The 53,236-nt window shown below is 71.5% G+C and carries 64 protein-coding genes and 3 pseudogenes (2 of these 67 running past the window's edge); 14 read left to right on the forward strand and 53 right to left on the reverse strand.

All coding sequences use genetic code 11. The annotated features are described in order from the left end of the window. Nucleotides 1-417: the 3' portion of a DUF1206 domain-containing protein gene (locus tag ITX44_RS09250; protein WP_205356582.1), read on the forward strand. It extends 471 nt beyond the left edge of the window; the window shows 417 of its 888 coding nt (coding positions 472-888); the start codon falls outside the window, past its left edge; its stop codon occupies nt 415-417. 103 nt (nt 418-520) lie between these two features. Here the strand turns inward: ITX44_RS09250 and ITX44_RS09255 are convergent, their stop codons facing one another. From ITX44_RS09255 to ITX44_RS09270, 4 genes are all read right to left on the reverse strand, one after another. Then, nucleotides 521-739, reverse strand: coding sequence for a DUF397 domain-containing protein (locus ITX44_RS09255; RefSeq protein WP_205356583.1), 219 nt, complete (start codon nt 737-739; stop codon nt 521-523). A 302-nt stretch (nt 740-1,041) separates the two neighbouring features. Further along, nucleotides 1,042-2,541 (reverse strand): IMP dehydrogenase, encoded by a 1,500-nt coding sequence (guaB, locus tag ITX44_RS09260; protein ID WP_205356584.1) that lies wholly within the window; start codon nt 2,539-2,541, stop codon nt 1,042-1,044. A gap of 116 nt (nt 2,542-2,657) precedes the next feature. After that, nucleotides 2,658-3,272 carry an RNA polymerase sigma factor ShbA gene (gene shbA / locus ITX44_RS09265; RefSeq protein WP_307795184.1) on the reverse strand — a complete coding sequence of 205 codons (615 nt, stop codon included), beginning with the start codon at nt 3,270-3,272 and terminating at the stop codon, nt 2,658-2,660. Between the two features lie 212 nt (nt 3,273-3,484). Continuing rightward, nucleotides 3,485-4,096: a response regulator transcription factor gene (locus tag ITX44_RS09270; RefSeq protein ID WP_003948568.1), complete on the reverse strand. Its 612-nt coding sequence runs from the start codon at nt 4,094-4,096 to the stop codon at nt 3,485-3,487. A 457-nt stretch (nt 4,097-4,553) separates the two neighbouring features. Here ITX44_RS09270 and ITX44_RS09275 point away from each other — a divergent pair. After that, nucleotides 4,554-4,850, forward strand: a pseudogene (locus ITX44_RS09275) (WhiB family transcriptional regulator); the annotation flags it as partial. A gap of 666 nt (nt 4,851-5,516) precedes the next feature. Here ITX44_RS09275 and ITX44_RS09280 read toward each other — a convergent pair. Next, nucleotides 5,517-6,494, reverse strand: coding sequence for a LysR family transcriptional regulator (locus tag ITX44_RS09280; RefSeq protein WP_205356586.1), 978 nt, complete (start codon nt 6,492-6,494; stop codon nt 5,517-5,519). 82 nt (nt 6,495-6,576) lie between these two features. Between ITX44_RS09280 and ITX44_RS09285 the strand changes: the two genes are divergently transcribed. The 4 genes from ITX44_RS09285 (at nt 6,577) to ITX44_RS09300 (ending at nt 10,114) form a co-directional block, all read left to right on the forward strand. Next, nucleotides 6,577-7,779 carry an aminotransferase class V-fold PLP-dependent enzyme gene (locus ITX44_RS09285; protein ID WP_205356587.1) on the forward strand — a complete coding sequence of 401 codons (1,203 nt, stop codon included), beginning with the start codon at nt 6,577-6,579 and terminating at the stop codon, nt 7,777-7,779. A 68-nt stretch (nt 7,780-7,847) separates the two neighbouring features. Then, the gene (locus tag ITX44_RS09290; protein WP_205356588.1) at nt 7,848-8,621 is read left to right on the forward strand and encodes a GNAT family N-acetyltransferase; all 774 of its coding nucleotides are present in this window, start codon (nt 7,848-7,850) and stop codon (nt 8,619-8,621) included. 1 nt (nt 8,622) lies between these two features. Further along, on the forward strand, nt 8,623-9,297 hold the full coding sequence (locus ITX44_RS09295; protein WP_205356589.1) for an MOSC domain-containing protein: 675 nt from the start codon (nt 8,623-8,625) through the stop codon (nt 9,295-9,297). Nucleotides 9,298-9,331: 34 nt separating this feature from the next. After that, nucleotides 9,332-10,114: an SDR family NAD(P)-dependent oxidoreductase gene (locus tag ITX44_RS09300; RefSeq protein ID WP_205356590.1), complete on the forward strand. Its 783-nt coding sequence runs from the start codon at nt 9,332-9,334 to the stop codon at nt 10,112-10,114. Nucleotides 10,115-10,264: 150 nt separating this feature from the next. On the opposite strand, the gene groL is transcribed toward ITX44_RS09300, so the two are convergent. Both groL and groES read right to left on the reverse strand, forming a co-directional pair. After that, nucleotides 10,265-11,887, reverse strand: coding sequence for a chaperonin GroEL (gene groL / locus ITX44_RS09305; RefSeq protein ID WP_205356591.1), 1,623 nt, complete (start codon nt 11,885-11,887; stop codon nt 10,265-10,267). A 171-nt stretch (nt 11,888-12,058) separates the two neighbouring features. Next, a complete protein-coding gene (gene groES, locus ITX44_RS09310; RefSeq protein WP_205356592.1) occupies nt 12,059-12,367 on the reverse strand; it encodes a co-chaperone GroES in 309 nt (102 codons plus the stop codon). 260 nt (nt 12,368-12,627) lie between these two features. Between groES and ITX44_RS09315 the strand changes: the two genes are divergently transcribed. Then, on the forward strand, nt 12,628-13,803 hold the full coding sequence (locus ITX44_RS09315; RefSeq protein WP_205356593.1) for a THUMP-like domain-containing protein: 1,176 nt from the start codon (nt 12,628-12,630) through the stop codon (nt 13,801-13,803). Nucleotides 13,804-13,847: 44 nt separating this feature from the next. Here ITX44_RS09315 and ITX44_RS09320 read toward each other — a convergent pair whose 3' ends face one another. The 5 genes and pseudogenes from ITX44_RS09320 to tsaB all read right to left on the reverse strand — a co-directional run bounded on the left by ITX44_RS09320 (nt 13,848) and on the right by tsaB (nt 17,698). Continuing rightward, nucleotides 13,848-14,726, reverse strand: a complete 879-nt coding sequence (locus ITX44_RS09320; RefSeq protein WP_205356594.1) for a polysaccharide deacetylase family protein — start codon at nt 14,724-14,726, stop codon at nt 13,848-13,850. A 234-nt stretch (nt 14,727-14,960) separates the two neighbouring features. Next, nucleotides 14,961-15,233, reverse strand: coding sequence for a hypothetical protein (locus ITX44_RS09325; protein ID WP_205356595.1), 273 nt, complete (start codon nt 15,231-15,233; stop codon nt 14,961-14,963). Further along, the gene (gene tsaD / locus ITX44_RS09330; protein WP_205356596.1) at nt 15,230-16,375 is read right to left on the reverse strand and encodes a tRNA (adenosine(37)-N6)-threonylcarbamoyltransferase complex transferase subunit TsaD; all 1,146 of its coding nucleotides are present in this window, start codon (nt 16,373-16,375) and stop codon (nt 15,230-15,232) included. The genes ITX44_RS09325 and tsaD overlap by 4 nt, the downstream gene beginning before the upstream one ends. A gap of 142 nt (nt 16,376-16,517) precedes the next feature. Beyond that, nucleotides 16,518-16,967: pseudogene (rimI, locus tag ITX44_RS09335) on the reverse strand (ribosomal protein S18-alanine N-acetyltransferase); the annotation flags it as partial. 65 nt (nt 16,968-17,032) lie between these two features. Beyond that, nucleotides 17,033-17,698 (reverse strand): tRNA (adenosine(37)-N6)-threonylcarbamoyltransferase complex dimerization subunit type 1 TsaB, encoded by a 666-nt coding sequence (tsaB, locus tag ITX44_RS09340; protein WP_205356597.1) that lies wholly within the window; start codon nt 17,696-17,698, stop codon nt 17,033-17,035. A 96-nt stretch (nt 17,699-17,794) separates the two neighbouring features. On the opposite strand from tsaB, the gene ITX44_RS09345 reads away from it, so the two are divergent. The 3 genes and pseudogenes from ITX44_RS09345 to ITX44_RS09355 all read left to right on the forward strand — a co-directional run bounded on the left by ITX44_RS09345 (nt 17,795) and on the right by ITX44_RS09355 (nt 19,673). Next, nucleotides 17,795-18,391 (forward strand): hypothetical protein, encoded by a 597-nt coding sequence (locus ITX44_RS09345; protein ID WP_205356598.1) that lies wholly within the window; start codon nt 17,795-17,797, stop codon nt 18,389-18,391. Between the two features lie 22 nt (nt 18,392-18,413). Next, nucleotides 18,414-19,273, forward strand: a pseudogene (locus ITX44_RS09350) (IS5 family transposase). 184 nt (nt 19,274-19,457) lie between these two features. Beyond that, nucleotides 19,458-19,673 (forward strand): hypothetical protein, encoded by a 216-nt coding sequence (locus tag ITX44_RS09355; protein WP_205356804.1) that lies wholly within the window; start codon nt 19,458-19,460, stop codon nt 19,671-19,673. Between the two features lie 21 nt (nt 19,674-19,694). Here ITX44_RS09355 and tsaE read toward each other — a convergent pair whose 3' ends face one another. The 5 genes from tsaE to ITX44_RS09380 form a co-directional block, all read right to left on the reverse strand. Continuing rightward, entirely contained in the window at nt 19,695-20,246 is a 552-nt protein-coding gene (tsaE, locus tag ITX44_RS09360) for a tRNA (adenosine(37)-N6)-threonylcarbamoyltransferase complex ATPase subunit type 1 TsaE (protein WP_205356599.1), read from the reverse strand. 11 nt (nt 20,247-20,257) lie between these two features. After that, nucleotides 20,258-21,463, reverse strand: a complete 1,206-nt coding sequence (locus ITX44_RS09365; protein WP_205356600.1) for an alpha/beta fold hydrolase — start codon at nt 21,461-21,463, stop codon at nt 20,258-20,260. A gap of 49 nt (nt 21,464-21,512) precedes the next feature. Next, entirely contained in the window at nt 21,513-22,673 is a 1,161-nt protein-coding gene (alr, locus tag ITX44_RS09370; protein ID WP_236060276.1) for an alanine racemase, read from the reverse strand. Between the two features lie 652 nt (nt 22,674-23,325). Continuing rightward, nucleotides 23,326-24,765: an NAD(P)H-hydrate dehydratase gene (locus ITX44_RS09375; RefSeq protein ID WP_205356601.1), complete on the reverse strand. Its 1,440-nt coding sequence runs from the start codon at nt 24,763-24,765 to the stop codon at nt 23,326-23,328. Between the two features lie 111 nt (nt 24,766-24,876). Next, nucleotides 24,877-25,245, reverse strand: coding sequence for a holo-ACP synthase (locus tag ITX44_RS09380; RefSeq protein ID WP_205356602.1), 369 nt, complete (start codon nt 25,243-25,245; stop codon nt 24,877-24,879). Nucleotides 25,246-25,405: 160 nt separating this feature from the next. Between ITX44_RS09380 and coaA the strand changes: the two genes are divergently transcribed. Continuing rightward, nucleotides 25,406-26,377 (forward strand): type I pantothenate kinase, encoded by a 972-nt coding sequence (coaA, locus tag ITX44_RS09385; RefSeq protein ID WP_205356603.1) that lies wholly within the window; start codon nt 25,406-25,408, stop codon nt 26,375-26,377. A gap of 57 nt (nt 26,378-26,434) precedes the next feature. On the opposite strand, the gene glmM is transcribed toward coaA, so the two are convergent. The 4 genes from glmM to ITX44_RS09405 form a co-directional block, all read right to left on the reverse strand. Next, on the reverse strand, nt 26,435-27,793 hold the full coding sequence (gene glmM / locus ITX44_RS09390; RefSeq protein WP_205356604.1) for a phosphoglucosamine mutase: 1,359 nt from the start codon (nt 27,791-27,793) through the stop codon (nt 26,435-26,437). Between the two features lie 296 nt (nt 27,794-28,089). Next, nucleotides 28,090-28,605, reverse strand: a complete 516-nt coding sequence (rpsI, locus tag ITX44_RS09395; protein WP_205356605.1) for a 30S ribosomal protein S9 — start codon at nt 28,603-28,605, stop codon at nt 28,090-28,092. A 39-nt stretch (nt 28,606-28,644) separates the two neighbouring features. Then, on the reverse strand, nt 28,645-29,088 hold the full coding sequence (gene rplM, locus ITX44_RS09400) for a 50S ribosomal protein L13 (protein ID WP_205356606.1): 444 nt from the start codon (nt 29,086-29,088) through the stop codon (nt 28,645-28,647). A gap of 283 nt (nt 29,089-29,371) precedes the next feature. Continuing rightward, entirely contained in the window at nt 29,372-30,994 is a 1,623-nt protein-coding gene (locus tag ITX44_RS09405) for an ABC-F family ATP-binding cassette domain-containing protein (protein WP_205356607.1), read from the reverse strand. A gap of 133 nt (nt 30,995-31,127) precedes the next feature. On the opposite strand from ITX44_RS09405, the gene ITX44_RS09410 reads away from it, so the two are divergent. Next, nucleotides 31,128-32,357, forward strand: coding sequence for a hypothetical protein (locus ITX44_RS09410; RefSeq protein WP_205356608.1), 1,230 nt, complete (start codon nt 31,128-31,130; stop codon nt 32,355-32,357). A 226-nt stretch (nt 32,358-32,583) separates the two neighbouring features. Here ITX44_RS09410 and truA read toward each other — a convergent pair whose 3' ends face one another. From truA to rpsJ, 32 genes are all read right to left on the reverse strand, one after another. Beyond that, on the reverse strand, nt 32,584-33,429 hold the full coding sequence (truA, locus tag ITX44_RS09415; protein WP_205356609.1) for a tRNA pseudouridine(38-40) synthase TruA: 846 nt from the start codon (nt 33,427-33,429) through the stop codon (nt 32,584-32,586). A gap of 94 nt (nt 33,430-33,523) precedes the next feature. Beyond that, entirely contained in the window at nt 33,524-34,066 is a 543-nt protein-coding gene (rplQ, locus tag ITX44_RS09420) for a 50S ribosomal protein L17 (protein WP_205356610.1), read from the reverse strand. Between the two features lie 287 nt (nt 34,067-34,353). After that, nucleotides 34,354-35,376 carry a DNA-directed RNA polymerase subunit alpha gene (locus ITX44_RS09425; protein ID WP_031524756.1) on the reverse strand — a complete coding sequence of 341 codons (1,023 nt, stop codon included), beginning with the start codon at nt 35,374-35,376 and terminating at the stop codon, nt 34,354-34,356. Between the two features lie 157 nt (nt 35,377-35,533). Continuing rightward, the gene (rpsD, locus tag ITX44_RS09430; RefSeq protein ID WP_205356611.1) at nt 35,534-36,160 is read right to left on the reverse strand and encodes a 30S ribosomal protein S4; all 627 of its coding nucleotides are present in this window, start codon (nt 36,158-36,160) and stop codon (nt 35,534-35,536) included. Nucleotides 36,161-36,188: 28 nt separating this feature from the next. Then, nucleotides 36,189-36,596 carry a 30S ribosomal protein S11 gene (gene rpsK, locus ITX44_RS09435; protein WP_205356612.1) on the reverse strand — a complete coding sequence of 136 codons (408 nt, stop codon included), beginning with the start codon at nt 36,594-36,596 and terminating at the stop codon, nt 36,189-36,191. Between the two features lie 70 nt (nt 36,597-36,666). Beyond that, entirely contained in the window at nt 36,667-37,047 is a 381-nt protein-coding gene (gene rpsM, locus ITX44_RS09440; protein ID WP_205356613.1) for a 30S ribosomal protein S13, read from the reverse strand. Nucleotides 37,048-37,257: 210 nt separating this feature from the next. After that, complete coding sequence (gene rpmJ / locus ITX44_RS09445; RefSeq protein ID WP_003956441.1) at nt 37,258-37,371, reverse strand: 50S ribosomal protein L36; 114 nt, start codon at nt 37,369-37,371, stop codon at nt 37,258-37,260. 38 nt (nt 37,372-37,409) lie between these two features. Beyond that, nucleotides 37,410-37,631 carry a translation initiation factor IF-1 gene (infA, locus tag ITX44_RS09450; protein WP_003956442.1) on the reverse strand — a complete coding sequence of 74 codons (222 nt, stop codon included), beginning with the start codon at nt 37,629-37,631 and terminating at the stop codon, nt 37,410-37,412. A 181-nt stretch (nt 37,632-37,812) separates the two neighbouring features. After that, nucleotides 37,813-38,664 (reverse strand): type I methionyl aminopeptidase, encoded by an 852-nt coding sequence (gene map / locus ITX44_RS09455; protein ID WP_205356614.1) that lies wholly within the window; start codon nt 38,662-38,664, stop codon nt 37,813-37,815. A gap of 107 nt (nt 38,665-38,771) precedes the next feature. Beyond that, nucleotides 38,772-39,434 (reverse strand): adenylate kinase, encoded by a 663-nt coding sequence (locus tag ITX44_RS09460; protein ID WP_205356615.1) that lies wholly within the window; start codon nt 39,432-39,434, stop codon nt 38,772-38,774. Further along, nucleotides 39,434-40,750: a preprotein translocase subunit SecY gene (gene secY, locus ITX44_RS09465; protein WP_205356616.1), complete on the reverse strand. Its 1,317-nt coding sequence runs from the start codon at nt 40,748-40,750 to the stop codon at nt 39,434-39,436. The genes ITX44_RS09460 and secY overlap by 1 nt, the downstream gene beginning before the upstream one ends. Before the next feature lie 304 nt (nt 40,751-41,054). Next, the gene (gene rplO / locus ITX44_RS09470; RefSeq protein ID WP_236060277.1) at nt 41,055-41,507 is read right to left on the reverse strand and encodes a 50S ribosomal protein L15; all 453 of its coding nucleotides are present in this window, start codon (nt 41,505-41,507) and stop codon (nt 41,055-41,057) included. 2 nt (nt 41,508-41,509) lie between these two features. Beyond that, nucleotides 41,510-41,692, reverse strand: a complete 183-nt coding sequence (gene rpmD, locus ITX44_RS09475; RefSeq protein ID WP_205356617.1) for a 50S ribosomal protein L30 — start codon at nt 41,690-41,692, stop codon at nt 41,510-41,512. Then, complete coding sequence (gene rpsE, locus ITX44_RS09480; RefSeq protein WP_205356618.1) at nt 41,692-42,297, reverse strand: 30S ribosomal protein S5; 606 nt, start codon at nt 42,295-42,297, stop codon at nt 41,692-41,694. Before rpsE ends, rpmD begins: the two co-directional genes overlap by 1 nt. Before the next feature lie 92 nt (nt 42,298-42,389). Next, nucleotides 42,390-42,773, reverse strand: a complete 384-nt coding sequence (gene rplR, locus ITX44_RS09485; RefSeq protein WP_205356619.1) for a 50S ribosomal protein L18 — start codon at nt 42,771-42,773, stop codon at nt 42,390-42,392. A gap of 2 nt (nt 42,774-42,775) precedes the next feature. Then, nucleotides 42,776-43,315 (reverse strand): 50S ribosomal protein L6, encoded by a 540-nt coding sequence (gene rplF / locus ITX44_RS09490; RefSeq protein ID WP_205356620.1) that lies wholly within the window; start codon nt 43,313-43,315, stop codon nt 42,776-42,778. A 19-nt stretch (nt 43,316-43,334) separates the two neighbouring features. Beyond that, nucleotides 43,335-43,733 carry a 30S ribosomal protein S8 gene (gene rpsH / locus ITX44_RS09495; RefSeq protein ID WP_205356621.1) on the reverse strand — a complete coding sequence of 133 codons (399 nt, stop codon included), beginning with the start codon at nt 43,731-43,733 and terminating at the stop codon, nt 43,335-43,337. Between the two features lie 132 nt (nt 43,734-43,865). Then, nucleotides 43,866-44,051, reverse strand: coding sequence for a type Z 30S ribosomal protein S14 (locus tag ITX44_RS09500; RefSeq protein WP_205356622.1), 186 nt, complete (start codon nt 44,049-44,051; stop codon nt 43,866-43,868). Nucleotides 44,052-44,054: 3 nt separating this feature from the next. Further along, on the reverse strand, nt 44,055-44,615 hold the full coding sequence (gene rplE / locus ITX44_RS09505; protein WP_205356623.1) for a 50S ribosomal protein L5: 561 nt from the start codon (nt 44,613-44,615) through the stop codon (nt 44,055-44,057). Further along, complete coding sequence (rplX, locus tag ITX44_RS09510; RefSeq protein WP_205356624.1) at nt 44,615-44,938, reverse strand: 50S ribosomal protein L24; 324 nt, start codon at nt 44,936-44,938, stop codon at nt 44,615-44,617. Before rplX ends, rplE begins: the two co-directional genes overlap by 1 nt. 3 nt (nt 44,939-44,941) lie before the next feature. Continuing rightward, nucleotides 44,942-45,310: a 50S ribosomal protein L14 gene (rplN, locus tag ITX44_RS09515; RefSeq protein WP_037912379.1), complete on the reverse strand. Its 369-nt coding sequence runs from the start codon at nt 45,308-45,310 to the stop codon at nt 44,942-44,944. Nucleotides 45,311-45,410: 100 nt separating this feature from the next. Further along, nucleotides 45,411-45,722: a 30S ribosomal protein S17 gene (gene rpsQ / locus ITX44_RS09520; protein ID WP_205356625.1), complete on the reverse strand. Its 312-nt coding sequence runs from the start codon at nt 45,720-45,722 to the stop codon at nt 45,411-45,413. Beyond that, nucleotides 45,722-45,955, reverse strand: a complete 234-nt coding sequence (rpmC, locus tag ITX44_RS09525; protein WP_205356626.1) for a 50S ribosomal protein L29 — start codon at nt 45,953-45,955, stop codon at nt 45,722-45,724. Before rpmC ends, rpsQ begins: the two co-directional genes overlap by 1 nt. Next, nucleotides 45,955-46,374 (reverse strand): 50S ribosomal protein L16, encoded by a 420-nt coding sequence (gene rplP, locus ITX44_RS09530; RefSeq protein ID WP_205356627.1) that lies wholly within the window; start codon nt 46,372-46,374, stop codon nt 45,955-45,957. Before rplP ends, rpmC begins: the two co-directional genes overlap by 1 nt. Nucleotides 46,375-46,380: 6 nt before the next feature. Further along, the gene (gene rpsC, locus ITX44_RS09535) at nt 46,381-47,217 is read right to left on the reverse strand and encodes a 30S ribosomal protein S3 (RefSeq protein ID WP_205356628.1); all 837 of its coding nucleotides are present in this window, start codon (nt 47,215-47,217) and stop codon (nt 46,381-46,383) included. Further along, a complete protein-coding gene (gene rplV / locus ITX44_RS09540) occupies nt 47,217-47,564 on the reverse strand; it encodes a 50S ribosomal protein L22 (protein ID WP_205356629.1) in 348 nt (115 codons plus the stop codon). Before rplV ends, rpsC begins: the two co-directional genes overlap by 1 nt. Before the next feature lie 38 nt (nt 47,565-47,602). Next, on the reverse strand, nt 47,603-47,884 hold the full coding sequence (rpsS, locus tag ITX44_RS09545) for a 30S ribosomal protein S19 (protein ID WP_205356630.1): 282 nt from the start codon (nt 47,882-47,884) through the stop codon (nt 47,603-47,605). A 12-nt stretch (nt 47,885-47,896) separates the two neighbouring features. Beyond that, nucleotides 47,897-48,733, reverse strand: a complete 837-nt coding sequence (gene rplB, locus ITX44_RS09550) for a 50S ribosomal protein L2 (RefSeq protein ID WP_205356631.1) — start codon at nt 48,731-48,733, stop codon at nt 47,897-47,899. A gap of 41 nt (nt 48,734-48,774) precedes the next feature. Next, entirely contained in the window at nt 48,775-49,107 is a 333-nt protein-coding gene (gene rplW, locus ITX44_RS09555; protein WP_205356632.1) for a 50S ribosomal protein L23, read from the reverse strand. Next, complete coding sequence (rplD, locus tag ITX44_RS09560; protein WP_205356633.1) at nt 49,107-49,757, reverse strand: 50S ribosomal protein L4; 651 nt, start codon at nt 49,755-49,757, stop codon at nt 49,107-49,109. The genes rplW and rplD overlap by 1 nt, the downstream gene beginning before the upstream one ends. 5 nt (nt 49,758-49,762) lie before the next feature. Next, nucleotides 49,763-50,407, reverse strand: a complete 645-nt coding sequence (gene rplC, locus ITX44_RS09565; protein WP_205356634.1) for a 50S ribosomal protein L3 — start codon at nt 50,405-50,407, stop codon at nt 49,763-49,765. A 14-nt stretch (nt 50,408-50,421) separates the two neighbouring features. Continuing rightward, on the reverse strand, nt 50,422-50,730 hold the full coding sequence (rpsJ, locus tag ITX44_RS09570) for a 30S ribosomal protein S10 (protein ID WP_014144312.1): 309 nt from the start codon (nt 50,728-50,730) through the stop codon (nt 50,422-50,424). Nucleotides 50,731-51,511: 781 nt separating this feature from the next. Here rpsJ and ITX44_RS09575 point away from each other — a divergent pair. Both ITX44_RS09575 and ITX44_RS09580 read left to right on the forward strand, forming a co-directional pair. Then, nucleotides 51,512-51,883 carry an ATP-binding protein gene (locus tag ITX44_RS09575; protein WP_205356791.1) on the forward strand — a complete coding sequence of 124 codons (372 nt, stop codon included), beginning with the start codon at nt 51,512-51,514 and terminating at the stop codon, nt 51,881-51,883. 298 nt (nt 51,884-52,181) lie between these two features. Next, nucleotides 52,182-53,236 carry the 5' portion of a PIG-L family deacetylase gene (locus ITX44_RS09580; protein WP_205356635.1) on the forward strand. 778 nt of this gene lie beyond the right edge of the window, so 1,055 of the gene's 1,833 nt are visible here — the first part of the coding sequence; the start codon lies at nt 52,182-52,184; its stop codon lies off the right edge, out of view.

The following is a 53,236-nucleotide window of genomic DNA, read 5'->3' on the forward strand; positions in this document are numbered from 1 at the left end:
AACACCCAGTCCCGGGACTGGACGGCCTCCGCGCTGAAACTGCCGGCCGGCCGCCTGCTGGTCGGCGCGGCGGGCTGCGCCCTGATCGCGGCCGGCGCGGCCGTGGCGGTACGCGCCTGGCAGCGGCGCTTCCTGCGCAAGCTGGACACCGGGCGGATGAGCCGCCGGGAGCGGCGCGTGGTCACTTTCTGCGGCACGGCGGGCGGGATCGCCCGGGGCGCGGTCTTCGCCGGCGCCGGGGTGTTCGTCCTGACCGCGGCGGTGCGCTACGACCCCGGCCGGGCCAAGGGCATGGACGCCACCCTGCGCAGCTTCGCCGGCACCTCGGCCGGGCCCTGGCTGCTCGTGGCGGTCGCCGCCGGGCTGGTGCTGTTCGGCCTGTTCTCCTTCGCCTCCGCCCGCTGGCGCCGGGTGTGACGGCTCGCCCGCCGGCGCCGGGTGCGCCGGCACCCCGCCCCGGCGGGCGCGGCCACCGCAAAGCGATGTGCGGCGCGCGCCCGCCGATGCGCGGGGCTACGGCTCAGCGCGAGCGGCCGGCCTGCGCGGGGATCTCGGGGACGGGGAACTCGCCCGCCTTCACACCCGCCAGGAAGGCGTCCCACACCTGGGCCGGGAAGACCAGTTCAGGGCCGTCCGGGTCGCGGGCGTCGCGCACCAGCCGCATCTTGAAGTCGGCGTCCCCGACCTCGATGGCGCCGCTGTCCTCACCACCGCCGTACGAAGACCTGTGCCACCGCATGGCTCCCCCCTCGCCTGCCTCTCCCGCTCCCCCGGCGCGGGCCCGCGCCCGCCCGGAACCGCCGCGCCCGGTCCGGCGCGGCCTCGTCGATGAGGGGACTACCCGTCCCGCGCCGGGCCAGTCCTGTCCGGCCGCCCGCAACGCCGGGAACGGCAACACGGAAGCAGCCGCGCCCGGACCCGGCGATCGGAATCAGCCGGATCCGGGCGCGGCCCGGGACGGACGAGGTACTGCCGGAGAACCGGAAGCAGCAGCCGGAAGGAGAACCGGAAGAGCGGGAAGGCCCCGGCGGCGGCCGGGAATCAGCCGTGGTAGTTCGGGGCCTCGACGGTCATCTGGATGTCGTGCGGGTGGGACTCCTTCAGGCCGGCGGCGGTGATCCGCACGAAGCGGCCCTTGGTCTCCATCTCCGCGATGCCGGCCGCGCCCACGTACCCCATGGTCTGCCGCAGGCCGCCGATGAGCTGGTGGATGACCGCGGACAGCGGGCCGCGGTAGGGGACCTGGCCCTCGACGCCCTCGGGCACGAGCTTGTCGTCGGAGGCGACCTCGGCCTGGAAGTAGCGGTCCTTGGAGTACGAGCGGCCCTGCCCGCGGGACTGCATCGCGCCGAGCGAGCCCATGCCGCGGTAGGACTTGAACTGCTTGCCGTTGATGAACAGCAGCTCGCCCGGGGACTCCTCGCAGCCGGCCAGCAGGCTGCCCAGCATCACCGTGCTGGCACCGGCGGCCAGCGCCTTGCCGATGTCGCCCGAGTACTGCAGCCCGCCGTCACCGATGACCGGCACGCCGGCGTCCTGGCAGGCCAGCGCGGCCTCGTAGATCGCGGTGACCTGCGGCACACCGATGCCGGCCACGACACGCGTGGTGCAGATCGAGCCGGGGCCGACGCCGACCTTGACGCCGTCCACGCCCGCGTCGATCAGCGCCTGGGCGCCGTCGCGGGTGGCGATGTTGCCGCCGATGACGTCCACCGGGACGCTCGACTTGATCTTGGCCATCCAGTTCAGCGCGTTGCTGTTGTGGCCGTGCGAGGTGTCCACGACCAGGAAGTCCACGCCCGCCTCGACCAGCGCGAGGGCCCGGTCCAGCGCCTCGGGGCTGGCGCCGACGGCCGCGCCGACGATCAGCCGGCCGTCCTTGTCCTTGGCCGCGTTCGGGTACTGCTCGGCCTTGACGAAGTCCTTGACGGTGATCAGGCCGCGCAGCACGCCGTCCTCGTCGACCAGCGGCAGCTTCTCGATCTTGTGGCGGCGCAGCAGCGCCATCGCGTCGCCGCCGGAGATCCCGACCGTGCCGGTGACCAGCGGCATCGGGGTCATGACCTCGTGGACCTTGCGGTTGCGGTCGTTCTCGAAGGCCATGTCGCGGTTGGTGACGATGCCGAGCAGCTTGCCGGCCGCGTCGGTGACCGGCACGCCGCTGATCCGGAACCGGGCGCACAGCGCGTCGGCCTCGGCGAGGGTCGCGTCGGGGCGGACCGTGATCGGGTCGGTGACCATGCCGGACTCGGACCGCTTGACCAGGTCCACCTGGGCGACCTGGTCCTCGACCGAGAGGTTGCGGTGCAGCACGCCGACGCCGCCCTGCCGGGCCATGGCGATCGCCATCCGTGCCTCGGTCACCTTGTCCATCGCCGCCGACAGCAGCGGGATGTTCACCTTCACGTTGCGGGAGACGAGCGAGGAGGTGTCCACCTCGTTGGGCAGGACCGCGGACGCGCCCGGCAGCAGGAGCACATCGTCGTAGGTCAGTCCGAGAGTGGCGAACTTCTCGGCTACTCCGTCGGCGTTCAGCGACATGACACCTTCCCGAATGGTCTTGCCCGGCGAGAGGTTCAATGGTAGTGGCTCGGCCGCCATTCCCAGCATCCCGCCGGAGCCGTCCGGATCACACTGCCGGGTTCACGCCACCCGGATCACGCCGTCAATCCGCGGGCATCCGACGTTCCCGCGCTGCTCTCCTCGGCAATGGCGCGCAGCCGGCTGAGCGCGCGGTGCTGCGCCACTCGTACCGCTCCGGGCGACATCCCGAGCACCTGTCCGGTCTCCTCGGCCGACAGCCCCACGGCCACCCGCAGGAGCACCAGCTCGCGCAGATGGTTCGGCAGCCGCTCCAGCAGCTTCCTGGCCCAGGCCGCGTCGCTGTTGAGCAGCGCGCGCTCCTCGGGGCCGAGCGAGTCGTCGGGTTTCTCCGGCATCTGGTCCGACGGGACCGCGGTGGAGCCGGGCCCGCGCATCGCGGCGCGCTGCAGATCGGCGACCTTGTGGGCGGCGATGGAGACGACGAACGCCTCGAACGGCCGCCCCAGGTCCCGGTAGCGCGGCAAGGCACAGAGCACCGCGAGACAGACCTCCTGTGCGAGGTCGTCCACGAAGTGCCGTGCTTCGCCGGGCAGCCGGGACAGCTTGGTGCGGCAGTACCGCTCCGCCAGCGGGTGCACATGCGCGAGCAGTTCGTGCGTGGCCCGCTGGTCCCCGTCTGCCGCGCGGCGAACGAGGGCACCGATGGCAGGGGTGTCGTCGTCGCGCATCCACCCATGGTGCCTCGCCCGCGGACGTTCCGCCGCATCGCGGCGGGACTTCTGCACCGAAGCGTTATGAGCGGCCGAAGCCGCAGACGTTGTCTCCGCCATCTGAGGCCCCCGCCGATCCCCGAGGAAGTCCATACCCTCAAGCATGCGTCCTCCCCCGGGAAACCGAGGACTCGCGGCCGACTTCGCCCTTCCGAGCGCCCCCGGTACGGTTAACGGACCAGGCCCCAGCGGAAGCCGAGCGCCACGGCGTGCGCGCGGTCGGAGGCGCCGAGTTTCTTGAACAGCCGCCTGGCGTGCGTCTTGACGGTGTCCTCCGACAGGAACAGCTCACGGCCGATCTCGGCGTTGGACCGTCCGTGGCTCATCCCTTCCAGTACTTGGATCTCGCGGGCGGTGAGCGTGGGCGCGGCGCCCATCTCGGCCGAGCGCAGCCGGCGCGGGGCGAGCCGCCACGTCGGGTCGGCCAGCGCCTGCGTGACGGTGGCCCGCAATTCGGCGCGGGAGGCGTCCTTGTGCAGGTAGCCGCGGGCGCCGGCGGCGACGGCGAGCGCGACCCCGTCCAGGTCCTCGGCGACGGTGAGCATGATGATGCGGGCGCCGGGGTCGGCGGACAGCAGCCGCCGTACGGTCTCCACCCCGCCCAGGCCCGGCATGCGGACGTCCATCAGGATGAGGTCCGAACGGTCCGCGCCCCAGCGGCGCAGCACCTCCTCGCCGTTGGCCGCGGTGGTTACGCGCTCGACGCCGGGCACGGTCGCCACCGCGCGGCGCAGGGCCTCTCGGGCGAGCGGGGAGTCGTCGCAGACGAGAACGGAAGTCATGACCGCCCCCCGGGGCTGAACCGCGTCACGTTGTGCCTCCAGGCTGTACGAAGTACGAATCTTCACCGTTGGGGCCGACGGCTCGGGCAGTTGCCCGAATCACGTGTTCCGCCGACCGCTTCCGCCACACTCAACGACCCTCACTCGAAAGAGTTACGAGATGCGGGCCGGACGATCGGCACCCTACGTGATCATGCCCGCACTGATCAGTTACGCCGCAGGTCAGCGCGGGATTAGGGGGTGGTACAGGAGCGAATGACGGCCCGCTCCGGGCCGAATGGGGGCGGCAGGATGCCCGACTTCGCAAGGTTTTGCCTGTTTGGCGGCTCTTTTCTGGTGTTGTGCCGCATCGTCGCTAGATTGGCGATGAGTCATATTTACATCTACTACGACAGTAGATGTACGGTCGAGGAGGTCGAGCCTCAGCGACCATCGGCACCCTCCGAGGGGATGAGCAATGGCAGACTTCTCCCGCCTTCCCGGCCCCAACGCCGACCTGTGGGACTGGCAACTCGTGGCCGCCTGCCGCGGTGTGGACAGCTCGCTGTTCTTCCACCCCGAGGGTGAGCGGGGCGCTGCCCGCAGTGCGCGTGAGGCCGCCGCCAAGGAGGTGTGCATGCGCTGTCCGGTGCGCGCCGAGTGCGCGACCCACGCGCTGGCGGTGCGGGAGCCCTACGGCGTCTGGGGCGGTCTGACGGAGGACGAGCGCGAGGCGATGCTCGGCCGCTCCCGGCACCGCGCCGCGGACACCTCGGACACCGACGACGAGCACGACGGGCGCCGGGTGCACGCCGGCGGTGGCGGCCGCGGCCGGCGAACCGCGTACGACGAGGACGACGAGACCGGCGGACACGAGGACGAGCAGGACCACGACCCGTACGCGTACGACGACATGGACTACCCGGGCCCCGAGGAGCCGGCCGACTACGTCCACGTCAGCAGCGGCCGCCACCGCCCGCACCAGGACGGGTACGACGACCACGAGCACCACGACCGCCACCGGGACGCCCGCGGGGACGCGCACCGCGACCGGCCGTACGACCACGAGCACCGGGCGTACGACCTCGACGACGATCACGGCTACGAGCACGGATACGAGCAGGACTACGACGCGGACTACGGGCAGGCCGACGGGCCGGATCACGGGCCCGACCGGGAACACGTCTACGAGCAGGGCCACCAGCAGGCCCGCGAGCACACCCACGGTCACGCCCGCGAGCACGAGGTCGGCGGGCAGTACGACCACCATGCGCCGCACCCCGGCCGCGCGCCGTGGCTCGCGCCCAGCCGCTGAGCCGGGATTCCGTTTCCTGCTTCCGCAGAATCGATTCTTCTGAGCGATCCCTCCGGGGGTGCCGTACACCCGGGGGCGCTCCGCCCGCTTTTCCGGCTCCTCCCGCTCCGCCCGCGGCCGGCCGCCTCAGCGCCCGGCCGCCGCCACGCCGCCGGCTCCCTCCGCCGCCGCCTGCCGCGCGAGCCCCGTACGCCGCGCCTGCCGCAGGCCCGCCCGGGCCAGTCGCGCCAGCATCATGTCCACCGCCGGCACATGGGCCAGGTCCGGCAGGGTCAGGGCCACCACCTCGCGTTCCACCGCCGGCTGCATCTCCAGTACGGCCACGCCCTTGGCGCGTACCGACTCCAGGGCCAGTTCGGGCAGCACCGCCACGCCCACCCCGGCCGCGACCAGGCCGACCACCGCCGGGTAGTCGTCGGTGGCGAAGTCGATCCGCGGGGTGAAGCCGGCCCGTTCACACACCTCCACCAGGTGGCCCCGGCAGCGCGGGCAGCCGGCGATCCACTGCTCCTCGGCGAACTCCCCGATCCGGGCCGGGTCGGCCCGCCCGGCCAGCGGGTGGTTCTGCGGCACCACGCCGACCAGCCGGTCGGTGAGCAGCGGGCGGACCACCAGGTCGGCCCAGGACTCCTCGGCCGGGGTCGGCAGGTCCACGTAGCGGAAGGCGAGGGTGATGTCGCAGTCGCCGGCCCGCAGCATCTCCACCGAGCGCGGCGGCTCGGCCTCCACCAGCGAGATCTTGGTCCCGGGGTGCCGTTCGCGCATGTCGGCGACCGCGTCCGGCACCAGGGTGGCGCTGCCGGACGGGAAGGACGCCAGCCGGACCCGGCCGGCCCGCAGGCCCGCGATCGCGGCGATCTCCTCCTCGGCGGCGGTGAGCCCGGCCAGGATGCCGGTGGCGTGCCGGACCAGTGCCTCGCCGGCCTCGGTCAGCCGCATCTCGCGGGCGCCGCGGACCAGCAGCGGGGTGCCGGCGGCGCTCTCCAGTGCCTTCATCTGCTGGCTGACCGCCGGCTGGGTGCAGCCCAGGTCCCGGGCCGCGGCGGAGAAGGAGCCGGTACGGGCCACCGAGCGCAGCACCCGTAGGTGACGAGCTTCGAACATACGCCAACCATAAGCGATGCTTAGGGATACCCGGCAGAGTTCGGCGATGGACTTGGAGGCGGGGGCGGGTCAGGCTGGGGCCATGGACGGACGCGCAGAAGGACTCACCGCCGGCCCCGCCGAACCGGGCGCCACCGCCGGCCCGGGACCGGCCTCCCGCCCCGCATCGGATTCCGCTTACGGTTCCGGTTCCCGGCTCGCCGCCACGATCGAGGCGGCCCGCCGGGCGGAGTACCCGGGTGTCGGCGAGGGCTACCTCAACACGGCGACGCTCGGGCTGCCGCCGGCCCGTACCTCCGCGGCGCTGCGGCGGGCGCTGGACGCGTGGGCCGCGGGACGGCCGGACGTGTCGGTGTACGAGGAGGCGGTCGCGGCGAGCCGGGCCGCGTACGCCCGGATCACCGGGGTGCCGGTGGAGCGGGTGGCGCTGGCCTCGACCGTGGCCGGGGCGGTGGGCCTGATCGCGGCGGCACTGCCGGACGGCGCCGAGGTGGTGGTCGCCGCGGACGACTTCAGCTCACTGGTGCAGCCCTTCGCCGGGCGCGGCGGGCTGGACCTGCGGATCGTGCCGCTGACCGAAGTGGCCGCGGCGGTACGCGCCTCCACCGCGCTGGTCGCGGTCAGCGCGGCGCAGTCCGCGGACGGGCGGGTGGCCGATCTGGCCGCGATCGCCGCGGCTGCCCGGCACCACGGGGCGCGGATCCTGATCGACGGCACCCAGTCGGTCGGCTGGCTGCCGGTGCCGGCCGACACGTACGACTACCTGGTCTGCCACGGCTACAAGTGGCTGCTCACGCCGCACGGCGCCTGCTTCCTGACGGTCCGTGAAGGCGCCGAGGACACCCTCTCCCCCGCCTTCGCCGGCTGGTACTCCGCGGACGACCCCTGGGCCGACTGCTACGGCCCCGTCGCACATCTCGCCCCCGGCGCCCGCCGCTTCGACACCCGCCCCGCCTACCTTTCCTTCGTCGGCGCCGCCGCCTCCCTCTCCCTCGTCGAGGAGATCGGCGTCCCCGCCCTCCACGCCCACGACGTCTGCCTCGCCGACCTCTTCCGCACCGGTCTCCACGCCCTCGGCTTCTCCCCCGTCCCCTCCCCCCACCCCTCCGCCATCGTCTCCGTCCCCGACCTCCCCCCGTCCGCCCCCGCCCTCCTCACCTCCGCTCACCTCACCTTCTCCGCCCGCGCCTCCTTCCTCCGCTTCTCCTTCCACCTCCACAACACGGAAGCGGATGTGGCCCGCACCCTGACCGTCCTGGAAAAGGCCCGCACTTCTTCCGGGTGAGCCCGGGAGCGGGTTGCCGCACCGGAAATGCGTGGAGCCTCGCGGAGGGAAGGTGGTGAAATGCGCGGATGGACATGGACGAGGTGCTGGGGAAGTTCGACGCGCAGGTCAGGCGCGATGCGGTGCCGGAGGCCGGCGGTCGGGTGGACCGGGTGGGCGGGGTCGTACGGCATGTCGGCGGATGGACGGGGGTGTTGTGGTCGGGGCTGGACGAGGAGGGGGCGGACGCCGCGATCGCGGGGGAGCTGGGGTGGCTGGCGTCGGCGGAGGGGCGGGGGCGGGAGTACGAGTGGAAGCTGTACGCGCACGACCGGCCCGCGGATCTCGGGGAGCGGCTGGCGCGAGCGGGGTTCACGGCTGAGGAGCCGGAGACGCTGATGGTCGCGGAGGTGGCCGCGCTGGACAAGGAATTGCGGACGCCGGAGGGGGTCCGGCTGGAAGTCGTGACGGGGACGGAGGGTGTCGAGGTGCTGACCCGCGTTCATGAGGCGGCCTTCGGTAGGAGCGCGGCGTCGTTGCGCGAGCAGTTGCTGGACCAGGTCGCGCGCTCCCCGGAGAGCATCCGGATGGTCGTGGCGGCGGCCGGCGACGAGCCGGTGAGCGCGGCCCGGATGGAGATCTACCCGGGCACGGAGTTCGCCGGGCTGTGGGGCGGCGGCACGGTCCCGCGGTGGCGCGGACGCGGCATCTACCGCGCGCTGATCGCCCACCGGGCGCGTACCGCGGAGGAGCTGGGCGTGCGCTATCTCCAGGTGGACGCCGCCGAGACCAGCCGCCCGATCCTGGAACGCCTCGGCTTCGCCGCCCTGAGCGTGACGACGCCCTACCTGAAACAGGGGTGACATGACAGCACAAGCCTTCGTGAGCAGCGTGAACATCGGCCACCCGCGCCCCAATCCGTGGAAGGGCCTGGCGGCCACCGGCATCGACAAGCGCCCGGTCGCCGGCCCGGTCCGGGTGAGCGCGCCGGGTCCCAAGGGGACGGGCGCGGTGGGTCTGGCCGGCGACCGGGCGTACGACGTGAGGAACCACGGCGGCGCCGACCAGGCCGTGTACGCCTACGCCCGGGAGGACCTGGACATCTGGGAGCGGGAGCTGGGCCGCGAGTTCGGGGCCGGCTCGTTCGGGGAGAACCTCACCACCACCGGCATCGACGTCAACTCCGCGCTGATCGGCGAGCGCTGGCGGATCGGCGGCGGCCTCGTCCTGGAGGTGTCGTGCCCGCGCATCCCGTGCGTGACCTTCGCCGGCTGGCTCGGCGAGCGGGGCTGGCTGCGCACGTTCACCCGGGCCGCGCGCCCGGGGCCGTATCTACGGGTGATCGAGCCGGGCGAGGTCGCGCCGGGCGACCGGATCGAGGTGGTGGGGCGGCCGGACCACGAGGTCACGGTCGCCGTGTCCTTCCGGGCGCTGACCACGGAACCGGAGCTGCTGCCGCTGCTGGTGGACGTCGAGGCGCTCCCGGCGGAGGACCGCGCGGCCGTACGGCGCCGGCTGGAGCGCGGCGCGAGGCCGTAGCCGTGGGGTGACACCGAGCACCTAGGGTGTGAGCATGACCACTTCACTGGTGACAGGGGCCACCGCGGGCATCGGCGCCGCGTTCGCCCGGCGGCTGGCGGCCGACGGGCACGACCTGGTGCTGGTCGCCCGCGACGAGCAGCGGCTCACCGAGTCGGCGCAGGCGCTGCGGGCACGGCACGGCGTAGCGGTGGAGGTGCTGCCCGCCGACCTCGCGCAGGACGAGGGGATCGCCGCGGTCGAGGACCGGTTGCGGGACGGCGGGCGGCCGGTGCGCCTGCTGGTCAACAACGCCGGCTTCGGCCACGGCGGCTCCTTCCTGGACACCCCGATGGCCGACGAGCTGCGGATGCTCAAGCTGCACTGCGAGGCGGTGCTGCGTACGACCGCGGCGGCGGCCCCGGGCATGCGGGAGCGCGGCCGCGGGGCGGTGATCAACGTGGCGTCGGTCGCGGCCTTCATGCCGCGCGGCACCTACTCGGCGAGCAAGGCGTGGGTGGTGCGGTTCACCGAGAGCATGGCGTACGACCTGGCCGGCTCCGGGATCCGGTTCATGGTGCTGTGCCCGGGGTTCGTGCGCACCGAGTTCCACCAGCGGGCCGGCATGAAGGCGTCCAACATCCCGTCCTGGGCCTGGCTGGACGCGGACAAGGTGGTGGCGGCGGCACTGCGCGACCTGGCCCGCGGCAAGACGCTCAGCGTGCCCGACCCCCGCTACAAGGTGGCCGCCGCGCTGGCCCGGCACGTGCCGGAGGGCGTGTTCGGCGCGGTCTCCACCCGGGCGGGACGCCGCTTCGACCCGAAGAACCTCAACTGAGCGCTTCCGCCGGGCTGTTGCGCGCGGCCGAAAAAGCCGCGCGAGGACGGAGCCGGAAACGGCCGAGGCCCGGGCGACCCCCGCGAGGGGTGCCCGGGCCTCGGCCGTTCGTACCGAGCGCGCAGTCGGATGCGCGGTACGGGTGACGCGTCAGTGGGAGTGACCGTGACCGCCGGCGGCGGGCTCGGGCTCCTCCTCCTGCTTCTCCACGACCAGGGTCTCCGTGGTCAGCAGCAGGGAGGCGATGGAGGCGGCGTTCTCCAGGGCGGAACGGGTGACCTTGACCGGGTCGATGACGCCGGCCTTGACCAGGTCGCCGTACTCGCTGGTGGCCGCGTTGAAGCCGTGGCCCTTGTCGAGCTCGGCCACCTTGGAGGTGATCACGTAGCCCTCGAGGCCGGCGTTCTCGGCGATCCAGCGCAGCGGCTCGACGGCGGCGCGGCGGACCACCGCGACACCCGTGGCCTCGTCGCCGGTCTTGCCGAGGTTGCCCTCCAGCACCTTGACCGCGTGGACCAGAGCGGAGCCACCGCCGGAGACGATGCCCTCCTCGACGGCCGCGCGGGTCGCGGAGATCGCGTCCTCCAGGCGGTGCTTCTTCTCCTTCAGCTCGACCTCGGTGGCCGCGCCGACCTTGATGACGCACACGCCGCCGGCCAGCTTGGCCAGCCGCTCCTGGAGCTTCTCGCGGTCCCAGTCGGAGTCGGTGGTGGCGATCTCCGCCTTGATCTGGCCGACCCGGCCCTCGATCTCGGCCTTGTCACCGGCGCCGTCCACGACCGTGGTGTCGTCCTTGGTGACGGTGACGCGGCGGGCGGTGCCCAGCAGGTCCAGACCGGCCTGCTCGAGCTTGAGGCCGACCTCCTCGGCGATGACGGTCGCGCCGGTCAGCGTGGCGATGTCGCCCAGCATGGCCTTGCGGCGGTCACCGAAGCCGGGGGCCTTGACCGCGACCGCGTTGAAGGTGCCGCGGATCTTGTTCACGACCAGGGTGGACAGGGCCTCGCCCTCGACGTCCTCGGCGATGATCAGCAGCGGCTTGGACCCGCCGGCCTGGATGATCTTCTCCAGCAGCGGCAGCAGCTCGGCGATCGAGGCGATCTTGCCCTGGTGGATCAGGATGTACGGGTCGTCGAGGACGGCCTCCATCCGCTCCTGGTCGGTGACGAAGTACGGCGACAGGTAGCCCTTGTCGAAGGCCATGCCCTCGGTGAAGGCCAACTCCAGGCCGAAGGTGTTGGACTCCTCGACGGTGATCACACCGTCCTTGCCGACCTTGTCCATCGCCTCGGCGATCAGCTCGCCGACCTGCTTGTCCTGCGCGGACAGCGCGGCGACGGCGGCGATGTCGTCCTTGCCCTCGATGGCGCGGGCGGTGGTGAGCAGCTCCTCCGAGACGGCCTTGACGGCGGCGTCGATGCCCTTCTTCAGGGCGGCCGGGGAGGCACCGGCGGCCACGTTGCGCAGGCCCTCGCGAACCAGCGCCTGGGCCAGCACGGTGGCGGTGGTGGTGCCGTCACCCGCGATGTCGTTGGTCTTGGTCGCCACCTCCTTGACGAGCTGGGCGCCCAGGTTCTCGTAGGGGTCCTCGATCTCCACCTCACGGGCGATGGTCACGCCGTCGTTGGTGATGGTCGGGGCGCCGAACTTCTTGTCGATGACGACGTTGCGGCCCTTGGGGCCGATGGTCACCTTGACGGTGTCGGCGAGCTTGTTGACGCCGCGCTCAAGGGCGCGACGGGCGTCCTCGTCGAACTTCAGGATCTTGGCCATTGCCTTGTGAACTACCTTCGTCTACTCGTCGGATGCGGTGCGCCGACCGCCCGTGGCACCCGCGCCGGGACGGCGGGCGACGGCCAGAGGACGGCAAAGACACCGCCCCGGGCCCGGCCTGGTAGGACTCGGGCAACCCGGGGCGGGATCAGGCTGCGGTGGAACCGAGGCCTACTTCTCGATGATGGCGAGAACGTCGCGCGCCGAGAGAACGAGGTACTCCTCGTTGTTGTACTTGACCTCGGTGCCGCCGTACTTGCTGTAGAGAACGACGTCGCCCACGGCCACGTCGAGCTCCACGCGCTTGCCGTCCTCGACGCGGCCCGGGCCGACGGCCAGGACGACGCCCTCCTGGGGCTTCTCCTTGGCGGTGTCCGGGATGACCAGGCCGGAGGCCGTGGTCTGCTCGGCGTCGAGCGGCTGGACCACGATGCGGTCCTCAAGCGGCTTGATGGCAACCTTGGTGCTGGCGGTCGTCACGATCCGACCTCCCCCTTCAAAGGGCTCACGGGAGTGTCTGTCAGGGTCGGCGACCTGGTAGGCCCGTCGTCGCGGGTGCCGGACCTGCCCGTCGCTGTCTGTTGGCACTCAACGCAGTCGAGTGCCAGACCCGAGACTAGGGCGGTCTTAGCACTCGGTCAAGCGGAGTGCCAAGCGCGTCCCCGAGGGGTGTTCACCGTTCACCCGCGAGGGTTCCACCGGGCGAACCCGAAGCGATTCCACTCCGCCACAATGGCCCGGTGAACGTCGAGGACATCGAGGCGCTGCTGGGGCCGGCGGGCCAGGAGCTGCTGGAGGAGGTACGGGACCTCGGGCCCGAGGACGAGCTGGCGGCCGCGACGAGGCTGCGCAAGAGGTACGAGCCGGGCCTGGTGGCGGCGGCCATGGCCCAAGGGCGCCTGCGGCAGAGGGCGGCAGCGAAGTTCGGGCCGGACGCCGCACGGATGTACTTCACCCCGAACGGGGTGGAGCAGGCGACCCGCAGGGCCGTGGCCGAGCACCGGGCCGCGCGGTTCGCCGCCCTGGGCGCACGCCGCGTCCTGGACCTGTGCGGCGGGATCGGGGGCGACGCGCTCGCCCTCGCACGGGCCGGCATCGCGGTGGTGGCCGTGGACCGGGACCCGCTGACCGTGGCGGTCGCCCGGGCGAACGCCATCTCGCTGGGGCTGGCGGACCTGATCGAGGTGCGCCGCGCGGACGTGATGCAGACGCAGACCGCCGGGTACGACGCGGTGTTCGCGGACCCCGCGCGCCGCACCGGGCGCGGCCGGACGTTCGACCCGGAGGCGTACGAGCCGCCGTTGTCGTGGGCGCTGGCCGCCGCCCGTACGGCGCCGTACGCGGCGGTGAAGGTGGCGCCGGGCATCCCGCACGAGGCGGTGCCGCAGGACGCGGAGGCCGAGTGGGTCTCGGACCACGGGGACGTGAAGGAGGCCGCGCTGTGGTTCGGCACCGCGCCCGGCGCCAAGGGCGCCACCCTGCTGCCGTCGGGCGCGCGGCTGACGGCCGCCGTGCCGCCGCCCGCGCCCCCGATACGGCCGGTGGGGCGGTTCCTCTACGAGCCGGACGGCGCGGTGGTGCGCGCCCACCTGGTGGCCGCGGTGGCCGAGGAGCTCGGCGGCGGGCTGATCGACGCGTCCATCGCGTACGTGACGGCCGACGAGGCGCGCCCGACCGCGTACGCGACCCCGTACGAGATCACCGATGTGCTGCCGTTCGGGCTCAAGCGGCTCAAGGCGCTGCTGCGGGAGCGCGGGGTGGGCGTGCTCACGGTCAAGAAGCGCGGCTCGGCGGTGGAGCCGGAGGAGGTACGGCGCCGGGTCCGGCCGCAGGGGCCGCACCGGGCGACGGTGTTCCTGACCCGGGTGGCGGGGGCGCCCTCGATGCTCATCGGGCAGCCGCTGACCGGCTCCTGACGGCCGGTTGACCGGATTCCTGACGGCCGGTCGGACACAGCCGGTCAGACGTAGTCCTCCAAGCGGCCCACGGTGTAGCCCTGACGGGCGATCTCGCGCAGCAGGATGGCGGTCATCTGGGTCAGGGTCTCCTCGCCCTTGAGCTGGGCCGGGGTGCGGAAGTGGGCCAGCACGATGTCGCCGGGCCGGAAGTGCCGCCCGCTGCCCCGGGGGAAGACGACCGACTTGATCATCATGGTCTCGCGCCACAGCACGACGGCCCGGATCCCGCCGCAGGACTGGGCGGCGGCGCGGGTCTCGGCGGTGAAGACGCCGTAGGGCGGGCGGAACAGGCCGGGCCGGGTGCCGTACTCCGCGGTGAGCCTGTCCTGCTGGCCGCAGATCTCCTGCCGCTGCTCGGCCGGGGTCTTCAGGCGCAGGTCGGGGTGGGTGAGGGTGTGGTTCTCGACGGAGTTGCCGAGCTCGCTCAGCGGCGTGAAGTAGCCGTAGTCGTCCTTGATGAAGTCGTCGGTCAGGAACATCGTGAACGGCAGCCGCAAGTCGGTCATCATGCGCACGAACTGCGGGTCCTTGGCCACGCCGTCGTCGAAGGTGAGGAAGACCACCTTCTGCGTGGTCGGCACGTGGCTGATCACCGGGAGCTCGCCGCCGGACATCCGTACCGTCTTCATCGCCGGCGGCCGGGGCGCGGTCCGCAGCAGCGGGACACCCCACTTGCGGAAGGCCGCCGCGCGCTGGGCCGCGGTCCGCGGGGCGAGGTGGATGACCGGCCGCACGGTGCTCCTGGTGGCCGCGCCCACCCGTTCGGCCTGGAGCCCGGTGCGCGCCGCGGGGCCGGACGGCGAGGACAGCCCCGAGCAGCCGGTGAGGAGCAGAAGACCGATGAGGGCCACAAGGACCGCTGTCGGACGCGTGGAGCGCATGGAGGGTGAGCCCTGTCTTTGTGCGTACGGGGCGTGCCGGGCGCCGGAAACGCCCGGGGATGCCGTGCGGAAGCCTGCGAGATCCTTGCTGCTGGTACGGGGTGGTACGGAGCCGGTACCGGGGCGGTGCCACGGGTGGTGCCGGTGCGGTACGGCGCCCTTGCCGGACCGTCACGAGCGCGCGGCCGTGGGGGGTGGGCTCCGGCCGCGCGCTCACCCTGGGTGATGCGGATTTCAGCCCGCGGGTTCCACCGAGACCGAGACGAATCGCCAGCGGTGCACCGGGCGCCGTATCAGAACGGCGTCGGGATCCGGAAGTTCGGGCAGGTCGGCATCATACGGCGCTTCCCACCACGTGATCACCAGCACACGGTCGCCCGGGGCGGTCAGGAACTCCCGGCGGCGCGGCTCCCCGGGCAGCGTCACGGCCTGTCGCCTGGCCCAGGCGAGGAGGTCGGGGCCACGGCCGTCGGCCGCGGCGGCTTCCCACATGAGGGTGACGGTCATCCGTACAGGTTGCCCTTGACCGGCTCGTGCAAGTGATCATGATCACGGCCGTGGGCGTGGCCGTGGCCGCCGTCGTGGCCGGGGTGCGCCTGGGCCGGCAGGCCCGGCACGGACACCTCGGTGAGCGGGAGCGAGGAGTCGGCGGGCAGGTCGAAGGCGGAGGCGGCGCGGCCGCGGGCGACCATCTCGGCGCCCAGTGCGGCGACCATGGCGCCGTTGTCGGTGCACAGGCCCGGCCGGGGCACCCGCAGCCGGATGCCGGCGCCCTCGCAGCGCTCCAGGGCGAGCGAGCGCAGCCGGGAGTTGGCGGCCACTCCCCCGCCGATCATCAGGTGGTCCACGCCGTTGTCCTTGCAGGCCCGGATCGCCTTGCGGGTGAGCACGTCCACCACGGCCTCCTGGAAGGACGCGGCGACGTCGGCGACCGGCACCTCGTGGCCGTCCCGGCGGCGGGCCTCCACCCAGCGGGCGACGGCGGTCTTCAGGCCGGAGAAGGAGAAGTCGTAGAGCGGGTCGCGGCCGCCGGTCAGGCCGCGCGGGAAGGCGATCGCGGCCGGGTCGCCCTCGCGCGCGTACCGGTCGATCACCGGGCCGCCGGGGAAGCCCAGCCCGAGCACCCGGGCCACCTTGTCGAACGCCTCGCCGGCCGCGTCGTCGATGGTCGCGCCGAGCGGGCGGACGTCACCGGTGATGTCGGGCGCGAGCAGCAGCGAGGAGTGGCCGCCGGAGACCAGCAGCGCCATCGTGGGCTCGGGCAGCGCGCCGTGTTCGAGCTGGTCGACGCAGATGTGCGAGGCCAGGTGGTTGACGCCGTACAGCGGCTTGCCCAGCGCGTACGCGTACGCCTTGGCCGCGGACACGCCGACCAGCAGCGCGCCGGCCAGGCCGGGCCCTGCGGTCACCGCGATGCCGTCCAGGTCGCGGGCGCTGACGCCGGCCTGCTTCAGCGCGCGCCGGATGGTCGGGACCATCGCCTCCAGGTGCGCCCGGCTGGCCACCTCGGGCACGACGCCGCCGTACCGGGCGTGCTCGTCCACGCTGGAGGCGATCGCGTCGGCCAGCAGGGTGTGCCCGCGCACGATGCCGACCCCGGTCTCGTCGCACGAGGTCTCGATGCCCAGCACAAGGGGTTCGTCAGCCATGGGTCCCTGTTTCCTGTACGTCTTCCTGTACGTCGTCTTCGTGCACGTCTTCCGGGGCGCCCTCCGGCTGGGCGCTCTCCCGCACGACGGCCGGTGCGATATCCGCCACGGGCACCTCCGCGACGAGCACGTCCGCCGGGGTCGCCGCGGCCGGGTCGCCGAGCCGCATGACCAGCGCGTCCACGTTGCCGGGCTGGTAGTAGCCGCGGCGCACGCCGATGGGCTCGAAGCCGAACCGCTGGTAGAGCCGCTGGGCGCGGGCGTTGTCGACCCGGACCTCCAGCAGCACCTCGTGGCACTCGGCGGCGGTCGCGGCGCGCAGCAGGGCGGTCAGCAGGGCCGCGCCCAGGCCCGTACCCCAGTGGTCGCGGGCGGTGGCGATGGTCTGCACGTCGCCGGTGCCGGAGACGGCGGCGAGCCCGGCGTACCCCACGATCCGCCCGTCCGGCGTCTCGGCCACCAGGTACGTGCGGGTGCCGCCGGGGTGCCGGGTGTCGGCCAGTTCGGACCAGAACATGCCGCGCGACCAGGCGTCCTCGGGAAAGAGGTCGTATTCCAGGTCGAGCACGGCGTCCATGTCCCACCAGCGCATTTCCCGCAGCACGGGCCGGTCCGGGCCCGCGGTGCGGCCCGGTCCCGTCGCGTCGGCAGGTCCGGTCACTTCGGCAGGACCGCCTTGTAGCCGGCCGGCACCTGGGCGTCGGGGCGGCGCAGGTAGAGCGGCAGCGGCGGTTCGAAGGGCACGCCGTCGGCCAGCCGGCGGGCCGCGAGGGCGGCCAGGGCGCCGGCCGACTGGTGGGCCGGCCCGTGCGGCCGGCCGGTGAAGACCTCGGGGTAGAGCGCGGCTCCGGCGCCGACCGCGGGCAGGCCGTCGACCGCGGTCGCGATGTCGGCCGGGCGGTCCACGGCGGGTTCGGTGACGCGCCGGCCGGGGCCGTCGTACCGCGCCCAGTAGACCTCCTTGCGGCGGGCGTCGGTGGCCACCACGAACGGGCCGTCGAGCCCGCCCTGGCCGGCCGCCCAGGCCAGGCCGTCGAGGGTGCACACGCCGTGCACGGGGATGTCGAGGGAGTCGCCGAAGGCCGCCGCGGTCACCAGCCCGACCCGCAGTCCGGTGTACGGGCCCGGGCCGACGCCGACCACGACGCCGGTGAGTTCGGCGAGCGTACGGCCGGCGGTCGCCATGACCCGGTCGACGGCGGGGATCAGCAGCTCACCGTGCCGGCGCGCGTCCACCTCGGTGGATTCGGCGAGCACCCGCTCCCCGTCGTGCAGGGCGGCGGTCACGGCCGGGGTGGCGGTGTCGAAGGCAAGCAGGAGCACGCACCCAGCCTACGGCGCGCGGCGGGGCCGACGGTGCGGAGGGCCGCGCCGCTGTCACCGACGGGCGCGAGGCATTTCCGTGTCATTTCATATGAAATGGGGTCATCATCCTCGGGGCTCGCGTCGGCGGAGGACACCGTGGTCTCGATCACCTCCCGCACCCTGGTCAGCGGGCTGCTCGCGGCGGCCCTCGGCACGGTCGGCGTGCTCGCCCTCCAGGCGGCCGGCTCGGCGGGCGGCATCGCGCCCGGCTCCACCCAGCTGGGCGCGGGCCGCGGCGCCGGCCTCGTCCACCGCGGCACCGGGCTGCCCGCGCACTCCGGCACCGGCGAGCGGGTCGTCTACAGCCTGTCCGGCGGCCGCGTGTGGCTGGTCGGCCCGAGCGGCGCGGTGACCCGCACCTTCCCGGTGACCGGCAGCGCGCCGCTGCCGGCGCTCGGCACGCACAAGGTCTTCGCGCGCCGGATCGCCGGGCGCGGCGGCGACGGCACGAAGGTCGAGCACGTGGTGCTTTTCGCTCGGACGGGCGATACGAACATCGGCTTCAGCGCGACGGCGGCCGGCTCCACCGCTCCCCCGGCCCCGGGCCCGGCCCCGGCCCGCCGCACCGGCGCGATCCGCGCCACGCGGGCGGACGCGGAGGCGGTGTGGGAACGGGCGATGATCGACGCACTCGTGGTGGTCGTGCCCTAGGCCGTTTCGTTTAGATCGTCTGATCGTTGGTTCTGGTGTGCCGTTAAGTGATGCGCAGTGGGCGCGGATCGAGCCGTTGTTGCCTGACCGGACGCCCAGGCGGGGTGGGCGGTGGCGGGATCACCGTGAGGTGATCGATGCGATCGCCTTCAAGTTCCAGACAGGGTCGCAGTGGGTGCACCTGCCGGAGAAGTACGGGAACTGGCGGGGTGTCTACAACCGGCTGCGGATGTGGGCCCTGGACGGCACCTGGGAGCGGGTGTTCACCGCCCTGGTGGCTCAGGCCGACGCCGATGAGGACCTGGACTGGGCGGTCTCGGTGGACTCCACGATCGTGCGTGCCCACCAGCACGCGGCCGGGGCCCGCAAAAGGGGGTCCCGGCCGGCGAGCCGGACGATCACGCCATCGGCCGGTCCCGCGGCGGACTGACCACCAAGGTCCACCTCGCCGCTGACGGGAACTGCCGGCCCCTGGCCTTCGTCGTGACCGCGGGCCAGGCCGGTGACGCACCGGCCTTCCCGCTGGTGATGGACCGCCTGCGGGTTCCCCGCCCTCTCGGGCGGCCGCGCACCAGACCCGACGTGGTCCTGGCCGACAAGGCGTACTCCTCCCGCGCAATCCGCGACCACCTGCGCAGACGCGGCATCACAGCGGTGATCCCGGAACGGGCCGACCAGCAGGCCAACCGCAGGCGGCGCGGACAAGCCGGTGGCAGACCACCAGGCTTCGACCGGGAGGCATACAAGCAACGCAACACCGTCGAGCGGTGCATCAACCGCCTGAAGCAGTGACGCGGCATCGCCACCCGCTACGACAAGACCGCGACCATCTACCTGGCCGGACTCCACATCGCAGGCATCTTCCTCTGGTCCGCTCGCTGATCCAAACGAGACCGCCTAGCGCCGGCCTGCGGCGCTTTCCCCGAGGCGTGGGGATTCACTCGAACCGGGGTATGCGCCGACAGTGTGTCGGGAAGATGTTGCGGAGAGGCGGTCCGTCGTGGTCTGCTTGATGCAGGCACTCAGGTAAGGGCTGCCTAACTTCCCCCCGCACCGGGAGGCACGCATGTCGGCCACCTCGGCTCACGAGCCCCACGACCAGGCGCCCAGCACACCGTCGGTCGGTGCCGTGCTCGCCGCCTGTGCCGCTGCCCGTACGGTCTCCACGCCCCCGACGGCCGACGACGACGCCGCGGAGCAGGTTGGACAGGAGCAGGCCGGACCGGAGCAGGCCGGCGCCGCGGACGGACGACGGCCGGCGCCGGACCGCGACGCGGCCTGAACGCACTGCCCGATCGCCGGCTCAGCGCACCAGAACGCTCAGGTCCTCGCCCGCCCAGCGCGGGCCGATGCCGGTGACGGTCACCTCGCGCACGCCGTCCGCGCCTTCGCCCGCGTCCGGGTCGCCGACCGGTTCGCGGCCGATCACCACCTGGAGCCGGGCGTCGGCGAGGTCCTCGACCTTGCCCTCGCCCCACTCGACGACCACCACGGACTCGGGCAGCGAGACGTCCAGGTCCAGGTCCTCCATCTCGTCCAGGCCGCCGCCGAGCCGGTAGGCGTCCACGTGGACCAGGGCCGGGCCGCCGGTGAGGGAGGGGTGCACCCGCGCTATCACGAAGGTCGGCGAGGTGACCGCGCCGCGCACACCCAGGCCCTCGCCGAGGCCGCGGGTGAGGGTGGTCTTGCCCGCGCCGAGGTCGCCGGTGAGCAGGACCAGGTCGCCGGGGGTCAGCAGCGTCGCCAGCCGCCGCCCCAGCTCACGCATGCGGTCGGCGGTGCGGACGGTGACGCGGACGGCCGGGGCGCCGTCCTGGTCGGTGCCGGCCGGGTACGGGTCGTGCGGTGTGCCCATGGGGTCGCATGCTACTTGTCGAGGGCAGCCATCAGGTCACGAAGCTCTTGCGGTACGGGGGCCCGTACCGCGTCGGCAGCCTGCGCGACGACTGACGCGAGCCGGTTGTTCACCAGGTCGGGGCGTTCCATGATCACCAGGTGGCCGGCGCCCTCGACGACAACCAGTTCGGCGTCCGGCAGCTTCTCGGCGATCTCCGCGCTGTGCGCGCTGGGGGTGAGCAGGTCCTTGTCGCCGGCCAGTACGAGGGCGGGCACGGCGGTGAACCCGGCGAGCGCGTCGACCTTGTCGTGCAGGGCGAAGGCCGGGTAGAACTCGGCGACCACGTCGATCGGGGTGGCTTCGATCAGCCGCTCGGCGAACCGTTCGACCGCGGGGTCCACGTCCTGCGAGCCGAAGGAATAGCGCTTGACTATTCCGGCGAAGAGGTCGGCGGTGGCCCGTCGGCCGCGTTCGACCAGGTCGGCCTGGCTGCCCAGGACCTTCAGCACGCCGGGGGCGAGCAGCCGGAAGGCGCGGGCGCCGGCGGCCGGCAGCCCGAAGCTCACCGCGGCCAGCTTGCCGGCCGAGGTGGAGATCAGGGCGACGCCCGCCACCCGCTCCTTGACGTACTCGGGGAACTGGTCGGCCAGCGCCATCACGGTCATGCCGCCCATCGAGTGCCCGACCAGCACCAGCGGGCCCTCGGGCGCCACCGCGTCCAGCACGGCCTTCAGGTCCCGGCCGAGCTGGTCGATGGTGACCGGCCGGCCGGCCGCCTGGTCGCGGCCGCGCTCGCTGCGGCCGTGGCTGCGCTGGTCCCAGTAGACGGCTCGTACCGCACCGCGCAGGGCGGCCCGCTGGAAGTGCCAGGAGTCCTGGCTCAGGCAGTAGCCGTGGCAGAAGACGACGGTGACCGGCGCGGGCGGCGGCCCGGCCTTCACGCCCTGGCGGCGCAGCCAGCCCCGGCCGCGGCGGACCGGCTCGGCGGGCGGCTCGGGGGCCTCGGCCTCCTCGACCTCGTAGTAGAGCAGGGTGCCGTCCTCGGCGGCGGCCGTGCCCGGGGTGCCGCGCAGCGTCCCGTACGGGCCGGCGGCGTCCAGCGCGAGGCGGGCCTTGCGGCGTACCGAACGGCTCACGGTGGCCCGTTCGATGGCCACGCCCGCGGCGGCTCCGGCGGCCACCACTCCGATCGCGGCGCCGACCAGGCCGGCGCGTTCCCACTTCACCTCGGCCATGGCGGTCAGCGGCCCCCCGTGCGGGCCGGCGGGCCGGCGGGTGCGGGCGTCACGGCCGGCCGTCCACGTACACCCGCGGCACCCGCGGTCCGATCCTGGTCACGATCTCGTAGGCGATGGTGCCGCAGGCGCGGGCCCAGTCCTCGGCGGTGGGCTCGCCCGCGTCGCCGGGGCCGAACAGCACCGCCTCGTCACCCGCCACCGCGGCGTCACCGCCGAGGTCCACCACGAACTGGTCCATCGCCACCCGTCCCGCGACCGTGCGCCACTTCCCGGCGACCAGCACCGGGCCCGCGGACGAGGCATGCCGCGGCACACCGTCTGCGTACCCCACGGGGACCAGCGCAAGCGTGGTGTCGCCCGGAGTGACGTAGTGATGCCCGTAGCTGACGCCGTGTCCGCCGGGGACGCGCTTGACCGAGGCGAGGCGGGCCCGCAGGGTCATCACCGGCCGCAGCCCGAAGTCCGCGGGGCCGCCGACCTGGGGCACCGGCGAGATGCCGTACATCGCCACGCCCGGCCGGACCAGGTCGAAGTGGGACTCGGGCAGGGTCAGGGTGCCGGGCGAGTTCGCGATGTGCCGCACCTCCGGGGTCAGGCCGGCGTCCTCGGCCTGCGCCACCGCGCGGCGGAAAACCTCCAGTTCGCGGTCGATCGCCGGGTGGCCCGGCTCGTCCGCGCAGCTGAAGTGCGCCCACACGCCGGTGACCTTGATCAGCCCGTCGCGTTCGGCGGCCCGCGCCGCCCGGGTCAGGGCGGGCCACTCGGCGGGCTGGGCGCCGTTGCGGCCCAGGCCCGCGTCGATCTTGAGCTGGACCCGCGCGGTACGGCCGGCCGCGCGGGCCGCCGCGGTCACCTCGGTGAGCGCCCAGGACGCGCTCACCGTCACCTCCACGTCGGCCTCCACGCACTCCCGCCACGGGCCGCCGGGCGTCCACAGCCAGCACAGCACGCGCCCGCCCACCCCGGCCGCCCGCAGCGCCAGCGCCTCATCCGGCGTGGCCACTCCCAGCCACTGCGCCCCCGCCTCCAGCGCCGCCCGCGCGCACGGCACCATCCCGTGCCCATAGGCGTCCGCCTTGACCACGGCCATGAACGCGGCCCCGGGCGCCTTCGCCCGCAACGCCGCCACATTCGCCCGCAGCGCGCCCAGATCGATCTCCGCCCAAGCCCGCACCCGCGCCCCGGGCCCACCCATCATGCCGTCCATTACCGCCCAGTCTCTCAGGCCCGCTCCCGGGCATCCCGGCAGGCCATGACAACGGTGCCCACGCGGCGGCCGGAAAGGCCCGAGGTGGAGGGGGGAGGGCACCTTGAAGAGGCTTGGGAGGACGGGAGAACGGCACCTTTTGCGAGCGCGGGCGGACGGGGTGACGGCGCCCTTCGAGGAACGGGAGGGGCCAGGTGGACGGCAGGCTGAAGGGCCCACGCGGGCAGGGGGACGGCACCTGTTGACGAGGGCGGGCTGAGGGGAAGGGCCGTGCCTTGAAGGGTGCGGGCGGACGAAGGGACGCGCCCCGAAGGGGCTGCGGGCCCGACGGGAGAACGGCACCCAAAGGGGGCGCGGGGAACTGCGCGACCAGCCACACACCCACCGGCACCCGGCAACGAACCGAACCCCCCGAGCTGGTGGCCGCCCAAGCGGAGGACCCACACGCCCAGGGGCGCGGGGCTGGGTTTGATCTGCGGCTGGCGCCGCGTGGGCGCGGGCAACCACAGCGGCGGGAAGGTCGGGCGGGGGCATCAGCCCCCACCCGGACCGCGCCCGGAAATGCTCGGCCCGTGCGGCGAACCGCGCCCGGAAAGGCACAGCCCATGCGGCGAACCGCGCCCGGAAAAGCTCGGCCCGGGCAGCGAACCGCTCACACGTAGACGCTGCGCCAGGCCTCGGGGACGGCGTCGGCGACGTCGAGGGCGGACAAGGGACCCCGGGCGACACGTGCGGCGAGTCCGTGGAGATAGGCGCCGCAGGAGGCCGCGTCGCGGGTGGGGAGGCTGCCGGCGAGGAGGGAGCCGGTGATGCCGGACAGGACGTCGCCGCTGCCGGCGGTGGCGAGCCAGGACACGCCGGTGGGGTTGGCCCGGACGGGGACGTCGGGGTCGGGGTCGGCGATCAGGGTGGTGGAGCCCTTCAGGAGGACGGTGACGCGCAGCCGCTCCGCGAGGGTACGGACCGCCGTGAGGCGCCGCGCCTCCACGTCCTCGCGGGCCCAGCCGAGCAGGGCCGCGGCCTCCCCGGCGTGCGGCGTGAGCAAGGTGGGCGCCGTCCTGCCCCGTACGGTCTCCGGGTCCATGAGCCGGAGACCGTCCGCGTCGACCAGGACCGGGACGTCCGAGGCGAGGACTTCGGCCACCGCCGCGCGGGCGTCCGCGCCGTCACCGAGGCCGGGCCCGACCGCCCACGCCTGCACGCGGCCGGCCTGGTGCGGCGAACCGCTCGACACCATGGTCTCCGGGTGCCGGGCCAGCACCGCGTCACCCACGGGCCCCACGTACCGCACCCCGCCGGCCGCACCGCGCAGCGCCCCGGAGACGGCGAGCACCGCCGCGCCCGGGTAGCGCCGCGACCCGGCGACCACCCCGATCACGCCGCGCCGGTACTTGTCGCTCTCCCCGGCCGGGCGCGGCAGCAACGCGGCCACGTCGGCGTGCTGGAGCGCCTCCAGCACCGGGCCGGCCAGCTCCGGGCCGAGGCCGATGTCCACGAAGTGCGTCACGCCCGCGAACTCGGCCGCGGGGTCGATCAGATGGGCCGGCTTGTGCGTGCCGAAGGTGACCGTCACGTCCGCCCGCACCGCCGCCCCGTGCACCTCGCCGGTGTCCGCGTCCACCCCGCTGGGCAGGTCCACGGCGACGACCGCGGCCCGGGACCGGTGCGCCGCCTCGGCCAGCGGTACGGCCCGCGCGCGCAGGCCGCCCTTGCCGCCGATGCCGGTGATGCCGTCCAGGACCAGCGCGGCCCGGGCGATCACGGCCGGGCCGTCCTCGACGCCGACGACCCGTCCGCCCGCCGCCCGCAGCGCCGCCAGGCCACCGGCGTGGGCACGGTCGGGCGTGAGCAGCACCGCGGTGACGCCCGCCCCGCGCCGGGCCAGCCGGGCGCCCGCGAACAACGCGTCGCCCCCGTTGTCCCCGCTCCCGGCCAGCACCACCACCCGCGCGCCGTACACCCCGTCCAGCACCTGGGTGCACACCGCGGCCAGTCCGGCCACCGCCCGCTGCATCAGCGTGCCCTCCGGCAGCCGCGCCATCAGCGCCCCTTCCGCCGCCCGCACGACCTCCACGCTGTGCCCCAGCCTCATCCCGTACCTCCCGCGCGCTCCGGTTTCCCCCATCCTCCCCTCGCCCCGCCCTCCTTCGCGCGGCGGCACGGCCCCGGAAGGGTCTGGCGGAAAGGCAGACCCGCGGGTCCGCTACGCCTCCGCGACGACGACCGCCGAGGCGATCCCCGCGTCGTGGGACAAGGACAGGTGAAAGGTCGTGATGTGGAGGGTCGCGGCGTGCGCGGCCACCGTGCCGCGGACGGTGAGGTGCGGGCGGCCGGAGGGCGTGCTGACGACCTCGGCGTCCAGCCAGTGCAGCCCGGGCGGCGCACCCAGCGCCTTGGCCAGTGCCTCCTTCGCGGCGAACCGGGCGGCCAGCGAGGCGATACCGCGCCGCTCTCCCCCGGGCAGGTGCAGCTCGTCCGGGTTGAAGAGGCGTTCGGCCATCCCCGGCGTACGCTCCAGGGCCTCGCCGAACCGGCTGATCTCGGCGACGTCGATGCCCACCCCGACGATCACCCGGCCGTCACCGGCCGCTCCCCGGCCCCCGCCCCGAACCGGCCGCCGGCGCGCGCCCCGCCCGCCGCCTCGCCCTCGTACCCGCGCATGCCGGCCACCTTACCGAGGCCCGCCCCCGGCCCATGCACAGCCCGCCGACCCCCTGTGGAAAACTCCTGTCATGACCTCAGCCACCGCCCCCACCAGCCCGTATGTCGACCTGACCCGGGACCAGTGGAGTGCCCTGCGCGACCGGACGCCACTGCCGCTCACCGCCGACGAAGTGGAGAAGCTGCGCGGGCTGGGCGACGTGGTCGACCTGGCGGAAGTGGTGGAGGTGTACCTGCCGCTGTCCCGGCTGCTGAATCTGTACGTGCGGGCCCACAGCGGCCTGCGCGGCGCCCTCAACACCTTCCTGGGCGGCGCGGCGGGGGCGCAGGGCGCGCGGCAGAGCGGCACGCCCTTCGTGATCGGGGTGGCCGGCAGCGTCGCGGTCGGCAAGTCCACCACGGCACGCCTGATGCAGGCGCTGCTCGCCCGCTGGCCCGAGCACCCCCGGGTGGAACTGGTCACCACCGACGGCTTCCTGCTGCCCAACGCCGAGTTGAAGCGGCGCGACCTGATGGCCCGCAAGGGGTTCCCGGAGTCGTACGACCGGCGCGCCCTGACCCGATTCGTCGCCGACGTGAAGGCCGGCCGACCCGAGGTGACCGCGCCCGTCTACTCGCACCTGAGCTACGACATCGTGCCCGGCCAGACCCTGACGGTGCGCAACCCCGACATCCTCATCGTGGAGGGCCTGAACGTCCTCCAGCCCGCCCTGCCCGGCACGGACGGCCGCACCAGGATCGGCCTGGCCGACTACTTCGACTTCAGCGTCTACGTGGACGCCCGCACCGAGGACATCGAGCGCTGGTACCTGGGGCGGTTCCGCAAGCTGCGCGAAACCGCCTTCCAGGACCCCTCCTCGTACTTCCGTACATACACCCAGGTGGCCGAGGAGGAGGCCCTGGACTACGCGCGGCTGATGTGGCGCACCGTCAACCACCCGAACCTGACGCAGAACATCCTGCCGACCCGCAGCCGGGCCACGCTGGTGCTGCGCAAGGGCCCGGAGCACAAGGTGCAGCGGCTGTCCCTGCGCAAGCTGTGAGCCGGGGGCGTGCGTTCATCAGCGCACGCCCCCGGCCAGGTCAGGCCGGTGCCGACTTCAGCCGAGCGCCGACTTCACCACGTCCGCCAGCCGCTGCGCGACCGCCCGCGCGTGGTCGATGTCCGCGGCCTCGACCATGACCCGCACCAGCGGCTCGGTGCCGGAGGGCCGCAGCAGGACCCGGCCGGTGGCGCCGAGTTCCGCCTCGGCCTCGGCGACAGCGGCCGACAGCTCCGCAGAGGTGTTCACCCGGCTCTTGTCGACGTCGGGGACGTTGATCAGTACCTGCGGCAGCCGCTGCATGACGGCGGCGAGGTCGGCCAGCGAGCGGCCGGTGGCGGCGACCCGGGCGGCCAGCAGCAGGCCGGTGAGGGTGCCGTCGCCGGTGGTGGCGTGGTCGAGCACGATGACGTGGCCGGACTGCTCGCCGCCGAGCGCGTAGCCGTGCTCCTTCATGGCCTCCAGCACGTAGCGGTCGCCGACCGCGGTCTGCACCAGCCGGATGCCCTCGCGCTCCATCGCCAGCTTGAAGCCGAGGTTGGACATCACAGTGGCGACCACGGTGTTCTCCCGCAGCGCGCCGCGCTCGCGCAGCGCCAGGGCGATGATGGCCATGATCTGGTCGCCGTCGACCTCCTGGCCCGCACCGTCCACGGCCAGGCAGCGGTCGGCGTCGCCGTCGTGCGCGATGCCGAAGTCGGCGCCGTGCTCGACCACCGCGGCTTTCAGCAGGTCCAGGTGGGTGGAGCCGCAGCCGTCGTTGATGTTGAGCCCGTCGGGCTGGGCGCCGATGGTGACGACCTGGGCGCCGGCCCGGGAGAACGCCTCGGGCGAGACCCGGGAGGCCGCGCCGTGCGCCTCGTCCAGGACGATCTTCAGCCCGTCGAGCCGATTGGGCAGCACCCCGATGAGGTGGGCGACGTACTGGTCGAAGCCCTCGTCGTAGTCCTTGACGCGGCCGACACCGGCGCCGGTGGGACGGCTCCAGGGGGCGCCGGTGCGGTGCTCGGCGTAGACCGCCTCGATCCGGTCCTCCAGCTCGTCATCCAGCTTGTGGCCGCCGCGGGCCAGGAACTTGACGCCGTTGTCCGGCATGGCGTTGTGACTGGCCGAGAGCATCACGCCGAGGTCGGCACCCAGCGCGCCGGTGAGATACGCCACCGCCGGGGTGGGCAGCACACCGACCCGCAGGACGTCCACGCCCGCGCTGGCCAGACCCGCCACCACGGCGGCTTCCAGGAACTCGCCCGACGCCCGCGGGTCCCGCCCGACCACGGCCACCGGCCGGTGCCCGGCGAAGCTGCCGGCCTCGCCCAGCACGTGGGCCGCCGCGACGGACAGGCCCAGCGCCAGTTCGGCGGTGAGGTCGGCATTGGCGATTCCGCGCACCCCGTCGGTGCCGAAGAGTCGTCCCACTGGTGTTTCCTCCGATACGAGTGATACGAGGTGCCGGACAGGGCGCCGGTACGGCGTGCACGCCGGACCGGAATGACGGCCGGTGTTCGGATGTGGTGGTCGGCGTACGGCCGGTGCGGCTCGCCCGGGTCCGTACGCGTACGACGCAGATGGTCGTACAACCACAGATATACGCCTCTCGCCCGTCATGCGAACGCCCCGGAGGCATCGGTGTGCCTCCGGGGCGTTGACGGTGCCGGCGGACCGGTGGTGCCTGCCGGGCGGTCCCGGCTGTGCCGGGTGGCCGCCGGAGGCGATCAGCGCTTGCTGAACTGCGGCGCCTTGCGCGCCTTCTTCAGACCGGCCTTCTTCCGCTCGACCGCGCGGTCGTCACGGGTCAGGAAGCCGGCCTTCTTCAGCGGGCCGCGGTTGTTGTCCACGTCCGCCTCGTTGAGCGCACGGGCGACGCCCAGGCGCAGCGCACCGGCCTGGCCGGAGATGCCGCCGCCGCTGATCCGGGCGACGACGTCGTAACGACCGTCCAGCTCCAGGACCTTGAACGGCTCGTTGACTTCCTGCTGGTGCACCTTGTTGGGGAAGTAGCCCTCGAGGGTGCGGCCGTTGATCTTCCACTTGCCGCTGCCCGGGATGATCCGGACGCGGGCGATGGACCGCTTGCGGCGACCGGTGCCGGCGGCCGGCTGCGGGTCACCGAAGCGCGAGGCCAGGGACTCGGAGGTGTACTCCGACTCCACCGGCTCGGACTCGAAGGTCGTGATCTCCTCGTAGGACTCTTCGCCCTCGACGGGGGTCTCGGGAGTGGTCTCAGCCACGGATACTCCTAGATTCTTTCCGCTGCTCAGTGGCCGGGACTACTGCGCGACCTGGGTGATCTCGAACGGCACGGGCTGCTGCGCGGCGTGCGGGTGCTGGTCGCCCGCGTACACCTTGAGCTTGGTCAGCATCTGACGGCCCAGGGAGTTCTTCGGCAGCATGCCCTTGACGGCCTTCTCGACCGCCTTCTCCGGGCTCTTCTCCAGCAGCTCGTCGTAGCGGATCGAGCGCAGACCGCCGGGGTAGCCCGAGTGGCGGTAGGCCATCTTCTGGGTCTTCTTGTTGCCGCTCAGGTGCACCTTGTCGGCGTTGATGATGATGACGAAGTCACCGGTGTCGACGTGAGGGGCGTAGATCGGCTTGTGCTTGCCACGCAGGAGGGTGGCGGCCTGGGAGGCCAGGCGGCCCAGGACGACGTCCTGGGCGTCGATGACGTGCCATTGACGCTGGACGTCGCCGGGCTTGGGGCTGTACGTACGCACGGTCGTAGCCTTCGCTTCTTCTCAGAGTTCAGGGTCCTGACAAGGCCACCCAGACGACCACAACAGCCCGCGAGGACACGGCGACGCAACCGTGTTCCCTCCGCTGGTCATCGGCCCGGTGGACCGGCGTAAGGGCCCCTCGCGTGAGATAGAGCAAGCCAATACGCAGACGAACCGCAAGAATACCCGGCGGTGCGTTCGGGGGTCAAAACGCGTGGCCAGAACCCGCGCGCCCCCGGTGGGGGTACCTCCCAGGCCGAAGGCTCTGGGGGAGGGCAGGCCGTCACCGCTCCCGTTCCACCCGCCGCTCGTCCCACACCGGCCCGGGCGTCTCGCGGACCACGCCGTCGGCGCCGAACACCAGGAAGCGGTCGAAGGTGCGGGCGAACCAGCGGTCGTGCGTGACCGCGAGCACCGTGCCGTCGTACGACTCCAGGCCCTCCTGCAGCGCCTCCGCGCTCTCCAGGTCCAGGTTGTCGGTGGGCTCGTCCAACAGCAGCGCGGTGGTGCCGCCGAGTTCCAGCAGCAGGATCTGGAAGCGGGCCTGCTGGCCGCCGGAGAGCTTGTCGAAGGGCTGGTCGCCCTGCCGCTCCAGCTCGTAGCGGCGCAGCACCGACATCGCCCGTCCGCGGTCGCGCGCGTGCTCGGTCCACAGGAAGTCCACCAGCGTGCGGCCGGCCAGCTCCGGGTGCGCGTGCGTCTGCGCGAAGTGGCCCGGTACGACCCGGGCGCCCAGGGTGTACGAGCCGGTGTGCGCGACCGTCGTGTCACCGGCCAGCAGACGCAGGAAGTGCGACTTGCCGGAGCCGTTGGAGCCGAGCACCGCGACCCGCTCGCCGTAGAAGACCTCCAGGTCGAACGGCTTCATCAGGCCGGTCAGCTCCAGCGCGGCGCAGGTCACGGCACGCACCCCGGTACGGCCGCCCTTCAGCCGCATCCGGATGTCCTGCTCGCGCGGCGGCTCCTGCGGGGCGCCGGCCTCCTCGAACCGCCGCAGCCTGGTCTGCGCCGCGTGATAGCGGGAGGCCATGTCGGGGCTGATGGACGCCTGCTGCCGCAGCCGCAGCACCATCGCCTTGAGCTTCGCGTGCTCCTCGTCCCAGCGGCGGCGCAGCTCCTCGAAGCGGGCGAAGCGCTCGCGCCGGGCCTCGTGATAGGTGCCGAAGCCGCCGCCGTGCACCCAGACGGTGGTGCCGGCCGGGCCGGTCTCCAGGCTGACGATGCGCTGCGCGGCGCGCGAGAGCAGCTCCCGGTCGTGGCTGACGAACAGCACGGTCTTACGGGTCTGGGCGAGCTGCTCCTCCAGCCAGCGCTTGCCGGGGACGTCCAGATAGTTGTCCGGCTCGTCCAGCAGCAGCACCTGGTCCGGGCCGCGCAGCAGCGCCTCCAGCACCAGGCGTTTCTGCTCGCCGCCGGACAGGGTGCGCACCTCCCGCCACTGGGCGCGGTCGTACGGCACGCCCAGCGCGGCGGTCGTGCACATGTCCCACAGGATCTCCGACTCGTACCCGCCGGCCTCGGCCCATTCGCCGAGCGCTTCCGCGTACGCCATCTGCGCCGGCTCGTCGTCCTGCGCCATGATCGCCAGCTCGGCCGCGTCCACCGCGGCGGCCGCGGTCCTGATCCGCGGGTGCGAGACCGATACCAGCAGGTCACGGACGGTACGGTCGTCGCGGACGCTGCCCACGAACTGGGGCATCACGCCCAGTCCCCCGCTGCTCACCACGCTTCCGCCGTGCGGGGCCAGCTCCCCCGAGACCAGCCTGAGCAAGGTGGTCTTCCCCGCGCCGTTCGGGCCCACCAGCGCCACCACGGCGCCCTCCCCGACCCGGAACGAGACGTCACCGAGCAGCGCCCGGCCGTCCGGCAGGTAGTACTCGACGTGCGCGGCTTCCACATGGCCCATGCCCGGAATTGTCCCGGGCGCCAGGGTGCGGCCCAAATCCTTTTCCCGCACGTGGCCGCGGTCACAGTGGCGGCCGGCGCCGCTCCCGCCACTCCCGTACGGAGAAGCCACGTACGGCAATATGATGCGCGACATGACTGAAGGCCCCGGGCAGCAGCAGCCCCCGCAGGACCCCCGCTCCGGCTCGGCTCCGGCCGACGGCAGGCGCGAGGTACTGGAAGGGCGCGTCATCCCCTCGCGGGCGGCGCAGCAGCGCTCCGTACCGGACCCACGCCGGAGTCACGGCCCGCGGCAGGCCGGTGACTCCTCCTGGCAGCAGCAGTCGCCGCCGCAGCCGCCACAAGGACAGGGCGGCCCGAGCGGCCCTGGCGGACAGCAGAACCAGGGCGGGTACGGCCCCGGCGCCGGCGGACAGCAGCAGCCGCAGCCCGGCTACGGACCGCAGGGGGGCGCCCAGCAGCAGGGCGGCCCCGGATACGGCCAGCAGCCCCCGCAGGGCCCCGCGCCGTTCCCGCCGCAGGCCGCGGCCCCACGGACCGGACCGGGCCCCGCGGCACCGCCGGCGAGCGGCCCGGGCACGCCGGACTGGGGAGCCCTCGCCGAGGAGCAGGAGGCTTCGGGCGCACGACGGCGCAAGGTGATGATGCTCACCGGTGGCATCGTCGCGGTCGCGGTGATCGCCGGCGGTGTGGCCACCGCCGTGGTCATGTCCGGCAAGAGCTCGAACTCGGCGTCCGGCGGCCCCTCGGCGTCCGCGAGCGCGGCCAGCACGCAGCCGCTGCCGCCGGAGCCGTCCTTCAGCTCCGTGGCCCCGCCGCCGCCCGCGAACCCGCTGGACTACCTGGGCACCGCCGCCAAGGACAAGGCACCGCTGAGCCCGGCGACCCTCTTCCCGGGCAAGCAGTTCGTGATGGACGGCCGCCCCTACGTCCGGACCGCCGACGCCGTCACCGTCAGCTGCGCCGCCGGCGCCCGCGGCACCCTCGCCCAGGCCCTGCCCGCGAACGGCTGCCGCCGGCTGATCCGGGCCACCTACGTCAACGGCACGGTCGCCGTCACCATCGGCGTGGCCGTCTTCGACGACACCGCCCACGCGAAGAAGCTCCAGAAGGTCGCGCAGTACGTCGCCCCGCTCAACGGTGGCGGGGTCCGTGACTTCTGCCACGCCGTGGCCTGCCGGATGACCTCCAACGCGGTCGGTCGCTACGCGTATTTCGCGATCGCCGGGCTGAAGGACAACAAGACGATCACCGCGCAGGACACGGTGGCCCTGCAGGCGGCCAATGACGCGTCGAACTTTGCGTTCGAGCGGATCATTCAGCGGGGGCGGGACGCTGCTGCGGCTGATCCCGCGCGCAACTGACGGAGTGCCGTCACCCGGGAGTAGCTGAAGGGGCGCCGGGCTGTAGTTGATATGCGGCTGGCGCCGCCTGGGCGCGCTCAGCCACGGTGCGGCTGCACGTCGCCCCCGTCCCGAAGGGGCAGTTGCTGTCGTGTCCGGACCACCGGCTGCATGTGGTTGCTCGCGCTGGGGGCACCCCCGGACGGAGTCTGGGGGACCCCGCGCCCCTGATGGTTGCCCTACTTCCTCAAGGGCAACCGGGCAGCGTGCGGAGGTTCCGAGAAGCGAGGTTGCGGGCCGCGAGCTGGTCGTCCGGGGGGTAGCCGACCTCTTCCAGGGTGAGGCCGTGCGGGCGGACGACGTTGACCGCGGAGTGGCGGACGCGGCCGGCCAGGACTTCGCCGGGGAAGCCGGGGGGACGGTGCCCGTCGCCGACCAGGAGGAGGGCGCCGACGAGGGCGCGCACCATGTTGTGGCAGAAGGCGTCGGCTCGGACCGTGGCCACCGCTATGTCCCCGGCGGTGCGCTCCCAGCGCAGGTCGAGGAGGGTACGGATGGTGGTCGCGCCCTCGCGCTTCTTGCAGTAGGCGGCGAAGTCGTGCTCGCCGAGCAGCAGGTCGGCGGCGACGTTCATGGCGGCGACGTCCAGCGGCCGGTCGTGCCAGAGCACGTGCCCGCGCAGCAGCGGATCCACGCCGCCGGGGTGGTCGGCGACCCGGTAGGCGTAGCGGCGCCAGATGGCCGAGAAGCGGGCGTTGAAGCCCGGCGGGGCCTGGACCGCGCGCCACACCCGTACGTCCCAGGGCAGCCGTCCGGCCAGCCGCCGCCGCAGCCGATCCCGCTCCGCCGCCCAGACGGCCTCCGGCAGGTCCACGTGCGCCACCTGACCACGCGCGTGCACGCCCGCGTCGGTGCGGCCGGCGACGGTGAGCTCGACCGGTTCGTCCAGCCGCAGCACCGTACGGATGGCGTCCTCCAGCTCGCCCTGCACGGTCCGCCGCTCGCGCTGCCGGGCCCACCCGGAGAAGTCGGCCCCGTCGTACGAGAGGTCCAGCCGGACCCGGACGAATCCGGGGGCGGGGTCGTCGGTCACGTGCGTGTCGCTCCTCGGGGCAGTGCGATGAAAAGGCTGCGTGATGCGGAACGGGCCCGCACCCCCAGGGGTACGGGCCCGTCCACGGGCGCGCTCAGGCGTCCTTGGAGTCCTCGTCCGCGGGCGCGGCGTCCTCCGGCTCCTCGGCCGAAGCCTCGGGCTTCGCGTCCTCGATCGCCTCGTCCTTCTTGAGCTCGGCGACCGCCTCGTCACCGGCGCGGTCCTTGGCCGACCGCTTGGTGGCGGCCTCGGCCTCGCCGACCGCCGACTGCTGCACGGTCAGCGCCTCGACCAGCTCGATCACGGCCATCGGGGCGTTGTCGCCACGACGGTTGCCGATCTTGGTGATGCGGGTGTAGCCGCCGGGGCGGTTGGCGTACCGCGGGCCGATCTCGGTGAAGAGCGTGTGCACGATGCTCTTGTCCGTGATCGTCTGCAGCACCTGGCGACGGTTGTGGATGTCGCCCTTCTTCGCCTTGGTGATCAGGCGCTCCGCGACCGGGCGCAGCCGGCGGGCCTTCGCCTCGGTGGTGGTGATCCGTCCGTGCTCGAAGAGCGACTTCGCGAGGTTCGCGAGCAGCAGCTTCTCGTGGGCGGCGCTGCCGCCCAGACGGGGGCCCTTGGCGGGCTGAGGCATTTCCTTCTCCTTCTCGCTGCACCGGCCGTACCAGGTACCGATGTCAGTGCCGAGCCTGCGGGTGCGGGCCCGGAATTCTCTGCGGGTTCGCCGGGAGTGCCCCGAAGGGGCGCGAGGTCCCCCAGACTCCGTCCGGGGGTGCCCCCTGCGCGAGCAACCGGTCACCGGCCGGTGGTCCGGATGCGACAGCAATTGCCCCTTTGGGCCGGTAGCGACCCGCGGCCCGAAGTAGGGCTGGTCGCGCAGTTCCCCGCGCCCCTGACTACTCCGGGCTCACGCTATTCGATTCAGTACTGCTCGGTCTCGACGAAGCCGGCGTCCACGTCGTCGTCGGCGCCGAAGGCGTCAGCGGCAGCCGTGGGGTCGAATCCGGGCGGGCTGTCCTTGAGGGCGAGGCCCATGCCGGCGAGCTTGGCCTTGACCTCGTCGATGGACTTGGCGCCGAAGTTGCGGATGTCGAGCAGGTCCGCCTCGGAGCGGGCCACGAGCTCGCCCACCGAGTGGATGCCCTCGCGCTTGAGGCAGTTGTAGGAGCGGACGGTGAGTTCCAGCTCCTCGATCGGCAGCGCGAGGTCCGCGGCCAGGGCGGCGTCCGTGGGGGACGGGCCCATGTCGATGCCCTCGGCGTCGACGTTGAGCTCGCGGGCCAGTCCGAACAGCTCGACCAGGGTCTTGCCTGCCGACGCCATGGCGTCACGCGGCCGCATGGCCTGCTTGGTCTCGACGTCGACGATCAGCTTGTCGAAGTCGGTGCGCTGCTCGACACGGGTCGCCTCGACCTTGTAGGTGACCTTGAGTACGGGGCTGTAGATCGAGTCGACCGGGATCCGGCCGATCTCCTGGCCCTGCTGCTTGTTCTGCACCGCGGAGACGTAGCCGCGACCGCGCTCGACGGTCAGCTCCATCTCCAGCTTGCCCTTGGCGTTCAGGGTGGCCAGCACCAGGTCGGGGTTGTGCACCTCGACACCGGCCGGCGGCGCGATGTCGGCGGCGGTGACCACACCCGGGCCCTGCTTGCGCAGGTACATCACGACCGGCTCGTCGTGCTCCGAGGAGACGACGAGCTGCTTGATGTTGAGGATGAGGTCGGTGACGTCCTCCTTGACGCCCGGCACGGTGGTGAACTCGTGCAGGACCCCGTCGACCCGGATGGAGGTGACCGCGGCACCCGGGATCGAGGAGAGGAGCGTACGGCGCAGGGAGTTGCCGAGGGTGTAGCCGAAGCCCGGCTCCAGCGGCTCGATCACGAACCGGGAACGGAATTCGTCGACGACTTCCTCGGTCAACGAGGGTCGCTGAGCGATCAGCATGTGTTCGGTCCTTCAGTCGTGGGCGCCCGCTATTTGACGCCCCCAGTACTACGAGGGTACGGGCGGCACGGCCCGAGTCCATGACGGACCCGTGACGGCCGCACCGCCCGTGACCCGGAGTGCGGCGCCGGCCCCGGAGGGTGACGCCGTGCCCCGGTTACTTCGAGTAGAGCTCGACGATCAGCTGCTCCTGCACCTGGGTGTCGATCACCTGGCGCTCGGGCAGGCTGTGCACGAGGATCCGCAGGCGGGAGGCGTTCGCCTCGAGCCACGCCGGCACCGTCTTGTCGCCGGCCTCGCCCTGGGCGACCTGGAAGGGAACCAGGTTCCGGGAGGACTCGCGGACCTCGACGATGTCGTTCACGGCGACGCGGGCCGACGGGATGTCGGTCTTGCGGCCGTTGACGGTGATGTGACCGTGCCGGACGAGCTGCCGGGCGTGGTCGCGCGACTTGGCGAAGCCGGCCCGGTAGATCACGTTGTCGAGACGGGTCTCGAGGATGCGAAGCAGGTTCTCACCGGTCTTGCCGGTCTTCTGGTTCGCTTCCTTGTAGTAGTTCACGAACTGCTTCTCGAGGACACCGTAGATGCGCGCGCACTTCTGCTTCTCGCGCAGCTGGAGCAGGTACTCGCTGTCCTTGGTGCGGCCCCGTCCGTGCTCACCCGGGGGGTAAGGACGGATCTCGATCGGGCACTTAGCGCTCTCGCACTTGGCTCCCTTGAGGAAGAGCTTCTGCTTCTCCCGACGGCAACGCTTGCAGTCGGCCCCGGTGTAACGCGCCATGAGTCTCGTATCTCCTGTTTCAGCCTGGTCAGACGCGGCGGCGCTTGGGCGGGCGGCAGCCGTTGTGAGGGGTCGGGGTGACGTCCTGGATCGAGCCGACCTCGAGGCCGGTGGCCTGGAGGGAGCGGATCGCCGTCTCCCGGCCGGAGCCGGGGCCCTTGACGAAGACGTCAACCTTGCGCATGCCGTGCTCCTGCGCGCGGCGGGCGGCCGACTCGGCGGCCATCTGCGCGGCGAAGGGGGTGGACTTGCGCGAGCCCTTGAAGCCGACGTGGCCGGCGGAGGCCCAGGAGATCACGTTCCCCTGCGGGTCGGTGATCGAGACGATGGTGTTGTTGAACGTGCTCTTGATGTGGGCGTGCCCGTGCGCGACGTTCTTCTTTTCCTTGCGGCGCACCTTCTTGGCAGCGGTGCCCTGACGGCCCTTGGGCGGCATCTTTGTGCTATCTCCCAGGTGGAGGTGGTCGGTCCTGCGGCGAAGACCGCTGACGTGGTCCTGCTGCGGACTACTTCTTGCCCGGCTTCTTCTTGCCGGCGATCGCGCGACGCGGACCCTTGCGGGTGCGGGCGTTGGTGTGGGTGCGCTGGCCGTGCACCGGCAGGCCACGGCGGTGGCGCAGACCCTGGTAGCAGCCGATCTCGACCTTGCGGCGGATGTCGGCCTGGATCTCCCGGCGGAGGTCACCCTCGGTCTTGTAGTTCGTGTCCACGTACTCGCGCAGCTTGACGAGGTCTTCCTCGGTCAGGTCGCGGACGCGGATGTCGGGGTTGACACCGGTCTCCTTGAGCACCTGCTGGGACAGGGAGCGGCCGATGCCGAAGACGTAGGTGAGGGCGATCTCCACGCGCTTGTCGCGCGGGAGGTCAACGCCTGAAAGGCGTGCCATTCTGCTGGCTCCTGGTGGTTGCGGAGGTCTTCCACAGCACCGGCTCCCGACCGCCGTACCAGGTACGGACCGGGTCCCCGGCCTCCACCGGGGGTGTCATCGCCCTTGTACGAAACACGGTATGAACACCGTGCAGGGGATGGGTGCTGCGTATGTACGTGTGTGCGTCGCGCGGAGTTCTGCGAGTGCGGTGGCTCGGTCGGGGGTGCGTCAGCCCTGGCGCTGCTTGTGGCGCAGGTTGTCGCAGATGACCATGACCCGGCCGTGGCGGCGGATCACCTTGCACTTGTCGCAGATCTTCTTGACGCTCGGCTTGACCTTCATGGGACTGAGGTACTCCGGGTCGTTGGATCCACAGGGGGTTACTTGTACCGGTAGACGATCCGTCCGCGCGTCAGGTCGTACGGAGACAGCTCCACGACGACCCGGTCATCCGGGAGGATCCGGATGTAGTGCATCCGCATCTTGCCGCTGATGTGCGCGAGGACCTTGTGACCGTTCTGCAGCTCCACCTTGAACATCGCGTTCGGCAGAGACTCGATCACGGTGCCCTCGATCTCGATGGCGCCTTGCTTTTTGGCCATGTCCTGCTTTCGGGGATCGGCTACCGGGGTCGGCTCCGGACATGCCGGAAGACACGCGGGGCCGACGTATGAGTCTACGGCAAGGATCCTGCAAAGACGAATCGGGACCGGTTTCAACCGTCCTCGGGGCGGTCACCGGCCCGGTTCCGGGCTCCCCCGCCCTGGTCCGTGCCCGGCCGGCTCAGGCCAGCGGGTCCGGGGCGGCGGTGATCCCGTACTCGGCGAGCTTGGCCCGGCCGCCGTCGGGGGCGGTCAGCACCAGCGGGCCCTGGTCGGTGAGGGCGATCGAGTGCTCCCAGTGGGCGGCCCAGGAGGAGTCGACGGTCTTGACGGTCCACTCGTCGGACATCACGTGGGTGGCGGGCGAGCCGAGGGTGACCATCGGCTCGATGGCCAGGCACACCCCGGGCACCAGCTTGATGCCGCGGCCGCGCTTCTTGCTGACGTAGTTCAGCAGGTGCGGGTCCATGTGCATCTGGGTGCCGATGCCGTGGCCGCCGTACTCCTCGACGATGCCGTACTTCCCGGAGCCGTGCTGACCGGCGGCGGGGCGCGGCTGGCGGCGGATGTACGACTCGATGGCCCGGGAGATGTCCTCCAGCCGGTTGCCCTTGCGGAACGCGGCGATGCCGGCCCACATGGACTCCTCGGTGACTCGGCTCAGCTCGTGCAGCTCGGGAGCGTGCCCGCTGCCGACGAAGCAGGTGAAGGCCGCGTCGCCGTGCCAGCCGTCCACGATGGCGCCGGCGTCCACCGAGATGATGTCGCCGTCCTTGAGCACCGTCTCCCGGTCCGGGATGCCGTGCACGACCACGTCGTTCACCGAGGTGCAGATGGTGGCGGGGAAGCCGCCGTAGCCGAGGAAATTGGGCTTGGCGCCGTGGTCGGCCAGCACCTTGGCCGCGACCTCGTCCAGGTCCTTGGTGGTGGCGCCGGGCACCGCGGCCGCGCGGGTTGCCTGGTGGATGGCCGCGACCACCAGCCCGGCCGCGCGCATCCTGGCGATCTGGTCCGGGGTCTTGATCTCCACCATCGCGGCTGTCGCCCTCCTCTGCGGTGCGTGTACATGCCTGTTCAACGATACGGCCGTGGCGCCCACCCGGGCACCACGGCCGATTGCGATACCGATACGCGCGCCGGCTAGCGCTCGCCGCCGTCGCTGCGCAGCGCCTCCATGGCGCGTTGCGTCACCTCGTGCACGGGACCCAGCGCGGAGATGGTCACGACCAGGCCCTGCTGCTTGTAGTAGTCGATGATCGGCTCGGTCTCGCGGTGGTAGACCTCCAGCCGGTTGCGCACCTTGTCCTCGGCGTCGTCGGTGCGCTGGTACAGCTCCCCGCCGCACTCGTCGCACACGCCGTCCACCTGGGGCTTCTTGTACTCCACGTGGAAGGTGTGCGCGCTGTTGTTGCGGCAGGTGCGGCGGCCGGCGATCCGCTTGACCACCTCGTCCTCGGGGACCTCCAGGTCGAGCACGCCGTCCAGCGCGATGCCCTTGCCGGTCAGGTACGCGTCCAGCGCGCGGGCCTGGTGGTCGTTGCGCGGGAAGCCGTCCAGCAGGAAGCCCTCGGCGGCGTCGGCCTGGTCCAGCCGGTCCTCCGCCATGCCGATGGTGACCTCGTCCGGCACCAGATTGCCGGCGTCCATATAGGCTTTCGCCTTTTTGCCCAGTTCGGTGCCCTGCACGATGTTGGCGCGGAACAGGTCTCCCGTGGAAATGTGCGGGATGGACAGGTTCTTGGCGAGGAACGCGGCCTGCGTACCCTTGCCGGCGCCGGGGGGCCCGACCAGGACGATGCGCATCAGCGGAGGAACCCTTCGTAATTGCGCTGCTGGAGTTGGCTCTCGATCTGCTTCACGGTCTCCAGACCCACACCCACGATGATCAGGATGCTGGTGCCGCCCAGCGGGAAGTTCTGGTTGCTTCCGTTGAAGACCGCGATGGCGACCGTGGGTACCAGAGCGATCAGACCCAGGTACAGCGACCCCGGCCAGGTGATCCGGTTGAGCACGTAGCTCAGGTACTCGGCCGTGGGCCGGCCGGCCCGGATACCGGGGATGAAGCCTCCGTACTTCTTCATATTATCCGCGACTTCCTCGGGGTTGAACGAGATGGCCACGTAGAAGAAGGCGAAGAAGACGATCAGCAGGAAGTACGCCAGCATATAGACCGGGTGGTCGCCCTTGGTGAAGTTCCGGCTGATCCACTGGGCCCATGGCGCCGTGGAGCCGGAGAACTGGACCACCAGCGCCGGGATGTACAACAGCGACGAGGCGAAGATGACCGGGATCACACCGGCCTGGTTGACCTTGAGTGGAATGTACGTCGAGGTACCGCCGTACGAGCGACGGCCGATCATGCGCTTGGCGTATTGGACCGGGATGCGCCGTTGGGCCTGTTCGACGAACACCACCAGGCCGACCATCGCCAGACCCACCGCGATGACCGCGAGGAACTCCACCCAGCCGCCGGCGATGGTGCCGGACACCTTGATCGCCCACAGCGAGCCGGGGAAGCCGGCCGCGATGGCGACGAACATCAGGATCGACATGCCGTTGCCGATGCCGCGGTCGGTGATCAGCTCACCGAGCCACATGATCACCACGGTGCCGGCGGTCATGGTGGTGACCATCGTGATCGTGGTGAAGATCGACTGGTTCGGGACGATGTCGAACCGGTTGGAGCAGCTGGAGAACAGGCTGCCGGAGCGGGCGGTGGCCACCAGGCCGGTGCCCTGGAGCACCGCGAGCGCCACCGTCAGGTACCGGGTGTACTGGGTGATCTTGGTCTGCCCGGCCTGGCCCTCCTTCTTCAGGGCTTCCAGGCGCGGGATCACCACCGTCAGCAGCTGCAGGATGATGCTCGCCGTGATGTACGGCATGATCCCCAGCGCGAAGATGGTGAGCTGGAGCAGCGCGCCGCCGCTGAACATGTTCACGAGACCGAAGAGGCTGTTGCTCCCCTTGGTCTCCTTGATGCACTGATTGACCACCGTGTAGTCGATGCCGGGCACCGGGACATGGGCGCCGAGGCGGTAGACCACCACGATGCTCAGCGTGAACAGCAGCTTTTTGCGCAGGTCGGGCGTCCTGAACGCCCGGGCGAACGCGGTGAGCACGGTGCCTCCTGCAGCCCCCGCGTCACCGCGGAGAGGTCTCTGAGGTATCTGACTGATGGCAGTGTCCGCCACTTTACCGGCGAGGCGGCCCCAGTAGGAATGACCAGCCACGCAGGGAAAATCACAGGAACGAACAGGAACAACGACCGGGGATGCCCTGAAGGTGCTGGGCATCCCCGGTCGGGTGAGTCCGCCGACCCCGTTCCGGGCCCCCGGAAGGGGCCCGAAACGGGGCCTGACGTGCTCGGACGTACTACGGCGGACTGCGGCGAGCTGCTCCTGGCCTGCGGCGGGTGCCGCGGACTCAGACCAGCTCGGTGACGCTGCCGCCGGCGGCGGTGATCTTCTCCTTGGCGGACCCGGAGACCGCGTCCACGGTCACCTGGAGCGCCACGGAGACCTCGCCGGTGCCCAGCACCTTGACGAGCTGGTTCTTGCGCACGGCACCCTTGGCGACCAGGTCTGCCACGGTGACCTCGCCGCCCTCGGGGTAGAGGGTCGCGAGCTTGTCCAGGTTGACCACCTGGTACTCGGTGCGGAACGGGTTCTTGAAGCCCTTGAGCTTGGGCAGCCGCATGTGCAGCGGCATCTGCCCACCCTCGAAGCGCTCCGGCACCTGGTAGCGGGCCTTGGTGCCCTTGGTGCCGCGACCGGCCGTCTTGCCCTTGGACGCCTCACCACGACCGACACGGGTCTTGGCGGTCTTGGCGCCCGGGGCCGGACGGAGGTTGTGGATCTTGATCGGGCTGTCAGCCATGATCAGTCGACCTCCTCGACCGTGACCAGGTGGCGGACGGCACGGACCATGCCGCGGATCTCCGGACGGTCCTCCTTGACCACCACGTCGTGCAGCCGCTTCAGGCCGAGCGAACGCAGGGTGTCACGGTGGTTCTGCTTGCTGCCGATGTAGGACTTGGTCTGGGTGACCTTCAGGCGCGCCATCAGACACCCACCCCGGCACGCGCGCGCAGCAGGGCCGCGGGCGCGACGTCCTCGAGCGGCAGACCGCGGCGGGCGGCGATCTCCTCGGGCCGCTGCAGGCCCTGGAGCGCGGCCACCGTGGCGTGCACGATGTTGATCGCGTTGTCCGAGCCGAGGCTCTTGGACAGCACGTCGTGGATGCCCGCGCACTCCAGCACGGCACGCACCGGGCCACCGGCGATCACGCCGGTACCCGGGGAAGCCGGCTTGAGCAGCACGACGCCCGCGGCCTTCTCGCCCTGGATCGGGTGCGGGATGGTGCCCTGGATGCGGGGGACCTTGAAGAAGTGCTTCTTGGCCTCCTCCACACCCTTGGCGATGGCGGCCGGCACCTCCTTGGCCTTGCCGTAACCGACACCGACGGTGCCGTCACCGTCGCCCACCACGACAAGCGCGGTGAAGCTGAAGCGACGACCACCCTTCACAACTTTGGCGACGCGGTTGATCGCGACGACCCGCTCGACATAGGCGGTCTTCTCGGCCTGCTGGCCGCTGTCCCGCCGGTCCTTGCGGTCCCGTCGCTCGCCGCCACCGGCACCGCTGCCGCGGCGCTGGGGTCCAGCCATGGGAATTACCTCTCCGTTTTTTCGACGATTCTCCGCTGGTTACGCAGCGACTGGCTGCGCAGCAGCCTTCGGTCGCTGCCCCGACGGGCGACTCAGAACTTCAGACCGGCTTCCCGGGCGGCGTCCGCGAGGACGGCGATGCGCCCCGCGTACTGGTTGCCGCCACGGTCGAACACGACGGCCTCGATGCCCTTGGCCTTCGCCCGCTCGGCGACCAGCGTGCCGACCTGCTTCGCCTTGGCGCTCTTGTCGCCCTCGGTGCCCCGGATGGAGGTGTCGAGGGTCGAGGCGGAGGCCAGGGTGTGGCCGGCCAGGTCGTCGATGACCTGCGCCGTGATGCCGCGGTTGGAACGCGTCACGACCAGGCGCGGACGCTCGGCCGTTCCGTTGACGCGCTTGCGGACCCGGATGTGCCGGCGCTTGAGCGCCGCGTTCTTGTACGCCTTGCCCTTGGCGATCTTGACGCCGTATGCCATGGCTACTTACCCGCCTTTCCGACCTTGCGGCGGATGACTTCGCCGGCGTACTTGACGCCCTTCGCCTTGTACGGGTCGGGCTTGCGCAGCTTGCGGAGATTCGCCGCCACCTCGCCGACCTTCTGCTTGTCGATGCCCTCGACCGAGAAGTGCGTCGGGTTCTCCACCTTGAAGGTGATGCCCTCCGGCGCCTCGATGAGGATCGGGTGGCTGTAGCCCAGGGCGAACTCCAGGGCGGTGCCCTTGGCCTGGACGCGGTAGCCGACACCGCTGATCTCGAGCTGCTTGCTGTAGCCCGCGGTCACGCCGGTGATCATGTTCGCCACCAGCGTGCGCGACAGGCCGTGCAGGGCCTTCGACTCACGCTCGTCGTTGGGGCGGGTGACCAGCAGGGTGCCGTCCTCGCCCTTGGCGATCTCGATCGGCGCGACGACGGTGTGGGTCAGGCTCCCCTTGGGGCCCTTCACCGCAACCGTTCGGCCGTCGATGGTGACGTCCACTCCGGCGGGAACCGAGATGGGCAGCTTGCCGATGCGCGACATTGCTCTTTCTCCTTCCCGGTTACCAGACGTAGGCGAGGACTTCCCCACCCACGCCCTTCTTCTGCGCCTGCTGGCCGGTGAGCAGCCCGTGCGACGTGGAGATGATCGCCACGCCGAGGCCGCCGAGCACCTTCGGCAGGTTGGTGGACTTTGCGTAGACCCGAAGACCCGGCTTGCTGATCCGCTTGATGCCGGCGATCGAGCGCTCGCGGTTGGGGCCGAACTTCAGCTCGAGGACGAGGTTCTTGCCGACCTCGGCTTCCTCGACCTTCCAGCCGGTGATGTAACCCTCCTGCTGGAGGATCTCCGCGATGTGCGACTTGATCTTGCTGAACGGCATCGTCACGTCGTCGTGGTACGCCGAATTCGCGTTCCGCAGACGGGTCAGCATGTCTGCGATGGGGTCGGTCATGGTCATGTGGTGGCCCTGGGCCTCTCTCGCCGGGGTTTCCTGTCTGCTCCGTCCCTCTCCCCCGGTCGGGCCGGGAGCGGGTGTGGTGCGGGGACCTACGGCGTAGTAGTTCGGATCCTGATGTCCCGGTGCGGGGTCTTACCAGGAGCTCTTGGTCACGCCCGGCAGTTCTCCGCGGTGCGCCATCTCACGCAGGCACACCCGGCACAGGCCGAACTTGCGGTACACGGAGTGCGGCCGGCCGCACCGCTGGCAGCGGTTGTAGGCGCGCACACCGAACTTGGGCTTGCGGGCGGCCTTCGCGATGAGAGCCTTCTTCGCCACGGCTCACGCCTCCTTGAACGGGAAGCCGAGGTGACGAAGCAGGGCCCGGCCCTCGGCGTCGTTGGTCGCCGTGGTGACCACGGTGATGTCCATACCCCGGACCCGGTCGATCTTGTCCTGGTCGATCTCGTGGAAGACGACCTGCTCGGTCAGTCCGAAGGTGTAGTTGCCCCGGCCGTCGAACTGCTTGGGGGACAGCCCGCGGAAGTCGCGGATCCGCGGCAGCGCGAGCGACAGCAGCCGGTCGAGGAACTCCCACATCCGGTCGCCGCGCAGCGTGACGTGCGCACCGATCGGCTGGCCCTCGCGCAGCTTGAACTGCGCGATGGACTTGCGGGCCCGAGTGACCTGCGGCTTCTGGCCGGTGATGGTGGCCAGGTCGCGGATCGCACCCTCGATCAGCTTGGAGTCGCGGGCGGCGTCGCCCACACCCATGTTGACCACGATCTTGGTCAGGCCGGGAATCTGCATGACGTTCTCGTAGCGGAACTCGTCACGCATCTTGCCCGCGATCTCTTCGCGGTAGCGCGCCTTGAGGCGCGGAATCGTGGTGGTGGCAGTCATCAGATGTCCTCACCGGTCCGCTTGGCAACGCGGATCTTGTTGCCGTTGTCGTCGAAGCGGTAGCCGACGCGGGTCACGACCTTCTTGCCGTCCTTCTCCACGACGAGCTGAACGTTGCTCACGTGGATGGGGGCCTCGGTGGTGACGATGCCGCCGGTCTGGGTACCACGATCGGTCTGGCCGGTCTTGGTGTGCTTCTTGACCCGGTTGACACCCTCGACCAGAACCCGGTCCTCGCGGGGGTAGGCCACGATGACCTTGCCCTGCTTGCCCTTGTCCTTACCGGTGATGACCTGGACCAGGTCGCCCTTCTTGATCTTCATCGGTTACAGCACCTCCGGCGCGAGGGAGACGATCTTCATGAACCTCTTCTCGCGCAGCTCACGGCCCACGGGGCCGAAGATGCGGGTGCCGCGCGGGTCGCCATCGTTCTTGAGGATGACGGCCGCGTTCTCGTCGAAGCGGATGTACGAGCCGTCGGCCCGGCGGCGCTCCTTGACGGTGCGCACGACGACGGCCTTGACGACCTCGCCCTTCTTCACGTTGCCACCGGGGATCGCGTCCTTGACGGTGGCCACGATGACGTCACCGATGCCCGCGTAGCGGCGGCCCGAGCCACCGAGAACACGGATGCAGAGAATCTCCTTGGCACCCGTGTTGTCGGCGACGCGCAGCCGCGACTCCTGCTGGATCACGTCTTTCTCCTGTGTGTCTGCCGGTTCCCGGTGGGGCCGTGGTCACCCACGGCCCCACCGAGCCTGGCGGAACTGGCCTGCGAGAGGTTTCCCGCAGGAATTACTTGGCCTTCTCCAGAATCTCCACGACGCGCCACCGCTTGGTCGCGGACAGCGGACGGGTCTCCATCAGCAGGACCCGGTCGCCGATGCCCGCGGCGTTCTGCTCGTCGTGCGCCTTGAGCTTGCTGGTGCGGCGGATGACCTTGCCGTAGAGGGCGTGCTTGACCCGGTCCTCGACGGCGACCACCACGGTCTTGTCCATCTTGTCACTGACCACCAGACCCTCACGGGTCTTGCGGAAGCCGCGCTGCTCGGCAGCGTCGCCCTGGGTGCTGGTCTCGGTCACGTCAGTCACGTTGCTCTCGCTCATCAGGCGTTCTCCACCGTTTCCACGGTCTCGATGCCCAGCTCGCGCTCGCGCATCAGGGTGTAGATCCGGGCGATGTCCTTGCGGACGGTCTTGAGCCGGGTGTTGTTCTCCAGCTGTCCGGTGGCCGCCTGGAAGCGGAGGTTGAACAGCTCCTCCTTGGCCTCGCGCAGCTTGCCGAGGAGCTCCTCGTCGCCGAGCTGACGCAGCTCGGTCGCCTTGGTACCGGCCGCCATCACGACTCACCTGCCTCGCGCCGCACGATGCGGCACTTCATCGGAAGCTTGTGGGCGGCTCGGGTGAGCGCCTCACGAGCGACCTTCTCGTTGGGGAAAGACAGCTCGAACATCACCCGACCGGGCTTGACGTTCGCCACCCACCACTCGGGCGAGCCCTTGCCGGAACCCATGCGGGTCTCGGCGGGCTTCTTGGTCAGCGGGCGGTCGGGGTAGATGTTGATCCACACCTTGCCGCCACGCTTGATGTGCCGGGTGATGGAGATACGAGCGGACTCGATCTGCCGGTTGGTGACGTACGCCGGCGTCACGGCCTGCAGGCCGAACTCGCCGAACGCCAGCTCGGTGCCGCCCTTGGCCATGCCGTCACGGTTGGGGTGGTGCTGCTTGCGGTGCTTGACCCTGCGGGGGATCAGCATGGTGGATCAGCTCTCCGTTCCGGGGGTCTCCGCGGCCGGCGCGGACTCCGCACCGGCGGTCGCCTCGGTCTTGGGGGCCTGGGCACCGTCCGTCTGCGGACGGCGGCCGCGGCCACCGCGCTCGCCGCCGCGGCGCTGCGGACGGTCGCCACCGGCGCCGCCGCGGGCCGGACGGTTGCCGGCGCGGGCGGCGGCGTTGTCGGCGCGCACCTCGGCGATGTTCTTCACGTCGCCCTTGTAGATCCACACCTTCACGCCGATCCGGCCGAAGGTGGTCTTGGCCTCGAAGAAGCCGTAGTCCACGTTGGCGCGCAGGGTGTGCAGGGGGACCCGGCCCTCGCGGTAGAACTCGGAGCGGGACATCTCGGCGCCGCCGAGGCGGCCACCGCACTGGATCTTGATGCCCTTGGCGCCGGCCTTCAGCGTGCCCTGCATGCTCTTGCGCATGGCACGACGGAAGGAGACACGGGAGGACAGCTGCTCGGCGACCGCCTGGGCCACGAGCTGCGCGTCCATCTCCGGGTTCTTGACCTCGAGGATGTTGAGCTGGACCTGCTTGCCGGTCAGCTTCTCCAGGTCGCCGCGGATACGGTCGGCCTCCGCGCCGCGGCGGCCGATGACGATGCCCGGCCGGGCGGTGTGGATGTCGACGCGGACGCGGTCGCGGGTGCGCTCGATCTCCACCTTGGAGATGCCGGCCCGCTCCATGCCCTGCGTCATCATCCGGCGGATGGCGACGTCTTCCTTGACGTAGTCCTTGTACAGCTTGTCGGCGTACCAGCGGGACTTGAAGTCCGTGGTCACACCGAGCCGGAACCCGTACGGGTTAACCTTCTGGCCCATTACCGGGTCCCTTCCTTGCTGGCGACGACCACGGTGATGTGGCTGGTCCGCTTGCGGATCCGGTAGGCACGGCCCTGGGCGCGCGGCCGGAACCGCTTCAGGGTCGGGCCCTCGTCCACGTACGCCTCGCTGATGAACAGCGTCTTCGGGTCCGTGTGGTCGTAGTTGTGCGCGGCGTTGGCGATGGCGCTGTCGAGCACCTTGCCGACCGGCACGCTCGCGGCCTGCGGCGTGAATCGCAGGACCGCCTGAGCCTCCGTGGCGTCGAGGCCACGGATGAGGTCCACCACGCGGCGGGCCTTCATGGGCGTGACGCGGATGTACCGCGCCTGGGCCCTGGCTTCCATGGTTGTCCCTTCGGTGTCTGTGGTCTTCATTCCGCTGATCAGCGACGACGCGACTTACGGTCGTCCTTCTCGTGGCCGCGGAAGGTGCGGGTCGGCGCGAACTCGCCGAGCTTGTGGCCGACCATCGACTCAGTGACAAACACCGGGACGTGCTTACGGCCGTCGTGCACCGCGATCGTGTGGCCGAGCATGGCCGGGACGATCATCGAGCGGCGGGACCAGGTCTTGATGACGTTCTTGGTGCCGGCTTCGTTCTGCGAATCCACCTTCTTGCTCAGGTGGTCGTCGACGAAGGGCCCCTTCTTCAGACTGCGCGGCATCTACACCCGCTCCTAGCGCTTCTTGTTCGTCTTGCGGCGGCGGACGATGAGCCGGTCGCTGGCCTTCTTGGGAGAGCGCGTACGCCCCTCCTTCTGGCCCCACGGGGACACCGGGTGGCGGCCACCGGAGGTCTTGCCCTCACCACCACCGTGCGGGTGGTCCACCGGGTTCATGGCGACACCGCGGACGGTCGGGCGGACGCCCTTCCAGCGCATGCGGCCGGCCTTGCCCCAGTTGATGTTGGACTGCTCGGCGTTGCCGACCTCGCCGATGGTGGCGCGGCAGCGGACGTCGACCATCCGGACCTCACCGGAGGGCATGCGAAGGGTGGCCATGTTGCCCTCCTTCGCGAGGAGCTGCACCGAGGACCCCGCGGAGCGGGAGATCTTGGCGCCGCCGCCGGGCCGCAGCTCGATGGCGTGGATCGTGGTACCGACCGGGATGTTGCGCAGCGGCAGGTTGTTGCCGGGCTTGATGTCGGCGTTGGCGCCGGCCTCGACCCGGTCACCCTGCTGCAGCTTGGCCGGGGCGAGGATGTAGCGCTTCTCGCCGTCGGCGTAGTGCAGCAGCGCGATGCGCGCGGTGCGGTTGGGGTCGTACTCGATGTGCGCGACCTTGGCGGGCACGCCGTCCTTGTCGTGCCGACGGAAGTCGATGACACGGTAGGCACGCTTGTGGCCGCCGCCCTGGTGGCGGACGGTCACACGACCGGCATTGTTACGGCCGCCCTTGCTGTGCAGCGGGCGGACCAGCGACTTCTCCGGCGTGGACCGCGTGATCTCGACGAAGTCGGCGACGCTGGAGCCACGACGGCCCGGGGTCGTCGGCTTGTACTTGCGGATACCCATTTCTCAGTCCTCGTCCGTATCGGACGATCCGGACCGCCCGGTCAGGCGGTCGGACCGCCGAAGATGTCGATGCGGTCGCCCTCGGCGAGGGTCACGATGGCGCGCTTGGTGTCGGCACGCTTGCCGAACCCGGTACGGGTGCGGATCCGCTTGCCCTGCCGGTTGATCGTGTTGACCCCGGTGACCTTGACCTGGAAGACCGCCTCGACGGCCTGCTTGATCTGGGTCTTGTTGGCACGCGGGTCGACGATGAACGTGTACTTGTTCTCGTCCAGCAGCGCGTAGCTCTTCTCGGAGACCACCGGCTTCAGCAGGATGTCACGGGGGTCCGTGTACGTCTTGCTGGTGATCGTGGTCGCGGTCGGCTCGGCCATCAGGCGTCGCTCCCTTCGGTCTCGGCGGCGCCGTTACCGGTGAAGCGGTCGAAGGCGGCCTTGGTGAAGACCACGTCGTCGGAGACGAGCACGTCATAGGTGTTGAGCTGGCCCGCGTCCAGGATGTGCACCTGGGGCAGGTTGCGGGCGGACAGCCAGCCGGCCTCGTCGGCACGCTCCAGCACCAGCAGGACGTTCTTGCGCTCGCTGATCTTGCCGAACAGCGTGCGCGCGGCCTTGGTCGACGGGGCCTCGCCCTCGACGACGCCGGTCACGACGTGGATGCGGTTGTGCCGGGCCCGGTCGGTGAGGGCACCGCGCAGGGCGGCGGCCTTCATCTTCTTCGGGGTGCGCTGGGAGTAGTCCCGCGGCACGGGGCCGTGCACGACGCCACCGCCGGCGAACTGCGGGGCGCGGGTCGAACCCTGACGGGCGCGGCCGGTGCCCTTCTGGCGGTACGGCTTCTTGCCGCCACCACGGACCTCGCCGCGCGTCTTCGTCTTGTGCGTGCCCTGGCGGGCCGCGGCGAGCTGCGCGACGACGACCTGGTGGATCAGCGGGATGCTGACCTTGGCGTCGAAGATCTCGGCCGGGAGCTCGACGGTCCCGGCGTTGTCGCCGGACGGCGACAGGATGTCAATGGTGCTCATATCCTTCAGGCCCCCTTGACCGCGGTGCGGACCAGGACGAGGCCGCCGTTGGGACCGGGCACCGCGCCCTTGATCAGGAGCAGGCCCTTCTCCGCGTCAACGGCGTGGACGGTCAGGTTCTGGGTGGTGACCCGCTCGTTGCCCATGCGGCCGGCCATGCGCAGGCCCTTGAACACGCGGCCCGGGGTGGCGCAGCCGCCGATGGAGCCCGGGGAGCGGTGCTTGCGCTGCACACCGTGGCCGGCGCCGAGGCCGCCGAAGTTGTGCCGCTTCATGACACCGGCGAAGCCCTTGCCCTTGCTCTTGCCGGTGACGTCCACCTTGACCCCGGCCTCGAACACCGTGGCGGTGATCTCCTGGCCCAGGGAGTACTCGGCGGCGTCGGAGGTCCGCAGCTCGACCAGGTGGCGGCGCGGGGTGACGTCGGCCTTGGCGAAGTGGCCCTTGAGCGGCTTGTTCACCTTGCGGGGGTCGATCTCGCCGAAGGCGAGCTGGACCGACTCGTAACCGTCGGCTTCGTTCGTGCGTACCTGGGTCACGACATTCGGCCCGGCCTTGACCACGGTCACGGGGACGACACGGTTGTTCTCGTCCCAGACCTGGGTCATGCCGAGCTTCTCGCCCAGGATGCCCTTGATCTGCTTGGTCATCTCTTCCGCGCCTCTCAGAGCTTGATCTCGATGTCGACGCCGGCCGGAAGGTCCAGGCGCATCAGCGAGTCAACGGTCTTGGGCGTCGGGTCGAGGATGTCGATCAGGCGCTTGTGCGTGCGCATCTCGAAGTGCTCGCGCGAGTCCTTGTACTTGTGCGGCGACTTGATGACGCAGTACACGTTCTTCTCAGTGGGCAGCGGCACCGGGCCCGCGACCTGCGCACCGGTACGGGTCACCGTCTCGACGATCTTCTTCGCCGAGGAGTCGATGACCTCGTGGTCGTAGGCCTTGAGCCGGATGCGGATCTTCTGTCCCGCCATGGCTACTCCGTAGTCCTTGTCTCTATACGCCCTGGCATCCGCTTCCCCGACCCACGCGGTCGGGCGTGTCGCGCCCCTGGCAGATGATTGTCCGCATGCGGATTTCCCTCACCCAGGGGGTTGCGTGGGCGATGCGCCCACCGGATGCCTGGTCGGAGCCGCGCTGACGCTTCCCGGAAGATTCCCGTACGTCCGTCCCAGCGCTGCCCGGGGGGCAGATAGGACGACGAGTACCGTGGGACTCGCTTCCGGTCCTCCCGACGGGAGGCGCGCAGCATCGGCGCTCGACCGAGCAACTTGGGTAGTTTGCCATACAGCCCCTACCCAGCGCCAATCGAGCCGCACAGCTTACCCCTGACGGGTGGCCCGCCAAACCACGCACACCCGCGCGCGCAGTCCGGCCTGCGCCAAGTGCGGTACGCGCATGCGTGATTACGAAGAGTACAGCCTAGGTACCCGCGGGGGGCGCTGCCCACATAAATCCTGGAAAGTCACTCAAAAAGGAGTAGACACCGGGGAAGTTGAGGCGCGGGAGCCCGCAAAGCGCCTAAAAAGGACCTTGGGTAAGGACTCTTACCCGAACTGGCTTACCGGGCTTGCCGCAGCGGCGGGCAGGGTACCCCGGACAAGGAGGGACCGGGTGGGCGATCAACCGGACAGCACACGGCCGTACGGGCTCCCGGCCTGGCCGGGGGGTCTGGACAGCAGGGCTCTGGCCGATGTGCCCCACGACACATCCGCTCTCGAACTGGCCCTGCCGGCGAGGGAATTCACGGTCCAGATGCCGTCGACCCGCAGGGGCGCGCACCGGGCCCGGACCATCGCGGCGCACCAGTTGCGCTGCTGGCGGCTGCCGTACGACTCGGCGGCGCACATCGTGGCGGAGCTGGCCGCCAACGCGGCCCTGCACGGCCGCGTGCCCGGCCGCGACTTCCGCCTGACCCTGCGGGTGAACCGCACGTCGTCCGTGCTGCGCATCGAGGTGACCGACGCCCGCCCCGAGCGCCTGCCGGAAGCCCCTGCGCAGGGCGACGGCGCCGCCGAATGCGGCCGCGGCCTGCTCCTGGTCACCGCCCTCGCCGACCGCTGGGGGGTGACCGCCGGCCCGGTGCCCTGCAAAACCGTCTGGGCCGAACTGGATCTCCCCGGCTGAAGGGATGCGCTCCGGTAGCCGTCCGGGAGCGGGTGGGGTGCCCCGGCGCGGCTTTTGTGCAATTCAGCGCGCAACAATTCGTCGGCCGAAGCCAGGCGCGCCGGTAGCGGATTCCGGGCGCCGGGCGAGCGCGGGCGCGAAATTACCGAGGGGTCATTGAAAAGCGAATCGGTCGGGCGGCAGGCGGGCCGCACGACCGCGCGGGCGGGGGAAACGGCCGGAAACAGGCCGGCCGGGAGGCAACCCGGGAGCGCCGGCGCCGCTCCTATCGGACATGAGCGTGTCTTCACCACGAGGGGTGTCCCGACGGGAGCTGTTCGCGGTCACCACCGCCCTCGCCGCCGGGACGGCGCTGGGGGTCGCGGGGTGCACCGCGGGGCCGGTCGGGTCCGCGGCCTCGCACCGGCTGACGCTGCCGGACCCGGCAGCCACCGAGCCGTACCGGGCGGCCGCGAAGCCGCTGGTCATGAACATCGTGGCGCACCCGGACGACGACTTCTTCTTCATGAACCCGGACACGTTCACCACCCTGCGCTCGGGCACGCCCGTGGTGTCGGTGTACGTCACGGCCGGTGAGTCCACCGGCGTCAACCACGCGCCGTTCGGGCCCAAGCACCGGCACAAGCACGACCTGTCCGGCTACTCCTCCGCCCGCCACCAGGGCCTGCGTCAGGCGTACGCCACCATGCTCGGCCTGCCCCACTTCACCCCCTGGAAGCGGGACGTGATCACGCTGGCCGGCGGCATCCACGTCGAGACGGACACGCTCGCGCACGGCCGGATGAGCGCCCGCCTGGTGTTCCTCCAGGTCTCCATGCACGAGTGGAGCCCCACCGCCAGCCTGCCGATGATGTGGGACCGCGGCGGGGTGCCGCTGCCGTACATCGTCGCCAAGGGCGCGCCCGCCCCCGCCGACCGGCCCGCGGTCTGGACGCACGACAAACTGGTGGACGCGCTGGTGCAACTGATGGACCGGTTCCGGCCCACCCACATCCGCACCCTCGACCCGGACCCGGACATCCAGGTGCACGACAAGGCCCACCCCACGGGCAGCGACCAGCCGGGCTACTCCGACCACCGCGACCACACCGCCGCCGCGCTGTTCGCCTGGAAGGCGATGGACCAGTGGGTCGGGCAGGCCGGGCGCGCCGGCGGCATACCGCCCTTCACCACCGCCGCCTACCGCGGCTACTACAACCAGCGCTGGCCCAAGAACCTCCCGCCGGCCACGGTCGCCCTCAAGGCGCGCTTCATGTACCAGTACGGCGGCAACGGCGCCTGGCACTGCGGCAACCCTGCCGGCTGCGGGGACTACGGGCAGGGCCAGAACGAGCCGCTGAGCAATCGCAAGGG

This window comes from Actinacidiphila acididurans (assembly GCF_016918855.1).
GTDB classification, from domain to species: domain Bacteria; phylum Actinomycetota; class Actinomycetes; order Streptomycetales; family Streptomycetaceae; genus Actinacidiphila; species Actinacidiphila acididurans.

Coding starts and splice junctions, on each gene's coding strand:
- coaA (WP_205356603.1), top strand. CDS start 25,406: ATGACCTCAGCCACCGCCCCCACCAGCCCGTATGTCGACCTGACCCGG.
- rpsK (WP_205356612.1), bottom strand. CDS start 36,596: ATGCCGCCCAAGGGCCGTCAGGGCACCGCTGCCAAGAAGGTGCGCCGC.
- tsaE (WP_205356599.1), bottom strand. CDS start 20,246: ATGGGCACACCGCACGACCCGTACCCGGCCGGCACCGACCAGGACGGC.
- ITX44_RS09365 (WP_205356600.1), bottom strand. CDS start 21,463: ATGGCCGAGGTGAAGTGGGAACGCGCCGGCCTGGTCGGCGCCGCGATC.
- ITX44_RS09270 (WP_003948568.1), bottom strand. CDS start 4,096: ATGACTTCCGTTCTCGTCTGCGACGACTCCCCGCTCGCCCGAGAGGCC.
- rpsM (WP_205356613.1), bottom strand. CDS start 37,047: ATGGCACGCCTTTCAGGCGTTGACCTCCCGCGCGACAAGCGCGTGGAG.
- rplW (WP_205356632.1), bottom strand. CDS start 49,107: ATGGCCGAGCCGACCGCGACCACGATCACCAGCAAGACGTACACGGAC.
- ITX44_RS09285 (WP_205356587.1), top strand. CDS start 6,577: ATGGACGGACGCGCAGAAGGACTCACCGCCGGCCCCGCCGAACCGGGC.
- ITX44_RS09320 (WP_205356594.1), bottom strand. CDS start 14,726: ATGCGCTCCACGCGTCCGACAGCGGTCCTTGTGGCCCTCATCGGTCTT.
- ITX44_RS09325 (WP_205356595.1), bottom strand. CDS start 15,233: ATGACCGTCACCCTCATGTGGGAAGCCGCCGCGGCCGACGGCCGTGGC.
- rplX (WP_205356624.1), bottom strand. CDS start 44,938: ATGAAGATCAAGAAGGGCGACCTGGTCCAGGTCATCACCGGTAAGGAC.
- alr (WP_236060276.1), bottom strand. CDS start 22,673: ATGGACGGCATGATGGGTGGGCCCGGGGCGCGGGTGCGGGCTTGGGCG.
- rpmD (WP_205356617.1), bottom strand. CDS start 41,692: ATGGCGCGCCTGAAGGTCACCCAGACCAAGTCCTACATCGGCAGCAAG.
- map (WP_205356614.1), bottom strand. CDS start 38,664: ATGGTGGAGATCAAGACCCCGGACCAGATCGCCAGGATGCGCGCGGCC.
- ITX44_RS09575 (WP_205356791.1), top strand. CDS start 51,512: ATGCCGTCGACCCGCAGGGGCGCGCACCGGGCCCGGACCATCGCGGCG.
- rpmC (WP_205356626.1), bottom strand. CDS start 45,955: ATGGCGGCCGGTACCAAGGCGACCGAGCTGCGTCAGCTCGGCGACGAG.
- ITX44_RS09290 (WP_205356588.1), top strand. CDS start 7,848: ATGGACATGGACGAGGTGCTGGGGAAGTTCGACGCGCAGGTCAGGCGC.
- ITX44_RS09345 (WP_205356598.1), top strand. CDS start 17,795: ATGGGGTCATCATCCTCGGGGCTCGCGTCGGCGGAGGACACCGTGGTC.
- guaB (WP_205356584.1), bottom strand. CDS start 2,541: ATGTCGCTGAACGCCGACGGAGTAGCCGAGAAGTTCGCCACTCTCGGA.
- rplV (WP_205356629.1), bottom strand. CDS start 47,564: ATGGAAGCCAGGGCCCAGGCGCGGTACATCCGCGTCACGCCCATGAAG.
- infA (WP_003956442.1), bottom strand. CDS start 37,631: ATGGCCAAAAAGCAAGGCGCCATCGAGATCGAGGGCACCGTGATCGAG.
- rplR (WP_205356619.1), bottom strand. CDS start 42,773: ATGGCATACGGCGTCAAGATCGCCAAGGGCAAGGCGTACAAGAACGCG.
- ITX44_RS09375 (WP_205356601.1), bottom strand. CDS start 24,765: ATGAGGCTGGGGCACAGCGTGGAGGTCGTGCGGGCGGCGGAAGGGGCG.
- shbA (WP_307795184.1), bottom strand. CDS start 3,272: ATGCGCGACGACGACACCCCTGCCATCGGTGCCCTCGTTCGCCGCGCG.
- rpsH (WP_205356621.1), bottom strand. CDS start 43,733: ATGACCATGACCGACCCCATCGCAGACATGCTGACCCGTCTGCGGAAC.
- rplQ (WP_205356610.1), bottom strand. CDS start 34,066: ATGCCTCAGCCCGCCAAGGGCCCCCGTCTGGGCGGCAGCGCCGCCCAC.
- ITX44_RS09425 (WP_031524756.1), bottom strand. CDS start 35,376: ATGCTGATCGCTCAGCGACCCTCGTTGACCGAGGAAGTCGTCGACGAA.
- rplE (WP_205356623.1), bottom strand. CDS start 44,615: ATGACTGCCACCACCACGATTCCGCGCCTCAAGGCGCGCTACCGCGAA.
- ITX44_RS09295 (WP_205356589.1), top strand. CDS start 8,623: ATGACAGCACAAGCCTTCGTGAGCAGCGTGAACATCGGCCACCCGCGC.
- rplB (WP_205356631.1), bottom strand. CDS start 48,733: ATGGGTATCCGCAAGTACAAGCCGACGACCCCGGGCCGTCGTGGCTCC.
- ITX44_RS09255 (WP_205356583.1), bottom strand. CDS start 739: ATGCGGTGGCACAGGTCTTCGTACGGCGGTGGTGAGGACAGCGGCGCC.
- rplP (WP_205356627.1), bottom strand. CDS start 46,374: ATGCTGATCCCCCGCAGGGTCAAGCACCGCAAGCAGCACCACCCCAAC.
- ITX44_RS09280 (WP_205356586.1), bottom strand. CDS start 6,494: ATGTTCGAAGCTCGTCACCTACGGGTGCTGCGCTCGGTGGCCCGTACC.
- rpsD (WP_205356611.1), bottom strand. CDS start 36,160: ATGGCGCGTTACACCGGGGCCGACTGCAAGCGTTGCCGTCGGGAGAAG.
- ITX44_RS09405 (WP_205356607.1), bottom strand. CDS start 30,994: ATGGGCCATGTGGAAGCCGCGCACGTCGAGTACTACCTGCCGGACGGC.
- rplD (WP_205356633.1), bottom strand. CDS start 49,757: ATGAGCACCATTGACATCCTGTCGCCGTCCGGCGACAACGCCGGGACC.
- rplC (WP_205356634.1), bottom strand. CDS start 50,407: ATGACCAAGCAGATCAAGGGCATCCTGGGCGAGAAGCTCGGCATGACC.
- rpsE (WP_205356618.1), bottom strand. CDS start 42,297: ATGGCTGGACCCCAGCGCCGCGGCAGCGGTGCCGGTGGCGGCGAGCGA.
- tsaD (WP_205356596.1), bottom strand. CDS start 16,375: ATGGCTGACGAACCCCTTGTGCTGGGCATCGAGACCTCGTGCGACGAG.
- rpsC (WP_205356628.1), bottom strand. CDS start 47,217: ATGGGCCAGAAGGTTAACCCGTACGGGTTCCGGCTCGGTGTGACCACG.
- ITX44_RS09410 (WP_205356608.1), top strand. CDS start 31,128: ATGACTGAAGGCCCCGGGCAGCAGCAGCCCCCGCAGGACCCCCGCTCC.
- rpsJ (WP_014144312.1), bottom strand. CDS start 50,730: ATGGCGGGACAGAAGATCCGCATCCGGCTCAAGGCCTACGACCACGAG.
- groL (WP_205356591.1), bottom strand. CDS start 11,887: ATGGCCAAGATCCTGAAGTTCGACGAGGACGCCCGTCGCGCCCTTGAG.
- rplO (WP_236060277.1), bottom strand. CDS start 41,507: ATGGCTGACAGCCCGATCAAGATCCACAACCTCCGTCCGGCCCCGGGC.
- ITX44_RS09460 (WP_205356615.1), bottom strand. CDS start 39,434: ATGCGCATCGTCCTGGTCGGGCCCCCCGGCGCCGGCAAGGGTACGCAG.
- rplF (WP_205356620.1), bottom strand. CDS start 43,315: ATGTCGCGCATCGGCAAGCTGCCCATCTCGGTTCCCGCCGGAGTGGAC.
- ITX44_RS09355 (WP_205356804.1), top strand. CDS start 19,458: ATGTCGGCCACCTCGGCTCACGAGCCCCACGACCAGGCGCCCAGCACA.
- rpsS (WP_205356630.1), bottom strand. CDS start 47,884: ATGCCGCGCAGTCTGAAGAAGGGGCCCTTCGTCGACGACCACCTGAGC.
- rpsQ (WP_205356625.1), bottom strand. CDS start 45,722: ATGAGCGAGAGCAACGTGACTGACGTGACCGAGACCAGCACCCAGGGC.
- ITX44_RS09300 (WP_205356590.1), top strand. CDS start 9,332: ATGACCACTTCACTGGTGACAGGGGCCACCGCGGGCATCGGCGCCGCG.
- rpmJ (WP_003956441.1), bottom strand. CDS start 37,371: ATGAAGGTCAAGCCGAGCGTCAAGAAGATCTGCGACAAGTGCAAGGTG.